The 56,543-nt window shown below is 65.9% G+C and carries 54 protein-coding genes (1 of these 54 only partly in view); 22 read left to right on the top strand and 32 right to left on the bottom strand.

What is annotated here, in order from left to right:
* Positions 1-52: 52 nt before the first annotated feature.
* The gene (locus tag SOM61_RS09000) at positions 53-952 is read right to left on the bottom strand and encodes a LysR substrate-binding domain-containing protein (protein WP_320473768.1); all 900 of its coding nucleotides are present in this window, start codon (positions 950-952) and stop codon (positions 53-55) included.
* A 105-nt stretch (positions 953-1,057) separates the two neighbouring features.
* On the opposite strand from SOM61_RS09000, the gene SOM61_RS08995 reads away from it, so the two are divergent.
* On the top strand, positions 1,058-1,969 hold the full coding sequence (locus SOM61_RS08995) for an NAD-dependent epimerase/dehydratase family protein (protein WP_320473767.1): 912 nt from the start codon (positions 1,058-1,060) through the stop codon (positions 1,967-1,969).
* A 54-nt stretch (positions 1,970-2,023) separates the two neighbouring features.
* On the opposite strand, the gene SOM61_RS08990 is transcribed toward SOM61_RS08995, so the two are convergent.
* The gene (locus SOM61_RS08990) at positions 2,024-4,294 is read right to left on the bottom strand and encodes an OPT family oligopeptide transporter (RefSeq protein ID WP_320473766.1); all 2,271 of its coding nucleotides are present in this window, start codon (positions 4,292-4,294) and stop codon (positions 2,024-2,026) included.
* Between the two features lie 197 nt (positions 4,295-4,491).
* Here SOM61_RS08990 and SOM61_RS08985 point away from each other — a divergent pair, with 197 nt between their 5' ends.
* The 9 genes from SOM61_RS08985 (at position 4,492) to SOM61_RS08945 (ending at position 13,351) form a co-directional block, all read left to right on the top strand.
* Positions 4,492-6,915 carry a penicillin-binding protein 1A gene (locus tag SOM61_RS08985; protein WP_414674956.1) on the top strand — a complete coding sequence of 808 codons (2,424 nt, stop codon included), beginning with the start codon at positions 4,492-4,494 and terminating at the stop codon, positions 6,913-6,915.
* Positions 6,916-7,048: 133 nt separating this feature from the next.
* Positions 7,049-7,408: a DUF1428 domain-containing protein gene (locus SOM61_RS08980; RefSeq protein ID WP_320473764.1), complete on the top strand. Its 360-nt coding sequence runs from the start codon at positions 7,049-7,051 to the stop codon at positions 7,406-7,408.
* A gap of 133 nt (positions 7,409-7,541) precedes the next feature.
* A complete protein-coding gene (locus tag SOM61_RS08975; RefSeq protein WP_320473763.1) occupies positions 7,542-7,934 on the top strand; it encodes a PAS domain-containing protein in 393 nt (130 codons plus the stop codon).
* Positions 7,935-7,941: 7 nt separating this feature from the next.
* The gene (locus SOM61_RS08970; protein WP_320473762.1) at positions 7,942-8,766 is read left to right on the top strand and encodes a PAS domain-containing protein; all 825 of its coding nucleotides are present in this window, start codon (positions 7,942-7,944) and stop codon (positions 8,764-8,766) included.
* Positions 8,756-10,528, top strand: coding sequence for a putative bifunctional diguanylate cyclase/phosphodiesterase (locus SOM61_RS08965; RefSeq protein WP_320473761.1), 1,773 nt, complete (start codon positions 8,756-8,758; stop codon positions 10,526-10,528). Before SOM61_RS08970 ends, SOM61_RS08965 begins: the two co-directional genes overlap by 11 nt.
* Positions 10,529-10,645: 117 nt before the next feature.
* Entirely contained in the window at positions 10,646-10,909 is a 264-nt protein-coding gene (locus SOM61_RS08960; RefSeq protein ID WP_320473760.1) for a hypothetical protein, read from the top strand.
* Positions 10,910-10,995: 86 nt separating this feature from the next.
* The gene (locus SOM61_RS08955; protein WP_320473759.1) at positions 10,996-11,265 is read left to right on the top strand and encodes a hypothetical protein; all 270 of its coding nucleotides are present in this window, start codon (positions 10,996-10,998) and stop codon (positions 11,263-11,265) included.
* 103 nt (positions 11,266-11,368) lie between these two features.
* Complete coding sequence (locus tag SOM61_RS08950) at positions 11,369-12,352, top strand: HDOD domain-containing protein (protein ID WP_320473758.1); 984 nt, start codon at positions 11,369-11,371, stop codon at positions 12,350-12,352.
* Positions 12,353-13,351 (top strand): 5'-nucleotidase, encoded by a 999-nt coding sequence (locus SOM61_RS08945; protein WP_320473757.1) that lies wholly within the window; start codon positions 12,353-12,355, stop codon positions 13,349-13,351.
* Here the strand turns inward: SOM61_RS08945 and SOM61_RS08940 are convergent.
* Together SOM61_RS08940 and SOM61_RS08935 are read right to left on the bottom strand one after the other, a co-directional pair.
* Positions 13,305-14,624: a GDSL-type esterase/lipase family protein gene (locus tag SOM61_RS08940; RefSeq protein WP_320473756.1), complete on the bottom strand. Its 1,320-nt coding sequence runs from the start codon at positions 14,622-14,624 to the stop codon at positions 13,305-13,307. The genes SOM61_RS08945 and SOM61_RS08940 overlap by 47 nt on opposite strands.
* A 69-nt stretch (positions 14,625-14,693) precedes the next feature.
* Positions 14,694-15,365, bottom strand: a complete 672-nt coding sequence (locus SOM61_RS08935; RefSeq protein ID WP_320473755.1) for a class I SAM-dependent methyltransferase — start codon at positions 15,363-15,365, stop codon at positions 14,694-14,696.
* Between the two features lie 132 nt (positions 15,366-15,497).
* Here SOM61_RS08935 and mfd point away from each other — a divergent pair, with 132 nt between their 5' ends.
* The 4 genes from mfd (at position 15,498) to SOM61_RS08915 (ending at position 21,863) form a co-directional block, all read left to right on the top strand.
* On the top strand, positions 15,498-18,944 hold the full coding sequence (gene mfd / locus SOM61_RS08930) for a transcription-repair coupling factor (protein WP_320473754.1): 3,447 nt from the start codon (positions 15,498-15,500) through the stop codon (positions 18,942-18,944).
* Positions 18,945-18,958: 14 nt separating this feature from the next.
* Positions 18,959-19,807, top strand: a complete 849-nt coding sequence (gene serB, locus SOM61_RS08925; protein ID WP_320473753.1) for a phosphoserine phosphatase SerB — start codon at positions 18,959-18,961, stop codon at positions 19,805-19,807.
* Between the two features lie 183 nt (positions 19,808-19,990).
* Complete coding sequence (locus tag SOM61_RS08920) at positions 19,991-21,310, top strand: SGNH/GDSL hydrolase family protein (protein ID WP_320473752.1); 1,320 nt, start codon at positions 19,991-19,993, stop codon at positions 21,308-21,310.
* An 88-nt stretch (positions 21,311-21,398) separates the two neighbouring features.
* Complete coding sequence (locus tag SOM61_RS08915) at positions 21,399-21,863, top strand: hypothetical protein (RefSeq protein WP_320473751.1); 465 nt, start codon at positions 21,399-21,401, stop codon at positions 21,861-21,863.
* Between the two features lie 85 nt (positions 21,864-21,948).
* Here SOM61_RS08915 and SOM61_RS08910 read toward each other — a convergent pair whose 3' ends face one another.
* Positions 21,949-23,349 (bottom strand): aminotransferase-like domain-containing protein, encoded by a 1,401-nt coding sequence (locus SOM61_RS08910; protein WP_320473750.1) that lies wholly within the window; start codon positions 23,347-23,349, stop codon positions 21,949-21,951.
* 134 nt (positions 23,350-23,483) lie between these two features.
* Between SOM61_RS08910 and SOM61_RS08905 the strand changes: the two genes are divergently transcribed.
* Positions 23,484-23,720 (top strand): hypothetical protein, encoded by a 237-nt coding sequence (locus SOM61_RS08905; protein WP_147934523.1) that lies wholly within the window; start codon positions 23,484-23,486, stop codon positions 23,718-23,720.
* 62 nt (positions 23,721-23,782) lie between these two features.
* Here the strand turns inward: SOM61_RS08905 and SOM61_RS08900 are convergent, their stop codons facing one another.
* The 3 genes from SOM61_RS08900 to SOM61_RS08890 form a co-directional block, all read right to left on the bottom strand.
* Positions 23,783-24,169 (bottom strand): cupin domain-containing protein, encoded by a 387-nt coding sequence (locus SOM61_RS08900; protein WP_005670194.1) that lies wholly within the window; start codon positions 24,167-24,169, stop codon positions 23,783-23,785.
* A 137-nt stretch (positions 24,170-24,306) separates the two neighbouring features.
* Positions 24,307-24,696 carry a hypothetical protein gene (locus SOM61_RS08895; protein WP_320473749.1) on the bottom strand — a complete coding sequence of 130 codons (390 nt, stop codon included), beginning with the start codon at positions 24,694-24,696 and terminating at the stop codon, positions 24,307-24,309.
* 102 nt (positions 24,697-24,798) lie between these two features.
* Positions 24,799-25,536, bottom strand: coding sequence for a DUF72 domain-containing protein (locus tag SOM61_RS08890; RefSeq protein ID WP_320473748.1), 738 nt, complete (start codon positions 25,534-25,536; stop codon positions 24,799-24,801).
* A 132-nt stretch (positions 25,537-25,668) separates the two neighbouring features.
* Between SOM61_RS08890 and trxC the strand changes: the two genes are divergently transcribed.
* Entirely contained in the window at positions 25,669-26,106 is a 438-nt protein-coding gene (gene trxC, locus SOM61_RS08885) for a thioredoxin TrxC (RefSeq protein WP_320473747.1), read from the top strand.
* A gap of 100 nt (positions 26,107-26,206) precedes the next feature.
* On the top strand, positions 26,207-26,569 hold the full coding sequence (locus SOM61_RS08880; protein WP_320473746.1) for a DUF4870 family protein: 363 nt from the start codon (positions 26,207-26,209) through the stop codon (positions 26,567-26,569).
* Positions 26,570-26,602: 33 nt separating this feature from the next.
* On the opposite strand, the gene SOM61_RS08875 is transcribed toward SOM61_RS08880, so the two are convergent.
* From SOM61_RS08875 to phaC, 4 genes are all read right to left on the bottom strand, one after another.
* On the bottom strand, positions 26,603-27,766 hold the full coding sequence (locus tag SOM61_RS08875) for a cystathionine beta-lyase (RefSeq protein WP_320473745.1): 1,164 nt from the start codon (positions 27,764-27,766) through the stop codon (positions 26,603-26,605).
* A 33-nt stretch (positions 27,767-27,799) separates the two neighbouring features.
* Complete coding sequence (gene rimO, locus SOM61_RS08870; RefSeq protein WP_320473744.1) at positions 27,800-29,248, bottom strand: 30S ribosomal protein S12 methylthiotransferase RimO; 1,449 nt, start codon at positions 29,246-29,248, stop codon at positions 27,800-27,802.
* 406 nt (positions 29,249-29,654) lie between these two features.
* Positions 29,655-30,221 carry a polyhydroxyalkanoate synthesis repressor PhaR gene (phaR, locus tag SOM61_RS08865; RefSeq protein ID WP_320473743.1) on the bottom strand — a complete coding sequence of 189 codons (567 nt, stop codon included), beginning with the start codon at positions 30,219-30,221 and terminating at the stop codon, positions 29,655-29,657.
* A 205-nt stretch (positions 30,222-30,426) separates the two neighbouring features.
* Positions 30,427-32,169, bottom strand: coding sequence for a class I poly(R)-hydroxyalkanoic acid synthase (phaC, locus tag SOM61_RS08860; protein WP_320473742.1), 1,743 nt, complete (start codon positions 32,167-32,169; stop codon positions 30,427-30,429).
* Between the two features lie 51 nt (positions 32,170-32,220).
* Here phaC and SOM61_RS08855 point away from each other — a divergent pair, with 51 nt between their 5' ends.
* Entirely contained in the window at positions 32,221-32,484 is a 264-nt protein-coding gene (locus SOM61_RS08855; protein ID WP_320473741.1) for a hypothetical protein, read from the top strand.
* A gap of 26 nt (positions 32,485-32,510) precedes the next feature.
* On the opposite strand, the gene pgeF is transcribed toward SOM61_RS08855, so the two are convergent.
* Complete coding sequence (gene pgeF, locus SOM61_RS08850) at positions 32,511-33,299, bottom strand: peptidoglycan editing factor PgeF (RefSeq protein WP_320473740.1); 789 nt, start codon at positions 33,297-33,299, stop codon at positions 32,511-32,513.
* Positions 33,296-34,402, bottom strand: a complete 1,107-nt coding sequence (locus tag SOM61_RS08845) for an RluA family pseudouridine synthase (RefSeq protein WP_414674952.1) — start codon at positions 34,400-34,402, stop codon at positions 33,296-33,298. The genes pgeF and SOM61_RS08845 overlap by 4 nt, the downstream gene beginning before the upstream one ends.
* Before the next feature lie 64 nt (positions 34,403-34,466).
* Between SOM61_RS08845 and SOM61_RS08840 the strand changes: the two genes are divergently transcribed.
* Positions 34,467-35,369: an outer membrane protein assembly factor BamD gene (locus SOM61_RS08840; protein WP_320473738.1), complete on the top strand. Its 903-nt coding sequence runs from the start codon at positions 34,467-34,469 to the stop codon at positions 35,367-35,369.
* 148 nt (positions 35,370-35,517) lie between these two features.
* On the opposite strand, the gene yaaA is transcribed toward SOM61_RS08840, so the two are convergent.
* Positions 35,518-36,288: a peroxide stress protein YaaA gene (gene yaaA / locus SOM61_RS08835; protein ID WP_320473737.1), complete on the bottom strand. Its 771-nt coding sequence runs from the start codon at positions 36,286-36,288 to the stop codon at positions 35,518-35,520.
* Positions 36,289-36,324: 36 nt separating this feature from the next.
* Between yaaA and SOM61_RS08830 the strand changes: the two genes are divergently transcribed.
* Positions 36,325-36,780, top strand: coding sequence for a putative toxin-antitoxin system toxin component, PIN family (locus tag SOM61_RS08830; RefSeq protein ID WP_320473736.1), 456 nt, complete (start codon positions 36,325-36,327; stop codon positions 36,778-36,780).
* Between the two features lie 30 nt (positions 36,781-36,810).
* Positions 36,811-37,968: a pyridoxal phosphate-dependent aminotransferase gene (locus SOM61_RS08825; RefSeq protein ID WP_320473735.1), complete on the top strand. Its 1,158-nt coding sequence runs from the start codon at positions 36,811-36,813 to the stop codon at positions 37,966-37,968.
* 3 nt (positions 37,969-37,971) lie between these two features.
* Here the strand turns inward: SOM61_RS08825 and SOM61_RS08820 are convergent, their stop codons facing one another.
* From SOM61_RS08820 to SOM61_RS08740, 17 genes are all read right to left on the bottom strand, one after another.
* On the bottom strand, positions 37,972-38,448 hold the full coding sequence (locus SOM61_RS08820; protein ID WP_320473734.1) for a hypothetical protein: 477 nt from the start codon (positions 38,446-38,448) through the stop codon (positions 37,972-37,974).
* A gap of 128 nt (positions 38,449-38,576) precedes the next feature.
* The gene (gene paeA / locus SOM61_RS08815; RefSeq protein WP_320473733.1) at positions 38,577-39,908 is read right to left on the bottom strand and encodes a polyamine export protein PaeA; all 1,332 of its coding nucleotides are present in this window, start codon (positions 39,906-39,908) and stop codon (positions 38,577-38,579) included.
* A gap of 98 nt (positions 39,909-40,006) precedes the next feature.
* On the bottom strand, positions 40,007-40,771 hold the full coding sequence (locus SOM61_RS08810) for an AAA family ATPase (RefSeq protein WP_320473732.1): 765 nt from the start codon (positions 40,769-40,771) through the stop codon (positions 40,007-40,009).
* The gene (locus SOM61_RS08805) at positions 40,768-41,118 is read right to left on the bottom strand and encodes a translation initiation factor Sui1 (protein WP_320473731.1); all 351 of its coding nucleotides are present in this window, start codon (positions 41,116-41,118) and stop codon (positions 40,768-40,770) included. Before SOM61_RS08805 ends, SOM61_RS08810 begins: the two co-directional genes overlap by 4 nt.
* On the bottom strand, positions 41,108-41,305 hold the full coding sequence (locus SOM61_RS08800; RefSeq protein ID WP_320473730.1) for a type II toxin-antitoxin system antitoxin: 198 nt from the start codon (positions 41,303-41,305) through the stop codon (positions 41,108-41,110). Before SOM61_RS08800 ends, SOM61_RS08805 begins: the two co-directional genes overlap by 11 nt.
* Positions 41,306-41,317: 12 nt before the next feature.
* Positions 41,318-42,214 (bottom strand): SPFH domain-containing protein, encoded by an 897-nt coding sequence (locus tag SOM61_RS08795; protein WP_320473729.1) that lies wholly within the window; start codon positions 42,212-42,214, stop codon positions 41,318-41,320.
* A gap of 84 nt (positions 42,215-42,298) precedes the next feature.
* Positions 42,299-43,591 carry a TonB C-terminal domain-containing protein gene (locus tag SOM61_RS08790; RefSeq protein ID WP_320473728.1) on the bottom strand — a complete coding sequence of 431 codons (1,293 nt, stop codon included), beginning with the start codon at positions 43,589-43,591 and terminating at the stop codon, positions 42,299-42,301.
* Positions 43,592-43,671: 80 nt separating this feature from the next.
* Positions 43,672-44,688: a tetratricopeptide repeat protein gene (locus tag SOM61_RS08785; protein WP_320473727.1), complete on the bottom strand. Its 1,017-nt coding sequence runs from the start codon at positions 44,686-44,688 to the stop codon at positions 43,672-43,674.
* Complete coding sequence (locus tag SOM61_RS08780) at positions 44,685-45,575, bottom strand: ExeA family protein (protein ID WP_320473726.1); 891 nt, start codon at positions 45,573-45,575, stop codon at positions 44,685-44,687. Before SOM61_RS08780 ends, SOM61_RS08785 begins: the two co-directional genes overlap by 4 nt.
* Complete coding sequence (mshL, locus tag SOM61_RS08775; RefSeq protein WP_320473725.1) at positions 45,575-47,383, bottom strand: pilus (MSHA type) biogenesis protein MshL; 1,809 nt, start codon at positions 47,381-47,383, stop codon at positions 45,575-45,577. The genes SOM61_RS08780 and mshL overlap by 1 nt, the downstream gene beginning before the upstream one ends.
* 14 nt (positions 47,384-47,397) lie before the next feature.
* Positions 47,398-47,757 carry a hypothetical protein gene (locus SOM61_RS08770; protein WP_320473724.1) on the bottom strand — a complete coding sequence of 120 codons (360 nt, stop codon included), beginning with the start codon at positions 47,755-47,757 and terminating at the stop codon, positions 47,398-47,400.
* A complete protein-coding gene (gspM, locus tag SOM61_RS08765; protein ID WP_320473723.1) occupies positions 47,742-48,410 on the bottom strand; it encodes a type II secretion system protein GspM in 669 nt (222 codons plus the stop codon). Before gspM ends, SOM61_RS08770 begins: the two co-directional genes overlap by 16 nt.
* An 8-nt stretch (positions 48,411-48,418) precedes the next feature.
* Positions 48,419-49,066 (bottom strand): hypothetical protein, encoded by a 648-nt coding sequence (locus tag SOM61_RS08760; RefSeq protein WP_320473722.1) that lies wholly within the window; start codon positions 49,064-49,066, stop codon positions 48,419-48,421.
* Positions 49,063-49,995, bottom strand: coding sequence for a type IV pilus biogenesis protein PilM (pilM, locus tag SOM61_RS08755; protein WP_320473721.1), 933 nt, complete (start codon positions 49,993-49,995; stop codon positions 49,063-49,065). Before pilM ends, SOM61_RS08760 begins: the two co-directional genes overlap by 4 nt.
* A 213-nt stretch (positions 49,996-50,208) precedes the next feature.
* A complete protein-coding gene (locus SOM61_RS08750; RefSeq protein WP_320473720.1) occupies positions 50,209-50,670 on the bottom strand; it encodes a type II secretion system protein in 462 nt (153 codons plus the stop codon).
* Between the two features lie 198 nt (positions 50,671-50,868).
* Complete coding sequence (locus SOM61_RS08745; protein ID WP_320473719.1) at positions 50,869-52,101, bottom strand: type II secretion system F family protein; 1,233 nt, start codon at positions 52,099-52,101, stop codon at positions 50,869-50,871.
* An 11-nt stretch (positions 52,102-52,112) separates the two neighbouring features.
* Entirely contained in the window at positions 52,113-53,816 is a 1,704-nt protein-coding gene (locus SOM61_RS08740) for a GspE/PulE family protein (protein WP_320473718.1), read from the bottom strand.
* A gap of 301 nt (positions 53,817-54,117) precedes the next feature.
* Here SOM61_RS08740 and SOM61_RS08735 point away from each other — a divergent pair, with 301 nt between their 5' ends.
* Positions 54,118-56,543, top strand: partial view of a response regulator gene (locus SOM61_RS08735; protein WP_320473717.1) — the 5' portion only. It continues 1,675 nt past the right edge of the window; only the first 2,426 of its 4,101 coding nucleotides appear in the window; it begins with the start codon at positions 54,118-54,120; the stop codon falls past the right edge of the window.

Genomic DNA, 56,543 nt, shown 5'->3' with positions numbered 1-56,543 from the left:
GAAGGGCGGCCCGCGGGCCGCCCTTCTTGCATTTTCGCCGCCGTCGCACCGTCTAGCGGTAATCGAGATGCGCGCTCATTGCCGCCATCTCGGCCACCATCCATTCGCGGAAGCGCCGCACCTTGAGCATATGTTCCTTGTGCGGATTGGCGAGAAAGCGGTAGCCGTTCGCGAACGGCACGCTGCGGCAGGGGATCAGGCGCAGCGCGCCGGCGGCGATGTCCTGGAACGCGATCCCGTACGGCACCAGGGCCACGCCCTGCCCCGCCACCGCCGCCTGCACCAGCACGCCCCAATGGCTGTAGGCGCGCGAGAAATCGTAATCGCCCTTGAGCGCGCGGTTCTCGTTGAGCAGTTGCAGCCAGGCCTCGGGCGAATGCACGATCAACAGACGGTGCGCGCCCAGGTCGGCCAGGGTCAGCGCGGCCTGGCCGGGCGCCAGCAGCTCGGGGCTGTACGCCGGCACCAGCCGTTCGCGAAACAGCACCGTCGGATCGCCGTCCGTGACGGCGCCGTAGCGGATCGCGACGTCGGTGCTGTCGGCCTGCAGATCGACCGGGGCGTCATTCGAGTCGAGCCGGATGTCGAGTTCCGGATACAGCTTGGTAAAGCGGTGCATGCGCGGCACCAGCCACTTGATCGCGAACGAGTGGGTGGTGGCGATGCGCAGCACCGCCTCTTCGTCGCCGCTCTGCAAGGCGGTGACCTTGGCGCGCAACTCGCCCAGCATGCGGGCGGTGGCGATCGCCAGCTCCTGCCCCTTTTCCGTCAGTGCGACGTGGCGCGGATGCCGCACAAATAGAGCAAATCCAATGGTTTCTTCCAGCTGCTTGACCTGGAGGCTGACCGCGGCCGGGGTCTTGTGCAGCTCGTGCGCGGCCAGCTTGAAACTGCCCCAGCGCGCGGCGCACTCGAAGTCGATGAGGCCCGAAAGGCTGCGCAAAGCCTTCATTTTGGGTCCATGGCTAAGTTTTTCTTATTCATTGACATGTCTTTTTCTCGTTTGATGAATTGTACTTCCCCTAGGAAAATAGTGGTGATCACACAAGGAAGCGCCATGCCCAAGAATATTCTCGTGATCGGTGGGACCCGGTTTTTCGGCAAGCTGCTGGTGCAGCGCCTGGTCCGGGCCGGCCACCACGTCACCATCGCCACCCGCGGCTACGCACCGGATCCCTTCGGCGCGCGGATTGCCCGGGTGCGCGTCGACCGCCGCAACGAGCAGGCCATGCGCGCCGCCTTTGCCGGCGTGAAGTTCGATATCGTCTACGACCAGATGTGCTATTCGCCGCTGGACGCCGCCATCTCGAGCCGCGTCTTTGGCGGCAATGTCGGCCGCTACGTCATGACCTCGACCATCGACGTCTACCGCGCGCTGGAACCGCAGTCGCAAGCCTTCGACGAAGAGTCGCTGCACGTCGACGCACAGCCGATCGATACCGCCTATCCGTGGCACGATCCGGCGCGCGCCATCGACAGCTATGTCGCCGGCAAGGTCCAGGCCGAGGCCTATCTGTACCGTGCCGGCAGCATGCCGGTTGCCAGCGTACGCCTGGGCCACGTGCTGGGCGGGCCGGACGATTTCACCGGCCGCCTGGCCCATTATGTGGACCTGGTGCGCCAGGGCGTCGCCCTGCAATACACCAGCGCCAAGGCGCGCACCTCCTTCCTCGAGGCGCGCGAGGCGGCCGACTTCCTGGTCTGGGCCGGCGCCCAGGCGTTTAGCGGGCCGGTCAACGCCGCGGCCGATGGCGCGCTGTCGGCCTACGAGCTGCACGGCCGCGTGGGAGCGGCGTTGAATGCGCCGGCACGCATGCGCAAGGTCGCCGCCGGCACGCCGTCGCCGTTCGACCTGGTGACGCCGCTGATGCTCGACACCGGCCGCGCAAAAGAACTCGGCTACCGCTTCAGCGATACCGACGACTGGATCGACAGCGCCATTCGCCAGCACGACCTGGCCTACGTCTGATCCACAGCCCTTTAAACAACAACGCCGGCTCAAAGCTGGCGTTGTCGTTTGCGCTTAGGTTTTCTTGACCTTCTCGCGCGCCACCCACCACAGCAGCAGCACGATGGCGCCATACGGAATCATGCTGAGCCAGTTCGCCCCCACCCCTTCGAAGAACGGATTCGACACCTTGGCCCAGGCGCCGATCGCAGCGTCGAAGTCGGTGAAGATACCGGCCGTGATGGCGATGATGATGCCCGCCAGCGCGCCGCCTGCGATATAGCCCGAGGCCAGCAGTACGCCTGCGCTGCGGTCGCCCGCCGCCTGGCGCTCTTCTTCGTTCAGGTGCGCGTTCTGCGGCAGCTTGTTGTTGCGGCGATCGGCCAACCAGCGCACGGTGCCGCCGATCGCGATCGGCAGGGTCGCCACCAGCGGCAGGTAGACGCCGACCGAGAACGCCAGCGAGGCGATGCCCGCCATCTCCAGCACGATCGCGATCATCACGCCGAACAGCACCAGGGTCCACGGCAGTTCCTGGTCCAGGATGCCCTTGATGATGTAGGACATCAGCACCGCCTTCGGCGCATCGTACTTCTTCACCTCGGTGCCGTCCGGACGCGTGCTGTGGTGGCCGTTGATGCCCGGGTCCACCAGGTACACCGCCTTGCCCGCCGCATCGACGAAGTACTTGCCGGCCGGGCCGCCCACCGTGTCAGTCTTGTGCCATACCTTATAGGTGTTCGGGTCGTCCTTGGCCTGCGGGCCGTGCAGCTGCCCGGTGTCGCCCAGGGTCGAAGCATCGACCGTGAGGCCGGGCGCCACCTGGGCCGCCGGCACGTAGACGGTGCCGGCTTCGTTCAGCTTGAGCAGGATCGGTCCCAGGATCAGGGCCGAGGCGAAGGCGCCGCACAGGATCGCATACTGCTGCATGCGCGGGGTGGAGCCGACCAGGTAGCCGGTCTTGAGGTCTTGCGAGGTGGTGCCGGCATTGCTGGCGGCGATGCAGACGATGGCGCCGACCGACAGCGCGGTCACATAATATTGGCCGCCGGTCCAGCCCATCACCAGGAAGATCAGGCAGGTAAACAGCAGGGTCGCCACCGCCATGCCCGAGATCGGGTTCGACGACGAGCCGATCTCGCCGGTCAGGCGCGAGGACACGGTGGCGAACAGGAAGCCGAACACCAGGATCAGCACCGCGCCCAGCACGTTCATGTGCAGCGGCGTGGCCAGAGAAATGATGGCGATGATGGCCAGGCAGCCGATCACGACCCACTTCATCGGGATGTCGCGGTCGGTGCGCAGCGACTCGTCGCCCTTCGACCCTTGCCGCACGCCGGCCAGGCCGCCACGCAGGCCGTTCCAGATCGTCGGCAGCGAGCGCGCCAGCGAGATCAGGCCGCCGGCCGCCACCGCGCCGGCGCCGATGTACAGGATGTACGAGGCGCGGATGTCGTCGCCCGTCATGTCGCTGATCGGGATCGTGGCCGGCGACAGCGGCACGGTCGCCAGCTCGCCGAAGAACTTGATCATCGGGACCAGCATCAATGAGGCCAGCACACCGCCGGCCGCCATCGTGTAGGCGATGCGCGGGCCGATGATGTAGCCGACGCCCACCAGTTCGGGCGAGATCTCGGCGCCGATGCTGCCGGTCTTGAGCGGCGCACCGAACTCGAAGTTGATGGTGTCGCGCCAGCCCTTGAACGACACGCTCAGGGTTTTGTACAGGATGCCGATGCCGAAGCCGCCGAAGATCAGCATCGCGCGCCGTTTCGCCGTCTTCATGGCGTCGCTGCCTTCCGCCGTCGCCGGGTCGCGCACTTCGCCCGCGGCTTCGCGCGAGACGTCGGTGGCGGCGGCCTTGAGCACCTCGGCGCAGGCCGTGCCTTCCGGGTATTTGAGTTCGCGGTGCTGGTCGACGATCAGCGTGCGGCGCAGCGGGATCATCATCAGGATGCCGAGCAGGCCGCCCAGCACGCCGACCAGCATCACGCGCGAGATCTCGAGGTCGAAACCGAGGATCATGATGGCCGGCATGGTCACGCCCAGGCCGAAGGCCAGCGATTCGCCGGCCGAGCCGGCCGTTTGCGCCACGCTGTTCTCGAGGATCGTCGATTCGCGCGCGCCGAGCTTCTTCGCCATGCCGAACAGGGTGATCGCGATCACCGCAACCGGGATCGAGGCGCTGACCGTCAGGCCCACCTTGAGCACCAGGTAGAGCGAGGACGCGCCAAAGATCATGCCCAGGATGACGCCCATGATCAGGGCGCGCGGGGTCATTTCTGGCAGCTGGGCGGTGGCGGGGATATACGGCTTGAAGCCGGCCGGTTTCGAATCGAATGGCATGGATTTCCTTCGTTGCTGATGCGGCCCGCCGTGCCGCCGGCGGGCCCAAAGCGAGAATATCGCACATGCACGAACGGAAAGAAAGTGCATATTGAAAGCGGATTATAATCGGCCGCTCCTGGCCCACATCAGGGCCGCACCGCGAAAGTCCAGCAGTGAGCGATACCAACAAGCAGTCCAACAAAACCCTGTTCGGCATGAAGCGCCTGCACGCCTTCATCCTTGTCGCTTCGACCGCGATCCTGCTGCCGATCGCCGGCGCCGTGGTCTACCTGACGACCGCGATCATGCCCAAGGTGCCGCCGATCGATGCCGTGACCGACTACCGGCCCAAGATCCCGCTGCGGATCTACACGGCCGACAATGTGCTGATCGGCCAGTTCGGCGTCGAGCACCGCGACTTCGTGCCGATCGCGAAAATCCCGGCCATGATGAAGTCCGCCGTGCTGGCGATCGAGGACACGCGTTTCTATGAACACGGCGGCATCGACTTCATCCGCGCGCTGGGCGCCGCGCGCGCCAACCTGCGCGGCGGCTTCCGCCAAGGCGCCTCGACCATCACGATGCAGGTGGCGCGCAACTTCTTCCTCACCAACGAAAAGACCCTCGCGCGCAAGTTCACCGAAATCGCGCTGGCCTACAAGATCGAAGATTCGCTCACCAAGGACCAGATCCTCGAGCTCTACATGAACCAGATCTACCTGGGCCAGCGCTCCTATGGCTTCTCGAGCGCGGCGCGCAGCTATTTCGGCAAGACGCTCGATCAGCTCACGCTGGCCGAGACCGCGATGCTGGCCGGCCTGCCCCAGAATCCGGCGCGCACCAATCCGGTGTCCAACCCAAAGCGCGCGCAGGCGCGCCAGCACGCCATCCTCAAGCGCCTGCTGGAACTGGGCGAGATCGATGAAGCCCGGTACCGCCAGGCCCTGGCCGAACCGCTGCGCGTCAAGCGCGACGCCGGCCAATCGTTCGACACCCGCGCCGAGTACGTGGCCGAGCTGGCGCGTCAAACGGTCTACCAGCAGTTCGGCGAAGAATCGTACACGCGCGGGATCACCGTCACCACCACCATCCTGGCGGCCGAGCAGAACGCCGCCTACGACTCGGTGCGGCGCAACGTGCTGGCGTATGACGGGCGCCATGGCTACCGCGGCCCGGAAGCGCGCGTCGAGCTGCCGCTTGATGCCGAAGAGCGCGAGGAAGCGATCGTCGATGCGCTGCAGAAGCGCCCCAGCAGCGACGGCCTGTTGCCGGCCGTGGTGCTCAAGGCCAGCAGCGAAGCGGTGCTGGTCGACACGCTGTCGGGCGAAGACATCACCATCCGCGGCGCCGGGCTCAAGTTCGCCGCCAACGCCTTGTCCGCCAAGGCGCGCGAGAACGTCCGGATCACCCCGGGCGCCATTATCCGCATCAGCAAAAACAAGGAAGGCGACTGGAGCATCACCCAGGTGCCGCAGGTGGCCGCGGCCTTCGTCGCGATCGACGCCGACACCGGCGCTTATCACGCGCTGGTGGGCGGCTTCGACTACAACCTGCAGAAGTTCAATCACGTGACCCAGGCCTGGCGCCAGCCGGGATCGAGCATCAAGCCTTTCGTGTACTCGGCGGCGCTGGAAAAAGGCTATTCGCCGACCACCCGCATCCTGGACCAGCCGATCGAGCTGCCCGGCTCCACCCTCGAGACGCCCTGGACACCGCAGAACGACGACGGCGTGTTCGACGGCGAGGTCACGCTGCGCCAGGCGCTGGTGAAATCGAAGAACGTTCCGACGGTGCGCGTGCTGCGCGCGGTGTCGGTCGATTTCGCCCACCAGTACCTGGAGCATTTCGGCTTCGACCTGGCGCGCCATCCGAAGAACTACACGATGGCGCTCGGCACCGGCGCCGTCACGCCGCTGCAACTAGCCGGCGGCTATGCGGTGTTCGCCAATGGCGGCTACCGGGTCAAGCCCTACCTGATTGCCAGGATCCAGGACGGCAACGGCGCCATCATCCTCGAGGCGAAGCCGCCGGTGGCAAAGGATGAAGCCAGCCGCGCGGTCACGGCGCGCAACGCCTTCGTGGTCGACAGCATGCTGCGCGACGTGGCCCGCTTCGGCACCGCCGCCGGCGCCACCAAACAGCTGGGACGACAAGACCTAGCCGGCAAGACCGGCACCACCAACGACGCCGTCGACGGCTGGTTCGCCGGCTATGCGGGCAATGTGGTGGCGGTGTCGTGGATGGGTTATGACGACCCGCGTTCGCTGGGCGGGCGCGAATTCGGCTCGACGCTGGCCATGCCGATCTGGATCGACTACATGCGGGTGGCGCTGGCCAAAGTGCCACCCGTCGAGCGCACCCCGCCGGAGGACGTGGTGCACGACGGCGAGGACTGGATCTACCCGGAATTCATTGACGCGGGCGAGACGCGCACGATCGACATCGAGCAGGCGCCAGTGGAGCAGCCGCTGGACCTGCCGCCCGGCAGCCAGGAAGTGGCGCCCGACGCCTCGCCGTTCGACGAACGGCCGGCCATCGAGGCATTGCCCCCGGTGGCGCCGCCGATCGCGCCGGCTCCCGCGCCAGCCGCCGTGCCGCCACCGCCAGATCCCCCGCCCGCGCACAACCCGCTGTGGTAAGCCATGTGGTAATCTCACCCCTTCCCGGCCGGCGGTCTGCCGGTCGGGAAGGGGCGGCGCGCGTATTTCCGCTACACCTTTCAGCGACACCTCACACATCACTTAGTGCATCACCTCACCTCAGGAGATCATCATGGCGTATGTAGACGGTTTTGTCCTTCCCTTGCCCACGTCGAAGATCGACGAGTACCGCGCCCAGGCCAACCTGGCCGGCCAGGTCTGGCGCGAACATGGCGCGCTCGAATACCGCGAATGGATCGCGGACGACGTCAAGCCGGGCGAGCATACCTCGTTCCCGCAGAGCGTCAAGCTGGAAGACGGCGAGACCGTCATCCTGGCCTGGGCGGTCTATGAATCGCGCAGCCACCGCGATGCCGTGCTCGAGAAGGTGATGAAGGATCCGCGCCTGGAAGACATGATGAAGCCGGGCGGCGTGCCTTTCGACGGCAAGCGCATGTTCTTTGGTGGATTCGAGAACCTGGTCGATTTATAGACCCGCGGCGTGTCGGAACGGCACGGCCATTGAAAAATGTGAAGTGGAAAGGCGCGCACGGTTGACACTACACCTTTTCACATGCCAACATCTGTTACCTAAATTCAATAGCCGCGGCCCGGCAACCGACACCATGACCGTCACGCCCCTCGCCTTCGACGCGCCCGACCTGGCTGCTCGCCTGGATCAATGCACGCCGGAACAGCTCGATGCGCTCGCGTTCGGTGTCATCGGCTTCGGCGCCGACACCAATGTCACGCTGTACAACGTCTTCGAATCCCAGGCGGCCGGCCTGTCGCCGCAACGGGTACTGGGCCAGCCCCTGTTCACCAACGTTGCGCCGTGCATGAACAATTTCATGGTGGCGCAGCGTTTCGAAGACGCGCAGCAAGACAATAGCGTGCTGGACGACACCATCGACTACGTCCTGACCCTGCGCATGCGTCCAGTCAAGGTTGCGCTGCGTCTGCTATCGAACCCGGGCGGGAGCCAGCGCTACGTGCTGGTCCAGCGCCAGCTGCGGTAAGCCCCCGATGAGCGCGGATGCAAACGACTTCGGCGCCGAGCACGAGGCGCTGATCCAGTTCCTGTACCTGGCGCCGGTGGGCCTGGTGCAGACCAACGTCCAGGGCGACGTCACCATGATGAATCCGGTCGCGGCCCGGCTCCTGATGCCACTGTCGCAGGACGGCGGCCTGGACAACCTGTTCACGGCCCTCGAGATGGTGGCGCCCGAGATGCGCGAGCGCACCGCCCAGCATGGCGAGCCCTACGGCAAGATCTGCGACGGCCTGCACCTCTATCTGGAAGCCGGCGCCGGCGGCAAGCGCGCGCCGCAGATCCTGGCGCTCACCCTGCTCAAGCTCGATCCGGAACGCGTGATGGCGGTGATCGACGACATCACCGAGCAGGTGCGGCGCGAGCGCCGGCTGCGCCAGAACGACGCCTGGCTCAAGGCCATCCTGGCCGGTGTCCAGGATTACGCCCTGGTGAGCCTCGACCTGCAGGGCCGGCTCTGCGACTGGAACGCGAGCGTCGGGCGCGTCACCGGCTTCGGTCCCGATGCCGTTGGCCGGCCATTCACGATCTTCTACCCGCCGGACGCGATCGCGCTCGAGTACCGCCAGGACCGGCTGCGCGAGGCCGACGCCAATGGCTGGTCGTTCGACGAGGGGCGCCGCCTGCGCGCCGACGGCGCCGTGTTCTGGGGCAGCACGCTGGTCGCGCCGCTGCCGCTGCCTGAGCACGAGGCGCTGCCCGGCGAGCTTGATGCCGCCGCCTACTGCCTGATCCTGCGCGATCTCGGCACACCGCAAGACACGACCGCCCGCCATCAGGAGGACGCCCATGCAGCATGAACCGGTCGACGCGTACGAGACGCTGGTGCAGTTCCTGTACCGGGCCCCGATCGGCCTGGCGCAGACCACGCTCGACGGCACGGTCGAGATGCTCAATCCGATGGCCTCGAGCCTCCTGATGCCGCTCGCCACCGACGCCGGGCTGGACAACCTGTTCGACGTGCTGGCGCCGGTCGCGCCCCAGCTGCCGGCGATGGTCGAGGCTTTCATCGAACCTTCCGGCATGATCTGCGAAGGTCTGCGCCTGCCGGTCGGCGTGCAGCACGCCGCCAGCGGCTCGCTGCAGGTACTGTCGCTGAACCTGACCAAACTCGACCCCGAGCGCCTGATGGCGACGGTGGCCGACGCCACCTTCGAAGTCCAGCGCGAGCAAGAGATGCTGTCGCGCCGCCTGCGCAACGCCGCCCGCACCGATAGCCTGACCCGCATGCCCAACCGCGCCGCGGTGCGCGAAGAGTTGCAGCGCGTGCTCGCGCGGCCACAGGACGCACACGGCTTCGCGGTGCTCACCCTGAACTGCGACCGCTTCCGCCAGCTCAACGACAGCCTGGGCCAGGCCGGCGGCGACCAGCTGCTGATGCACATGGCCGACCGCCTGCGCGGCGCCCTGCGTCCGCCGGCCAGCGGGTTCGAAACCGCCGCGCGCGGTGGCCAGCTGGCGGCGCGCATCGGCGGCGACGAATTCGTGGTGGTGCTGGACGGCCTGCGCGCGCGCCTCGATGCCGAACGGGTGGCGCTGCGCCTGCTCGACGCCCTCGCCCATCCTTATGTGATCGGCGGCCACGAGATCGTGTGCAGCGCCAGCCTGGGACTGGCCTGGGGGCCGGACGCGGCGGCGCTCGATGAGCACGATGAGCTCGATGCCGACAGCCTGCTGCGCGACGCCGGTATCGCGATGGTCGAAGCCAAGCGCGCCGGCGGCAACCGCCACGCGGTGTTCGAGGCCAGCATGCGCGAACGCGCGGCGCGCCGCGCCGACATCGAGGCCGACCTGCGCCAGGCCTTGGCCGAGGAACAGCTGTTCGTGGTCTACCAGCCGGTAGTGCGCCTGCTGCCGGGCGGCGGCGTCGATCGCGCGGCCGGGGTCGAGGCGCTGGTGCGCTGGCGACATCCGCTGCGCGGCGTCGTGCCGCCGATCGAGTTCATCCAGGTGGCCGAAGAGTGCGGCCTGATCGGCGCGCTGGGCGACTTCGTGCTGGCGCGCGCCTGCCGCGACTTCATGGACTGGCAGGCGCATCTCGGCGACGCGGCGCCACGCCTGATGGCGGTGAACCTGTCGCGCGCGCAGCTCGGCCAGCCCGGCTGGATCGACAGCGTCGCCGCCGTACTGCGCACGAGCGGCATGCCGCCCGCCAGCCTGCAGCTCGAAGTCACCGAAAGTCTCGCAGCCCAGGACCAGGACACGCAAGTGCGCCTGCACGAGCTGAAAGCGCTCGGGGTCAAGCTCGCGCTGGACGACTTCGGCACCGGCTACTCGTCGCTGTCGAGCCTGCACCTGCTGCCGGTGGACACGGTCAAGATCGACCGCTCCTTCGTGTGCCTGGCCGACACCAGCTTCCACCACCGCGTGCTGATCGAGGCGACCGTGAAAGTGGCCCAGAGCCTGGGCATGACGACCGTGGCCGAGGGCATCGAAACCCGCTCGCAGCTGGACGTGGTGCGCGAGCAGCGCTGCGACAAGGTGCAGGGATATTATTTCAGCCGGCCATTGCCAGCGCCTGAGCTGCTCGACTGGCTGGCGCAGGAAACGATCGCCGCCTGACGCCGTAGCTGACGCAGCACTAAGGTGAAATCCTACACGGGTAGCCGACGTGTTCCTATTCTCGCAAATGATTGTCATTGCGAAAATGAAAACACTCAGAAACCTAAGGAGAACACCATGAAACGCACCATTCAAAGCGCAGTTCTCGTGGGCATGATGGCTTTCGGCCTGGCAGCCTGCAACACCACCGACACCACGAACGACTCGATGAGCGGCTCGAGCGCCACCGGCTCGACCATCGGCAGCGGCATGCAAACGCCAAGCACCACCGGCGGCGCCAATAGCTGGAACTCGGGCGCGAACGGCGCCAGCGGTGTGAATGCCGCATCGGGCACCACCAGCAACAACGAGCAGGCCACCGACACCCCGGTCAGCCGCTGACCGGCCTGGCGCATGCGGGACGGCGCGGATATCCGCGCCAGGCCGTCGCGCATGCCCCAGTCCTGGATCACCACTCAAGGAGAACCATGATGAAGAAGCTGCAGACCGTTTTGCTGGGCAGCATGATGGCCTTTGCCCTGGCCGCATGTAACACCACCGGCACCACCGGCACCACCAGCGGTTCGTCCTCGGCAGGCGCAGCCCAGGCCGGCTCGACCGGCAACCCGACCATCGACGCGCAGATGGGCATCAGCCCGAACGACGTGCAGAACACTGGCCCGTCGAACGCCACCGGCAATGCCTCGACCCCGACCAATACCGGTCACACCACCACCGGCTCGAACAACGGCCAGTAACAGGTGAAACAGCGAACGGCCCGGCGCCGCGCAAGCGGCGGCCGGGCCGTTTCTGTTCGCGATAGAATGGACGCATGATCCCCTTCCTCGACGTTGCACGTTCATGAAACGCTGGCTCGCCCGCCTGTTCGGCACGCGCGAAGCGGACGTACCAGTGGCCGCTCCTTCCGACGTGGCGCAAGGCCGTCCCGGCGCCGCCGCCGACGACGCGACACTCGCGGAACTCGACCTCGATCTCGCCTTTTTCCACTGGTTGGCCGGCCCGCACGTGACAGGGCGCCCCGCCCCCGAGGGCCCCGTGCTCGACGAACTGGCGCGCCTGGCGCGCGATCCGCACAGCGCGGCGGAGCTGGTGCCGCGGGTGCCTGCCGTGATTCCGCAACTGCTGCGCAGCCTGCGCGAGGAGGACACGGGCACCGGGGCGCTGGCGCGCCAGGTGGCCCAGGACCCGGTGCTGGTCGCCGAGGTGATCCGCGAAGTGAACAGCCCCTATTACCAGCCCGCGTCGCCGATCCGCAACCTCGAAGGGGCCGTGCTGCTGCTCGGCCAGAACGGCCTGCGCATGCTGCTGGCGCGGGTCGCTTTCCGCCCGATCATCAGCCAGCAGGCCTCTCCACTGGCGCGGCTGATTGCGCCGCCGCTGTGGCGCCAGTCCGAACTGTGCGCGCAGGCGGCCAGTTTGCTGGCGCCCCGAAACAAGGCCGATCCCTTCGAGGCGTATCTGGCGGGCCTGCTGCACAACGTCGGGCTGGTGGTGGCCTTTCGCGTGGTCGAGCAACTGGTGCCGCCAGGCGCCCTGCCCGACGGCGACGCCTTCGGCACGCGGCTGGTGGCGGCGGCGCGCCTGATCTCGGCCCGTATCTCCGACGCGTGGGAACTGCCGCCAGCAATCGGCCATGCGATCGCGCACCTGGGCGACTCCGGCGCCCTGCCAACCGTGCTGCACGATGCCGACCGGCTGGCCAAGCTGCGCATGCTGGCCACGGGCGGTCAGCCCCTGTTCGTGCGCGCCGTGCTCGCGCTGCCGCCGGAGGCGCGGCAAGTCTACGACAAACTTTTGGAACAATCCGACCGACAGGACGCCTGAATGCCGTTTCCCATCGAAGAAAAACTCGTCATCGGCGTCGCCTCCAGTGCGCTGTTCGACCTGTCCGAATCGCACCAGGTGTATCTCGACCGGGGCCCCGACGAATACCGGGCATACCAGGAGCGCCAGCGCGACGTCGTGCTCGCACGCGGCGTGGCCTTTCCCTTCATCCGGCGCTTCCTCAGCATCAACAAGTGTTTTCCGCAGCAGGCGCCGGTCGAAGTCGTGCTGTTCTCGCGTAACTCGCCCGAGACGGGATTGCGCGTGATGCGCTCGATCGCCCACTATGGGCTCGATATCTCGCGCGCGGTGTTCATGACCGGCAAATCGCCCTACCCCTACCTGCCGGCCTTCAACGCCGCGCTGTTCCTGAGCGCGAACGAGGAAGACGTCAAGAGCGCGATCGACGTCGATTATCCGGCCGGCCTGGTGCTGCCTTCGCGCATCGCCGACGAGGAAGACGACATCGAACTGCGGGTGGCCTTCGACTTCGACGGCGTGCTGGCCGATGACGAATCCGAAGCAGTCTTCAAGCGCGACGGCCTGGGCGAATTCCACGCCCACGAGACGCTGCACATGGCGCGTCCCCATCAACCGGGCCCGCTGGCCGGGATGTTCCGCAAGCTGGCCATGCTGCAGCAGCTCGAGAACGAGGCCGAGCGCGACGACCCGGACTACCGCCGCATCGTGCGCATCGCCATCATCACGGCGCGCAGCGCGCCCGCGCACGAGCGCGTCGTCACCACGCTGGGAAGCTGGGGCGTCTCGCCCGACGAGACATTCTTCTTGGGCGGGATGGACAAGAGCCGCGTGTTGTCGGTGTTCAAGCCGCACATCTTCTTCGACGACCAGCTCACCCACCTCACCTCCGGCCCGGGCGGCACGATCCCGATGGTGCACGTGCCGTTCGGGGTCGCGAACCGGCGCATGGCCGATGCGGTGTCCGGGGAGCCTACAGGCGCGGCAACGCCATCAAGCGATCCAGCTCCGGCTGCATAGCCCTGGCCCAGATGGCATAGCCGGCCTCGTTCGGGTGCAGCGCGTCCGGCATCACGTTCGCCGGCAGACTTCCATCAGGCGCCAGAAACGCGTCGTTCACGTCCAGGAAGAACACGCGGCGCCCATCGGCCAACGCCGGCAGGCGCGCGTTGACTTGCTCGTTCAGGCGGCGCAGCGGACCGCCGGCCTTTGCATCGCGCGGGAAGATCGCCAGCAGCAGGATGCGCGTGCGCGGCAGGCGTGCCTTGAGCTCCTCGAGATTACGTTCGATGCCGGCCACCGTGATGGCGGGGAAGTCGCGGCGATGCCCTGCGTTATTGGTGCCGATCAGGAGCACCGCCACCTTCGGATCGATGCCATCCACCTCGCCGTGCCGCAGGCGCCACAGCACGTTCTCGGTGCGGTCGCCACCGAAGCCCAGCGCCAGCGCATCGTGGCGCGCGTAATACTGCTGCCACACCTGCGCGCCCTCCTTTTCCCAGCCCTGGGTGATCGAATCGCCGACGAAGACCAGCTGCGGACTGCGGCCTTCGGCGACCATGCGCCTTGACTCTTCCAGCTTCTGCTGGTGGCGCGGCAGCCACCAGGAGGTGGACCACGATTCGTTGAGGGTGTCGGGCGTAACGGCCACCGTGCGCCAGTCGGGGCAAGGCTTATTGGGCGTGCCGCCCTGCGCGAACGCCACGTTGGCGACACTGACCTGGCCGCTGCCGGTGCCCTCCAGCTGGAACGGACGCGTGACGGCGCCAAAATCGTCGCCGTCGCGCGCGAAGCACGACATCGACAAGACGATGCGCTGCCAGCCCTTGCCCTCGGCGGCGCGTCCCGGCAAGACATAGGAGACGTGACGCTCGCAATCGTCGCCGCAGCCGACCCGGAACAGGATCCCGCCCTTGTCCAGCGCATCGACCTTGAGGTCGAAGGCGAGCGTGCCGGCCGCCAGGTAGGGGCGCAGGTCGAATGATGGACCGGCAAAGCGCACGCCGCTTTTCCAGATCTTATCCCAGCGCAGGGTCAGGGCCCCGCGGCCGTCCGGCCCCGCGCCGCGCGCCAGCTCGATCGCGCTGCCGGGGAACTTGGCGCGGATGCCTGCATCGGCATCGACGCGCTCGCCCGTGAGAACGTGCTCGGTATCGGGAGCGATTGCCGATACGGTCACGCCCTGGCGCGGCGCGCCGTCGAACAGGACCAGATCTACCGGCGGCGCCGCATGCGCAAGGGCCGGCAGCATGGATGCAATGGTTAGGGAAAAGGCGGCCAGGCCTGTGCGCATGGGTGTCTCCTGTCTTTTTTATGTGGAACCAGGATCATGCGCGAGTTTCAGCCCGACCACAACCCGGCCTCATGCACGGCATACCCAGCCGCGGAACACCCCTCCTACATAAAACACGTCGATCTCACTGAAGCCGGCCTCGCGCAGCAGGGCTTCGTCTTCCTGCGGCGCCAGCACCGACAGGCTGGCCTCGATGCCCTCGCGCCGCTGGCGCGCCATCTCCGGCGCCACCCCGCCGGCCACCGCGAAGGCCTCGTCGCGCGCCATCCAGCGCGCGCGTTCTTCGGCCCCACCTGCGACGCTCATGTGCATGACGACGAAGGGGCCGCCGGGCTTCAGGCGCGCGTGGATCGCGCCCAGCGCATGGCGGCGCTCGTCCGGCGGCATGAAGTGCATGGTCAGCAGGCAGGCAGCCGCGTCGAACGGACCGATAGGCGCCACATCGACATAGCCCTGGTGCAGGCGCACCCGGTCGCCGTGCGCTCCGACCAGTTGCCGCGCCAGGTCGAGCATCGCGGCCGATGGGTCGACGCCGTCGAAGGTCCATCCCGGCTGGCCGTCCGCGAACGCCTTCAGTTCCAGGCCGCCGCCGGCGCCCAGCACCAGCACCTGGGAGTCATGGGGTGCGCGCTCGGCCAGCAAGACCCGCGCCATGCGCTGCATGTCGGCGAAGCCGGGGACGAATTTCGGCGGGCCTTCGTGGTAGCGCGCCACCATGGCCGGATCGTGAAAATGGGACATCGGAGTCCTCGTCGGGTTTATTTGTAACTTAGAATATTACGTAAACGGACGCTATGCAAGCGTCAGGGCGGCCTGGTGCGCCTTCGTCTATAATTGATGCCTACTTCTGACGCGAACGTAACAGCACGCTGCATGCCTTTCGATCTCAAGAAACACCTCCCCAAACCAGGACAGCGTTTCGTGCTGCCACTGGCGCATGGCTCGTCCGATGCCTATGCCCTCGCCACCGCCGCACTGGCCCTGAAGGCCAATGGCCAGATGCTCACCGTCGTCGTCGCCAATGCGAGCGACGGCCAGCGCCTGCTCGACGAAATCCCATGGTTTGCGGACGGCAAGCTGTCCTGCCACCTGCTGCCTGACTGGGAGACGCTGCCCTACGACGCGTTCTCGCCGCACCAGGACCTGGTGTCGGAACGCCTGGCCACCCTGCACGAGATCCGCAACGGCCAGTGCGATGTGCTGGTGGTGCCGGCCACCACGGCGCTGGTGCGCCTGGCGCCGCCGTCCTTCCTGGCCGCCTACACCTTCTTCTTCCGCCAGGGCGAACGGCTGGACGAAGCCAGGCTGAAGGCCCAGCTGACGCTGGCCGGCTATACGCATGTCTCGCAAGTGATGTCGCCGGGCGAGTATTCGGTGCGCGGCGGCCTGATCGACCTGTTCCCGATGGGCTCCGTACTGCCCTACCGGCTCGACCTGTTCGGCGACGACATCGAATCGATCCGCACCTTCGACGCCGACACGCAGCGCTCGCTCTATCCGGTGAAAGAAGTGCGCCTGCTGCCGGGCCGCGAATTCCCGATGGACGACGCGGCCCGCACCGCCTTCCGCGGCCGCTGGCGCGAACGGTTCGAGGGCGACCCCACCCGCTCGCCGATCTACCGCGACATCGGCAGCGGCATCGCCTCGGCCGGCATCGAATACTACCTGCCGCTGTTCTTCGAAGAGACGGCCAATCTGTTTGACTACCTGCCCATTGAGGCGCCGGTGGCCCTGGTGGGCGATATCGACGCCGCCATCCAGCGCTTCTGGCTCGACACCGAATCGCGCTACCGCTTCCTGAAAAGCGACCGCGAACGGCCGATCCTCGAACCGCAGGAGCTGTTCCTCGGCGCCGAGCAGTTCTTCACCTGCATCAAGCCGCACGGCCGCTGGAATATCGCGCGCGACCCGGCCGCACCAGCCTCGGAGTTGTCGGCGCCGATTCCCGACATCGCCGTCAACCGCCGGCTGGACGACCCGCTGACCAATCTGCGCGCCTACCTGCAGCGCAGCGACACGCGCGTGATGATCTGCGCCGATTCGGCCGGCCGCCGCGAGACCTTGCAGCAGTACTTCGGCGAATACAAGCTCGACCTGACGCCGGTGGAGGGCTTCGAAGGCTTCCGCCAGAGCGACGCCAGGCTCGCGCTGGGCGTGGCCCCGCTGCAGGCGGGCTTCGAGCTGCTCGATACCGAATCCGGCCACCTGGCCTTCATCACCGAGACCGAGCTGTATGCGGGTTCGGGCCGCCGCGCCGGCAAGAAGAAGCAGGAAGCGACCAGCCAGGTCGAGTCGATGGTGCGCGACCTGTCGGAGCTGAAGATCGGCGATCCGGTGGTCCACATCAACCACGGCATCGGCCGCTACATGGGCCTGACCAGCATGGACCTGGGCGAAGGCGAGACCGAGTTCCTGCACCTGGAATATGCCAAGGATACGAAGCTGTATGTGCCGGTCTCGCAACTGCACGTGATCTCGCGCTACTCCGGCACCTCGCCCGAGGACGCGCCGCTGCACTCGCTCGGCTCGGGCCAGTGGGAAAAAGCCAAGCGCAAGGCCGCCGAGCAGGTGCGCGACACCGCCGCCGAGCTGCTGAACCTGTACGCGCGGCGCGCCGCCCGCCAGGGCCACGCTTTCGAATACTCGAGCACCGACTACGAGAACTTCGCCCAGAGCTTCGGCTTCGACGAGACGCCGGACCAGGCGGAAGCCATCCACAACGTGATCAAGGACATGACCTCGGGCCGGCCGATGGACCGCCTGGTGTGCGGCGACGTCGGCTTCGGCAAGACCGAGGTCGCGCTGCGTGCCGCCTTCATCGCCGTCATGGGCGGCAAGCAGGTCGCAATCCTGGCCCCGACCACCCTGCTGGCCGAGCAGCACGCGCAAACCTTCGCCGACCGCTTCGCCGACTGGCCGGTCAAGATCGCCGAGCTGTCGCGCTTTCGCACCGGCAAGGAGATCAATAACGCGATCAAGGGCATGGCCGACGGCACGCTCGACATCGTGATCGGCACCCATAAACTGCTGTCGCCAGACGTCAAGTTCACGCGCCTGGGGCTGGTGATCATCGACGAGGAACACCGCTTCGGCGTGCGCCAGAAAGAGGCGTTGAAAGCCCTGCGCGCCGAGGTCGACGTGCTGACCCTGACCGCCACGCCAATCCCGCGCACGCTGGGCATGGCGCTGGAAGGCTTGCGCGATTTTTCGATCATCGCCACCGCGCCGCAAAAGCGCCTGGCGATCAAGACGTTTGTCCGCAGCGAAGACGGTTCGATCATCCGCGAAGCCTGCCTGCGCGAGCTCAAACGCGGCGGCCAGATCTACTTCCTGCACAACGAAGTCGACACCATCGAGAACCGCCGCGCCATGCTGCAGGAATTGCTGCCGGAAGCGCGCATCGGCGTGGCCCACGGCCAGATGCACGAGCGCGACCTCGAAAAGGTCATGCGCGACTTCGTGGCGCAGCGCTTCAACATCCTGCTGTGCACGACCATCATCGAGACCGGCATCGACGTGCCGACCGCGAACACGATCATCATGCACCGCGCCGACAAGTTCGGCCTGGCCCAGCTGCACCAGTTGCGCGGCCGCGTCGGCCGTTCGCACCACCAGGCCTATGCCTACCTGATGGTGAACGACGTATCGAACCTGACCAAGCAGTCGCAGCGCCGCCTGGACGCGATCCAGCAGATGGAGGAATTGGGCAGCGGCTTCTATCTCGCCATGCACGACCTGGAAATCCGCGGCGCCGGCGAGGTGCTGGGCGATAACCAGTCGGGCGAAATGCTCGAGATCGGCTTCCAGCTGTATTCGGACATGCTCAACGAAGCGGTGCGCGCGCTCAAGGCCGGCAAGGAGCCGGATCTGGCGGCGCCGCTGTCGTCGACCACCGAGATCAACCTGCACGTGCCGGCCCTGCTGCCGGCCGACTACTGCGGCGACGTGCACGAGCGGCTGTCGATCTACAAGCGCCTGGCCAACTGCGAAAGCCAGGACCGCATCGATTCGATGCAAGAGGAATTGATCGACCGCTTCGGCAAGATGCCGGACGCGGTAAAGGCGCTGGTCGAAACGCACCGCCTGCGCATCGCGGCCAGGAGCGTGGGCATTGTCAAGATCGACGCCCATGGCGAGGCGGCCAGCCTGCAGTTCATGGAAAAGCCGCCGATCGACCCGATCAAGATCATCACGCTGATCCAGAAGAACCGCCAGATCAAGCTGGCCGGCCAGGACAAGCTGCGCATCACGGCCAGCATGCCCGACCTGGCGGCGCGCGTGAACCAGATCAAACAGACCATCAAACAACTGCTCGCTTGAAGAGAACGACATTCATGACCACGAACCTGGTGCTGCAAGGACCGCAGGCTGATCAAGCAACCCTCGAACGCCTGGCGCATCTGGCCAAGCCGCAGCGATTGACTGCACTCGGCGCCCGCTGCTTGCGCGCCGAAGGCGTCGACTACAGCGCCGCGCTCAAGCAGGAGATCGACGCCGCCGCCTTCGCGGCCGGCGTCGACGCCACCTTCATCGCGGCCGGCCGCACGCTGGCCGATTTCAGGCTGGTAGCGATGGACATGGATTCCACCCTGATCACCATCGAGTGCATCGACGAGATCGCCGATATGCAGGGCCTCAAGCCGCAGGTGGCCGCGATCACCGAAGCCGCGATGCGCGGCGAGCTCGATTTTTCCGAGAGCCTGACGCGGCGCGTGGCGCTGCTGGAGGGGCTGGACGCGTCCGCCCTGCAGCGCGTGTATGACGAACGCCTGCGTATCTCGATGGGCGGCGAAGCGATGCTGCAGGCGGTGCAGGCGGCCGGCCTCAAGACCCTGCTGGTGTCGGGCGGCTTCACCTTCTTCACCGACCGCCTCAAGCCGCGCCTGGCTCTGGACCACACCCACGCCAATGTGCTGGAAGTCGTCGACGGCAAGCTGAGCGGCCGCGTGCTGGGCGGCATCGTCGATGCCGAGGAAAAGAAGCGCACCGTGCAACGCGTGTGCACGGAAATGGGCATCGATCCAGCGCAGGCCATCGTTATGGGCGACGGCGCCAACGATCTGAAAATGATGGGCATTGCCGGCCTGTCGGTCGCCTTCCGCGCCAAGCCGGTGGTGCGCGAACAGGCCAATGTCGCCCTGAATTTCTCTGGCCTGGACGGCTTGCTGACGATTCTCGCCTGACCTTTCCGCATTACTGTTTCTGGGTATCTGCTGATTTTTAGCGGGCAACCCTTCCCATCAGAAATCCGCACGACGCAGCGCAAACAATGTAAGCGACCGTACCCGCGTCGCATGCGCTCTGCGCTATCGTGGACTGGCGCTCGTACGCGACCGCCAGTTCTCGACCTTTCTCAGGAGCCCGCCATGTCCCTTCCGGATTCCAGTGCCTCCGACTCGCCTGTCACTCCTTCCACGTCGCCCCTCCAGGGCGATCATGGCGTTGACCAGACCCGACGACGCATCCTGCTCGGCGCACCGGTCCTCGCGGGCGCGCTGGCCGCGCCGGCAGCCGACGCACTGGCCCAGGCGGGCCTGCCCGAGCGCTGGAGCGCGGGCTGGGGCTGCGCGCCGGCCGGCCCGCCGCCGGCCGCCTCGCTGCTGACCTTCACCAACCAGACCTTGCGCCTGATCGCGCGCACCAGCCTCGGCGGCAACCGCGTTCGCATCCGGCTGTCGAACGAGATGGGCGATACCGAGTTGCGGCTGACCGGCGCCCATGTCGGCCTGCGTGCAGGCGGCGCCGTCGTCACCGCCGGCACCAGCCGCCAGCTCACCTTCGGCGGGCGCACCAATGTCACGATCCCGGCCGGTGCGCCAGTGGTGTCCGATCCCGTCTCGCTGGCGGTGGCGCCGTTCACCGACCTCGCGATCAGCCTGTATTTTTCCGGCACGGTCCAGGCGAGCACCATCCATAACGCCGCTTACCAGGCCAGCTATGCGTCGACCACGGGCGACTTCGGCACCCAGGCCTCGCTGCCGGTCCAGCGCGCGTTCGCCTCCTGGCCCTTCCTCACCGAGGTCGACGTCGACCGCGCGGCGCCGGTGCTGGTGGCGGTGGGCGACTCCGTCACCGACGGCGTGGGCAGCACGTCCAACGGCAACCGGCGCTGGCCCGACTTCCTGGCGCGCCGCATCCAGTCCGAGCTCGGCAGCAATCGCATCGGCGTCGTCAACCGCGGCATCTCCGCCAACCGCATGCTGGCCGACACGCCGACCGCCCTATTGGCCGGCAAGGATTTGCTGGAGCGTTTCGACCGCGACGTGCTGTCCACCGCCGGCGTGCGGGGACTGGCGGTGCTAATCGGCATCAACGACATCGTCTACAGCCCATCGTCAGCGCCGATCCCGGCCAACGACCTGATCGCCGGCTACCTGCAGTTGCTGACGCGCGCCCACCTGCACGGCATCCCGGTGCTCGGCGCCACCCTGCCGCCCTTTCTCGGCTTCGTCTACTACACACCGGCGCGCGAGGCGGTGCGGCAGGCGGTCAATGCCTGGATGCGCAGCGCGCTGCCCTTCGACCTGCTGGCCGACGTCGACCTGGCGCTGCGCGATCCGGGCACCCCGCAGCGGCTGCGCCCCGCCTATGACAGCGGCGACCGTCTGCATCCGAATGACGCCGGTTACGAGGCGCTGGCCGCGGCAGTGCCGTTGACGGCGCTGTCCTCGCTGATGGGCGCCTAGCGTCGGGGCCAGCACCGTGTAACAGGGTGTAATTCCCTCAGCACACTGGTTCGGCTACCCGTATGATGACAATATCAGGAGGAGCGTCATGAAAAATATTGCCATCATTCTCGGGTCGCTCGGTCTGCTGGCCGGCTGCGCCGCGCCCGGCCCGACTTATACCTACGCGCAACCATCCGACCCTAGCCAATGGCGGGTCGTGTCGGTCACGCCGGTGCCGGTCGGCACTGGCGCCCAGGTCGCCGCCTCCGGCCAGGGCGGGGTCGTGACCTCGACCCCGATCGCAACTGCGGCGCCAAATTCGGGCTGGACGACGACGTCGGTGACGCCGGTCTATCGCACCCAGCAACCTGTGATCGTGCAGCAACAACCGGTATGGGTGCAGCAGCAGCCGGTCTACGTGCCGCAACCGGTGGTCGTCGAACAGCCGCGTTACTGGTATCCGCCGATCTCGATCGGCCTGGGCTTCGACTTCGGCCGCAGCAGCTGGCATGGCCACCGCCATCGTGGCTGGGGTGGCAGTATCGGGACCCGCTGGCCTTACGGCTGGTAAGCAACGTAGTGAAAAGCAAAGCCGGCCGATGCCGGCTTTGTCGTTTCTTGGCTTCGCCTGATCCAGCGTCGTGTTTCGTGGGCCGTCACACCACGGCGGCGCTGAACGACTCGGGCCGCCGCGCGAGCAGATGCGACAGCCGTTGAAGACCCGCCTGCAGGCGTCCACGGTCCTTGATGCTGCCCAATGAGATGCGAATGGCATTCACGGCGTCGCTGCCCGTCGCGAATGCCTCGGCCGGCGTGACAGCGATGCCCTCGCTGTCGGCCGCACGTGCAAGCTGCGATGAGTTCCAGTACGTCGGCAGCTCGAGCCATACATGCAGGCCGTCTCCGGCGCCGCCATAGCGCCCCGCCAGGATATCGCGCGCCATCTGGTGGCGCAGGCGCGCCTCCCTGCGGACGCCTTCCATCAATCCGCCAGCCGAACCGTCGAGGATCCACTGCGTGGCCAGCGCGGCGCCCAAGGGAGCGACCATCAGCGCGAACGACCTCAGCGCCGCCAGGAAACGCTCGCGTTCCTGCGGGTCGCGCACGAGCACGAAGGCGACGCGCAGGCCGGGTGTCAGGCATTTCGATAGCGTCGAGATATACACCACTTGCTCCGGGGCGAACGCGGCGATGGGTGGTGGCGGAGCATCGGCAAGCAGCCAGTAGGGATCGTCCTCGACGATGCGCACATTGCAGCGCTGCGCGATGCTGGCGAGTTCCTTGCGCCGGCTTTCCGGCATGGTGATGGCGGTCGGGTTCTGTAGCGTGGGATTGAGATAGACCAGCCTGGGCTTGTGTCGGCGGCACGCTTGTTCGAGCATTTCGGGCATCATTCCGTGCTGGTCCGCTTCCACGGCCACGATGTGGCGGCCGAATTGGGTCGCCGCCGTGCGCAAGCCTGGATACGTCATCGGCTCCGCCAGGATGACATCGCCAGGCTCCGTCAGCGCGAGGATCGACGCGGCGATCGCCGCTTGCGCCCCCGGACAGACGACCAGCTGCCCCGAATCCAGGTGTCCAAACATCGGTTCGAGCCATGTGGCGCCGGCCTTGCGGTCGGCGTCGCTTCCTCCGCCCAGGTGGTAAGTCATCAGCAATTCACTGTCCGCCCGCATCAGGACTTGAGACAAACCCTGCTTCATCATGTCGTCGAAGTCCACGCCGGCCGGCGGCGGTGGCGTGTTCATGCTCAGGTCGAGGATCGGGTTCAGTTCGACTTTCGGCGCCGCGACGTAGGTGCCCCGGGCGCCACGACCCTCAAGCAAGTTGCGGCGTCTGGCTTCATCGTAAGCGCGCGTGATCGTCGTCAGGTCGACATCCAGCTGCGCCGCCAGCTGGCGCTGCGGCGGCAAGCGATCGCCGGGCTTGAGCGATCCATCCACCAGCGCCGCCTGCAAGGCATCGGCAATCTGCAAAAACCGGGGGCCGCCGTGCACGGCCAGGCGCGGCAACCAGATTGGCACAGATTCATCTTGTATGGATTTCAACTGGGACATTTTGTCTCGATGTATGGAGATTGCTTTCAAGTAGTATGCCTCAACGCGTCGGCACCTACGCCATACATCTACAACGACCCGAGGTAGCGTTCCTCGAGATAGTCTCAAGTCATCGCCAGGAAATACTCAAAATCATGGAATGGATCCCTATCGTCTTCGTCATATTCAAGGCACTCGTGCTTGGCACGGGCATGTTCTACGCCATCAAGTGGCATTACGACCAGGGGAAGAAAGGGAAGATCCAGGAAAGGCGCGCGGTGCTGCGCGCGGCCGGCAAGGTGGCCGCCATCTTCGTGCTCGCGCTGCTGGCCTTGGGCCTGCTCACCTACGTCATTGTCACCAGGCTCAGCCTGGACCTGGGATTGACATGACGCCGCCGGCGACCGCCGGGAATGACACACTGCCCTCCGGGTCGGCCGCCATGCGCTGAAAATCAGTGCCCGTGCTGGCGCTCGTACTCGTCCGCTTCGGCCTTGGTGGCGTGGATGATGCCGTCAGGATGTTCCGGCGGGGTGTACAGGGTGTACAGGCGCATCGGCTCGGTCTTCGAGGTATTGATGACATTGTGCTCGGTGCCGGCCGGGATCACCACGGCGACGCCGTCTTCCAGTTTGTGTTCTTCGCCGTCCAGCAGCGCCACGCCCTCGCCGGCTTCGACGCGGATGAACTGGTCGTGGCCATCATGGTGCTCGAGGCCGATCTCTTCACCCGGTTGCAGCGTCATGATGACCAGCTGGCTGCGCTTGGTGGTGTAGAGCACTTCGCGGAAGTTGTTTCCTGCAAGCGTTTTTTCTTCGATATTGATGCTATAGCCCGACATGAGATTCTCCAGGATGCTGCGCGCAGGAACAAGGCCGCGCGCGGTGGTTCACGGGCGGCCGATGCCGCTCTGTCATCGATTGTATAAGAGCCGGACGATTCATGTGCAGGGCGCCCCCGCACCCCACGAATGTCGTGTCAGCCCGCGCCAAACAGGTCGTGCGCATCGAGGATCGCCCAGGCGATCTCGGGCCGCTCAGCCAGGCGGCGCCGCACCGCGGCCGGCACCGACTGGCGCAGCTTCTTGCATAGTCCGGGACGTTCCTCGAGCACGATCACGATGCCGCGCACGGTGCGCACCTCGTTGGGGCCGGGTGCGATGCGCAGCTCGCTGCCGACGTTCTTGAGGATCAGACTCTGCACGTGCTGCAGGTCGGCATAGCTGTCGACGCGCCCGATACGCTCGATCAGCTTCTGTTCGTGCTGGCGCGTGATCAGCAGCGGCCGCTGGTCCGCCGCCGGATCGGCCAGCGCCTGTTCGCGCGCGCACACGCAGGCGCCCGGCGGGCACTCGACCCGCAGGGGCATGCCGGCAATCGTCGCCGGAGAGTGAGTTGATGCTGCGGCAGTGGTCGTCACATCAAGAAAGAAGATCGGGGATTCGGCTGATTCTACACCGGCATGCGCCACCTACCCGCGCATCAGTTCCAGCGCGTTCGGCACCGAGGCGCCCTCCGCCGTATTGTCGAAGACGCACCAGACCTTGCGTCCCTGCGCCACCAGCGCATCGAACTCGGCGCGCCAGCGTGCGATCTCCTCTTGCGGATAGCGCGAGTAATAGATGCGCGGTGTACCATGCAGGCGCACATATGCCTCGCTGTCGCTGGTGGGTTCGTGCGGTCCCGGCTGGCCTGCGGCCGGATCGGCGATCACGCGAATCACGCCGCATTCGCGCAGCAAGGCCGTGGCCGGCTCGGAAAACCAGCTGGCGTGGCGCGCCTCGAAAGCGATGCTGCAGCCAAAGCGCGCGCGCAAACCGGCGAAGAAGGCATGCGCCGGCGCGTCAGTGAAGCCGAAGCGCGGCGGCAGCTGCACCAGCAGGCAGCCCAGCTTGTGGCCCAGCATGCCGGCCTCGCGCTGGAAGCGGTCGAGCTGTTCGTCGGCCTCGATCATGCGCGCCTCGTGCGTCATGGCGCGCGGCACCTTGACGGCGAAGCGAAAATCATCCGGGACGCTCGCGGCCCAGCGCGCATAGGTTTCCGGCTTGTGCGGCTTGTAGAACGAGGAATTGATTTCCACCGTGGGAAAGACGGCGGCATAGCGTTCCAGGTGGCTGCCCTCGGCGGGGAAAGCGTCGGCGCAAGCTGTTGGCAGGCTCCAGCCGGCGCAGCCGACGAGCAGGCGCCCGGTGGATTCGGATTGAGGCATCGGACTATCGTGGTCGTGTCGTTTCCCTCATTCTATGCACGTCAGGCCGACCGCGGCGCATGGCTGGGCGGGCGACGGCTTTGCACGGCGCCGCTTACAATACCGTCATCGTTTCAGATGAAGGAGAACACCATGAGCGACCCGCTCCACGTCGTCTGTCCGCACTGCGATGCGGTCAACCGCATGCCGCAGGCGCGCCTGCTGGACGCCCCAACTTGCGGCAAATGTTCGCAAGCCATTTTTAACGGCCGCCCGCTGGACGTCGACAGCGCCCGCTTCGATCGCCACGTGGGCCGCAACGATATCCCGGTGCTGGTCGACTTCTGGGCCGAATGGTGCGGCCCGTGCAAGATGATGGCGCCGGCGTATGCCCAGGCCGCCCAGCGCATGGAGCCGAAGGTGCGCCTGCTGAAGGTCGATACCGAGCGTTCGCAGGATTTATCCGGGCGCTTCGCGATCCGCAGCATCCCGACCCTCGCGCTGTTCAAGGGCGGACGCGAGATCGCGCGCCAGTCGGGCGCCATGGATGCGGGACGGCTGATGGCATGGGTCCAGCAACATGTAGGCTGAATCCTTCATCATTCCGGCCGGCATCAATCGATACAAGCACGACCGACGCTGCTACAATGACAACAAACGGGGGCTATCCCGTCTTTCATGAGGAGCCACTATGTCGCAAGAACTGGTTTTGGAACGCGGTGTCGAGGACAACAAGCACTGGGCGCGCATCCTGTACGTCATCCACGCGCTGACCTTCTTCTTCTCGCTCGGGATGCTGTCGATCATCCCGGTGATCGTCAACTACATCAAGCGCCCCGAAACCGTGGGCACGATGGTCCACAGCCATCACACCTGGATGATCCGTTCGTTCTGGTGGTACGTGGCCTGGATGGCTGTCGGCGGCGTGCTGTTCATCACCGTCATCGGCATTCCGCTCGCCTACCTGCTCTGGTTCGTGGTCTGGGTCTGGAAAGCCTACCGCCTCGTGCGCGGCTTCCTTGACCTGAACAACAACCGGGCGATGCCGGTATAAAAACAAATGGGGCCGACCAGGCCCCATTCTCTTTTACAGCTGGCCGAAGGCCCGCTCCAGATCGGCAATCAGGTCGCCTGGCTCTTCCAGGCCGACATTAAAGCGCACCAGCACGCCGGGATCGGTCCACTTGTCGCGCAGGCTCTTGATACGGTACGGCATCACCAGACTGTTCGGTCCGCCCCAGCTGTAGCCGATGCCGAACAGGGTCAAGGCATCGACCATGCGGTCGACCTGGGCCTCGTCATAACGTGGATCGAACACGACCGAGAACAAGCCACCGGCGCCCGTGAAATCGCGTTTCCAGAAGGCGTGGCCGGGGCAATCCTCGAACGCCGGATGCAGCACCCTGCTCACCTCGGGCCGCGCCTTGAACCAGGCGGCCAGCGTCCGCGCGCTCGCGTCGTGGCGCTCGAAGCGCAGCTTCATCGTCGGCAGGCCGCGCTGCACCAGGTAGGCATCGTCCGGGCTGACGCCCATGCCCAGCCGCATATGTGCTTGCGCGATGCGGTCGTTCAGTCCACGATCGCGGGTGATCACGGCGCCCATCAGCAGGTCCGCCCCGCCCGACTGGTACTTGGTCAGCGCATGCATGACGATGTCGACGCCGTGATCGAAGCCGCGCAGCGCCAGCCCGGCCGCCCAGGTATTGTCCAGCGCGACGATCACGCCGCGCGCATGGGCCGCCTGGCACAGGGCCGGCAGGTCCGGCACTTCCATCGACACCGATCCCGGCGCCTCTGTCCATAGCAGCCTGGTGTTCGGCTGGATCAGCTCCGCGATGCCGGCGCCGATCATCGGATCGTAGTAGCGCGCGGACACGCCGTAGTCCTGGGTCAGCCAGCGTCCCAGTTCGCGGTTCGGGTTATAGACGTTATCCGGCAGCAGCACGTCGTCGCCGCTCTTGAGCAAGGCGAAATCGACCATCGCGATCGCCGCCAGGCCGGAAGGCGTCAGCAGGCAATGCTTGCCGCCTTCGATCTCGGCCAGCTTGCCTTCGAGGGTGAACGTGGTCGGCGTGCCGTGCAGGCCATAGGTATAGGCTTGCTTGTCGCGCCACTCGGTCGAGCGCATCGCGGCGGTGTTCGGGAACAGCACCGTCGATGCGCGGTGGATGCCGGGCGGGAAGGCATCGAAACCGCTCGGCGCGACGTAGTCGCTATGGACCAGGGTGGTCTGGATCGACTTCTCGTTCATGGGACTCGCGCGCCGGAGGTTAGTGGAAATACTTCAGACCGGGTTGGCCCACAGGTCGTGGGCGTCGGCCTTGGTAATGACCACGTCGGCGAACTGGCCGACCGCCAGCTTCTGCTTGCCCGGCACCAGCGGACGCTTGATGTGGACCACGCCGTCGATTTCGGGCGCATCGGCGCTTGATCTGCCGATGGCTTCGCGCGGGCCGACTTCGTCGATCAGCACGCGCACGGTCTTGCCGACCTTGGCCTGCAGGCGCTTGGCCGAGATTTCCTCTTGCAGCAGCATCACGCGCGCGCGGCGTTCTTCGCGCACTTCTTCCGGCACCGGATTGGCCAGCTCGTTGGCGGTCGCGCCCTCGACCGGCGAATAGGCGAAGCAGCCCAGGCGGTCGATCTGCGCTTCCTTCAGGAAGTCGAGCAGGTATTCGAATTCGGCCTCGGTCTCGCCCGGGAAACCGGCAATAAAAGTAGAGCGGATCGTCAGATCCGGGTTCATCTTGCGCCAGTTGAGGATGCGCTCGAGGTTCTTCTCGCCGCTGGCCGGGCGCTTCATACGCTTCAACACATCCGGGTGCGCGTGCTGCATCGGGATGTCGAGGTAAGGCAGCACGTGGCCGTCGCCCATGAACGGGATCGCATGGTCGACGTGCGGGTAGGGATAGACGTAGTGCAGGCGCACCCATGCATCGTACTGGCGCGCCAGCTGGCCCAGGGCCTCGACCAGCTGCGTCATGTGGGTCTTGATCGGACGGCCGTTCCAGAAGCCGGTGCGGAACTTGACGTCGACGCCGTAAGCGGACGTGTCCTGCGAGATCACCAGCAGTTCCTTGACGCCGGCCTTGAACAGGTTCTCGGCCTCGATCAGCACTTCGTCGATGCGGCGCGACACCAGGTCGCCGCGCATCGACGGGATGATGCAGAAGCTGCAGCGGTGGTTGCAGCCTTCGGAAATCTTCAGGTAGGCGTAGTGCTTGGGCGTGAGCTTGACGCCGTGGTCCGGCACCAGGTCGATGAACGGATCGTGCGGCTTCGGCAGGTGCAGATGCACCGATTCCATCACCTCGGTCACGGCGTGCGGGCCGGTCACGGCCAGCACCTTCGGGTGCACCTTGGTGATGATGTCGTCGCCCGCGGCATCCTTCTTGGCGCCCAGGCAGCCGGTGACGATCACTTTGCCGTTCTCGGCCAGCGCTTCGCCGATCGCGTCGAGCGACTCCTGCACCGCGGCGTCGATGAAGCCGCAGGTATTGACGATCACCAGGTCGGCGCCGTCATAGGACGATGCGGTCTGGTAGCCTTCGGCGCGCAGCTGGGTCAGGATCTGTTCCGAATCGACCAGCGCCTTCGGGCAGCCGAGCGAGACGAAGCCGACCTTCGGCGCGGTCAGGCCTGCGGCCGGCGTCGGAATGACGATGGCTGGGGCCTTGGCGGCGGCGGCGATGCTGCCGGAGTTGGCGGAAGGATTACGACGGAGTTCAGGCATGGGCGGACGACAAATGATTTGGGCAATCCGCGATTGTACCTGAAGCGGGTGTGATGGTGGGACCGCTAGCAACCCCACGTCGTTCCCGCCCTCGCCGGGCGCCTTGGCGGGAACCCAAGTCTGTTGCGTAGTGGCTTCGTCGGCCGTAGTCACTGTGCCAAGAAACTTGGATTCCCGCCTGCGCGCACTAGCGTCCGGAATATTTATACGCAACGTATGCATCGTCATCCCCGCGGAGGCGGGGATCCAAGTGAAGTCACAGAATGTTCATGCTCTTGCGTGACCCGAACGTTCATCGGAGGTCGATTTTTAGGCCACTGGCCGTGCACACTTGGGTTCCCGCCTGCGCGGGAACGACGTGCTGAGGCTGGTGACGATGGTCGCGCAGGCGGTGTGCGCGACGAGCTTATTTCTTGTCGGTCGGATTGGTCGGCATGCCCGGGAACGGGAAAGCGCCGAACATCGCCTTGCTCTGGTTCTGCATCTGCTCCTGCATCTGCATGAACAGGTTCTTGCTCTGGTCGATGTAGTTGTTCATCATGCCCTGCATCATCGGGCCCTGGACGTTCATGAACTGGGTCCACATTTCGGGGCTGAACGGCTTGCCTTCGATGGCTCCGGCGGCGTTGCTGGTGAATTTATTCTGGATGTCGGTGAAAGCCTGGACGTTCTTTTCCAGGTAGGATCCCATCATGCCCTGCATCGCGTGGCCGTAATAACGGATGATCTGGGCCAGGACGACACTCGAGAACATCGGCGCGCCGTTCGCTTCTTCTTCGAGAATAATTTGCAACAGAATGCTGCGGGTCAGGTCCTCGTTGCTCTTGGCATCGACCACGGTAAACTCATCGGCGTCGAGCACAAGCTGTTTGACGTCGGACAGCGTAATGTATGAACTGGTCTGCGTGTCGTACAGGCGACGGTTCGGGTATTTCTTGATCAGGCGTTCCGTACTTTTCTTCACACTGCTCATCTCTCGTTCCATAGGTTGCGCCGCGGCTTCGTGAGCCTCGTACTTAGAATTGTGTGCGCCGGCATGGCCGGTTCGTCTCCTGCCCATCCGCCACCAGGTCGACAGTAGACGGACAGCAGACACCATACCATGCAATTGACGCAGGTGCAGCAATTACCAGTTTGCCTACTACCCTAGCTTTTCTGTCAATTAAACGCACTGCCGTTCAGTCGCCCCGCGCCTTGACGTAGCGTCCAGGCGCCGGTTCCAGCGCCGCATATTGCGCATTACCAGGCGTCTCGGGCGCCGGCACATCGGCACCGCCATGCTGCGCCAGGAACTTTGCCCATTCCGACCACCAGCTCCCCTTGTGCTCGACCGCGCCGTCGAACCAGGCGCCATCGTCCTTCGGACGCGACTTGCCACCCTTATCGTTGACCCAATAGCTGCGCTTGTTCTTCGCCGCAGGATTGATGACGCCGGCGATGTGGCCCGAAGCGCCCAGCACGAACCGGTTCGCCTTCGCATTCTTCGGGTTAAGCAGCCCCATCGAGGCATAGGCCGCCTGCCATGGCACGATATGATCTTCCTTCGAGCCGTACATGAACACCGGCGCGTCGATCTTGCCCAGGTCGACCGGCACGCCGCACACCGTCAGCGCGCCCGGGTTCTTCAGCTTGTTCTCGAGGTAGGTATTGCGCAGGTACCAGCAGAACATCGGTCCTGGCAAGTTGGTGCTGTCGGCATTCCAGTACAACAAGTCGAAAGCCGGCGGCTCCTTGCCCTTCAAATAGTTTTGCTGAACATAGTTCCATACCAGGTCGTTTGGACGCAGGGCCGAGAAGGTCGTCGCCAGGTCGCGCCCCGCCATCAGGCCGCCGCCGCCCAGCGTCTGCTCGCGCAGCGCCACCTGGGCCTCGTCGACAAACACTTCGAGCACGCCGGCATCGGAAAAGTCGAGCAAGGTCGTCAGCAGCGTCAGGCTGGCCGCCGGCTGACGGCCACGCGCGGCCAATACCGCCAGCGCGGTGGCGGCGATCGTGCCGCCGACACAGAAGCCGAACACATGGGCTTTCTCTTGCCCGGTGATCTCACCCACCACCTCCAGCGCGCGGATCGCGCCCGTCTCGACGTAATCGTCCCAGCGCAGGTTCGCCTGGCTGCGGTCCGGATTGCGCCAGGACACCATGAACACGGTATTGCCCTGCTCCACCGCGTAGCGCACCAGCGAATTCTCGGGCTGCAGGTCGAGAATGTAGAACTTGTTGATGCAGGGCGGGATCATCAGCAGCGGCACGCTGTGCACGGTCGGCGTGGCCGGCGTGTACTGGATCAGCTGGAACAATTCGTTCTCGAACACCACCTGGCCCGGCGTGTTGCCGACGTTGCGGCCGACCTCGAAGGCGGATTCATCCGATTGCGAGATGCGACCCTTCTGCAGGTCGGCCAGCATATTCGCCATGCCCTTGGTCAGACTCTCGCCCTTGGTGTCGATCATTTTCTTTTGCGCTTCTGGATTCGTCGCGAAGAAATTGGCGGGCGACATGGCGTCAACCATTTGCTGCACCGCGAAACGGATCTTCTGGCGCTCGCGTGGGCCGGCGTCGACCGCATCGGCCATGGCCAACAGGAATTCGGAGTTCAGCAGGTAGGAGGCGGCCGAGAAGGCCGACATCGGGTGCGCCGTCCATTCCGAGGCCGAGAAGCGCCTGTCATGCAGCACGGGCGTCTTGCCCGATACAAAATCCTGCCAGAGCTGGGCGCCCTTTTTGAGGTAGTCGTCGCGGATCGACTCCAGCTTGCCCGGATCGATGCCGGCGCCAATATCTTTCAGGAAGCCGGCCAGCGGGTTGGCGGATGCGGGCGGCGGGGTCATAGGCGCCATCTTCATCCAACCGTCCCAGGCCTTGGGATCGGTGAACTGGGACAACCAGGTTGCGGCAAAAGCTTGCGGGTCAGGCATGTTCATGTAGGCATCCGTTGTTAGAATCTCGTCTCTTCAACCAGGAAACAAAACATCATGTGGATCGTCGCCATCGCTTGGATTTATGTCGTCGTGCTCATGGCGGCGACCGAACCGACCGTGGTCGGCGGGATCATGACCTTCGTTTTTTATTGCGCAGTACCATTATCCATTCTTTTCTATCTCACTGGCGCAAAGCGGCGTCGGCAGCGTCGGCAGATGGCAATGGGAGGGCAAGACCAGGGCCGAGACAAACCCGGAAACAAGGATGCGGCTGGGGATGCCACCGAAGCGTCCCATGGGGACGGCGACGGCGACTGAGCAGTATCAACCAGGATGCTGGCCGGTCACTTGATCCAGATCAAGCTGGCCTGACGGCCGGTGACGCCATCACGGCGGTAGGAATAGAAGCGCTCGGGTGCGCTGGCGGTGCACAGGCCGCCGCCATGGACGCGTTCGACGCCGTCGCGCGCCAGCATCAGGCGCGCCAGGGTGAACATATCGGCCAGGAATTTTCCCGGACGGCCAGGATAGTCACGGAAGCAGGCCCGTGCGGCCGCTCCCGGGATGGCTGCCACGAAGGCGTCGACCACGTCCTGCCCCACCTCGAAGGCGTCGGGTCCGATGGCCGGCCCCATCCAGGCGGTGATCTCACCGGCGCCGGCCGCGCGCATGGCATCGACGGTCGCGCCCAGCACCCCACCAGCCAGGCCGCGCCAGCCGGCGTGGGCCGCCCCCACCACCTTGCCGTCGAGGTCGGCGAACAGCACCGGCAGGCAGTCGGCAGTCAGGATGGCGCACACGACGCCCGCTGCCGTGGCCATGCTGGCGTCGCCGGTACACACCGGCCGGTCCGGCCCCACCGCCGCGGCGTCGACCACGTCGGCGCCATGCACCTGGGCGATCCAGGCCGGGCGGCCCGGCAACCAGGCTTGCAGGCGCTCGCGGTTGGCGCGCACCGCCTCCGGGTCGTCGTTGACGTGCAGGCCCAGGTTCAGCCCACCGGCACCCTTGCCGTCGTCATACGGCGCGGCGCTGACGCCGCCATCGCGGCTGGTGGCCAGCGCGCCGATCGAGGCCGGCAGGTCGGGCCAGTCAGGCCAGACCAGGTCGGCGGCGGTCAGGCCTTGCGTCATACGCGGTAGGTGACGACGCCGTCGTCGTCATCCTCGTCGTCGAATTTGCCAGCAGAATCGCTACCGAATCCGTCATCCTGCGGCTCTTCGATGCCCGCCTGCGCAATCAGCGCGGCGAAATCGTCGGCCAGCGGCACCGTCCATTCGCATTGTTCGCCAGTACCCGGATGCACCAGGCCGAGGCGGCGCGCCTGCAGCGCCTGGCGGTGGAAAACCGGCGTCAGGTGGCGCTTGCCATAGACGGCGTCACCCACCAGGGCGAAGCCCAGCGATTGCATGTGGACGCGGATCTGGTGGGTGCGGCCGGTTTCCAGGCGGCAGCGCACCAGCGACACCGGACGGCGATCGAGCTCGCCGCTGACGACGCGCTCGTAATGGGTGATCGCCGGCTTGGCGAACGGGCTGTTCGAGACCGCCATCTTGACGCGGTCTTTCGCATCGCGGCCCATCGGGCTGTCGATGGTGCCCGAGGCGCGCGGCGTGCCCCACACCAGCGCGAAGTACTCGCGCTTGACGGTGCGCGCCTGCAGCTGGCGCACCAGGTCGGTCTGGGCGGCCAGGGTCTTGCCGACCACCATCAGGCCGCTGGTGTCCTTGTCCAGGCGGTGCACGATGCCGGCGCGCGGCACGCCCACCAGTTGCGGGCAGTGGTGCAGCAGGCCGTTGAGCAGCGTGCCGCTCCAGTTGCCCGAACCGGGATGCACGACCAGGCCGGCCGGCTTGTTGACGACGATGATGTCGTCGTCCTCGTGGACGATGTTCAGGTCCATCGCTTCCGGCGTGAACGCCGTGTCTTCAGGCGCGGCCTGCGGTTCGACGACGATCGTCTCGTCGCCATAGGCCGTGTCCTTGCCGCGCGCCGGTTTGCCGTCAACCGTGATGTGGCCGCTTTCAAACCATTGCTGCAGGCGGCTGCGCGAGAACTGGGGCACGAGGCCGGCAACCACCTTGTCGAGGCGCTGGCCGCAGTGTTCCTCTTGCAGCGCGAGCGTCATCGGCGACAGGTCGATGCCGGGCACGGGGGCGAACCCGGCCTCCAGTTCATCGTCAAAGTCAGGGTCAATAGGTAAATCCGCCGAATCCGGCGCAGGAGTTAATATCACGTCAGTCCCATCGGCTATAATCAGCCGTTCGTTGAATCTAGGTAAAACTTCTCTGCAAAAAGCTATGCAAAAAAAATTGTCTGTGTTGGTCGCAACTTGCGCCCTCGTCGGCCTCTCGGCATGCAGTGTTCTGCCGAAGCCTACCGACGAATCCAAAAACTGGTCGGCGGAGAAATTATACGCTGAGGCGCGCGAGGAGATGGCCGGCGGGCACTACGAAGCCGCAATTCCCTTGTTCCAGCGGCTCGAAACCAACTTCCCGTTTGGCGTCTATGCAACGCAGGCGCAGATGGAGATCGCCTACGCCCACTACAAGGCGCAGGATCAGGCCGAGGCCCTGGCCGCCGTCGAGCGCTTCATCAAGCTGCACCCGAACCACGCCCAGGTCGACTATATGTACTACCTGCGTGGCCTGATCAACTTCAATGACCAGCTGGGCTTCTTCAGCTTCGTCTATGAACAAGACCCGACCGAGCGCGATCCGCGCGCGACGCGCGAAGCGTTCGCCGCCTTCAAGGCCCTGGTCGACAAATTCCCGAACAGCAAATATGCGCAAGACTCGATCGAGCGCATGAGCTACCTGATCAACGCGATGGCGCAGTACGAAGTGCACGTGGCAAATTACTACTATCGCCGCGGCGCCTACCTGGCGGCGCTCAATCGCGCACAGGACGCGGTCGCCAACTACAGCGACGCACCGGCACGCGAAGAAGCGCTGTTCATCATGATCCGCAGCTACGACAAGCTCGGCATGCCGCTGCTGCGCGACGATACCCAGCGCGTGTTCCTGCTGAACTATCCGGACAGCTACTTCCTCAACCCGAATGCGCGAGGCAACGCCGCCTGGTGGAAGTTCTGGGCCAAGAATGACGTGCGTCCAAGCCCGAACCTGAGCGCCGATGCGCCTTGGTGGAAATTCTGGGCCAAGAGCGGGCCACGGCCTTCGCCGAAGGATGCGGTGGAATAAGGGAGTGGGCTGTTCTTGTTGACTTGGGTTCCCGCCTGTGCGGGAACGACGTGCTGGTAGTGTTCAGCCGTCGCGACTTTTATCACGCGACCGTTGAACGTCGTTCCCGCGCAGGCGGGAACCCAAGGCTAGAAGATCAGCACACGACCTAAGCCTCCACGCGACGGCGAAACACCCAACTGTGTTCGCCCGAGACGTTCGCATCGTAAGCATACCCGTCAACATCAAACTCCTTGAGCTGTTCAGGATCGGTAATGCCCTTGTCGGTCGCATAGCGCGCCATCATGCCGCGGGCGCGCTTGGCGAAGAACGAAATGATCTTGTACTGGCCGTTTTTCCAATCCTGGAACACCGGCTCGATCACCGGCGCATCCAGCAGCTTCGGCTTGACCGACCTGAAGTACTCGGTCGAGGCCAGGTTGACCAGCGCCGTAGATTTGCTCTCGGCCAGCTGGCGGTTCAGCGCCTGGGTGATGGTCTCGCCCCAGAACGCATATAAATCCTTGCCGCGCGCGTTCGCCAGTTTGGTGCCCATCTCGAGGCGGTAGGGATGCATCCGGTCCAGCGGACGCAGCAGGCCATACAGGCCCGACAGGATCCGCACGTGGCGCTGTGCGTATTTCAGCCCTTGCGCGTCCAGGCTCGGGGCGTCGAGGCCGGTATATACGTCACCGTTGAAGGACATGACTGCCGGACGCGCCTCGGCATGGTCGGGCTGCCAGTGGGCGTAGCGGCCGACGTTCAGCACCGAGAGCGCATCCGACAGGTCCATCAGCTGGCTGATCCGGGCCGGCGAATAATCGCGCAGCACCTCGATTAGTTCCGCGGCCTGCGGAATGAAGTCGGGCGTAGTATGTTGCTTGGTGGTCAGGGGCGATTCGAGATCGAGCGACTTGGCGGGGGACAGGACAATCAGCATGAACGAACAGAAAATTTCCACGAATAAACAAGCTACATGATAACCGTTCCAGCCAAACCTATCGTCATCGACACCAATGTCTTGCTCGACCTGTTCGTCTTCCACGACCCGCGCTGGGCCGAGCTGCTGGCCGCCATCGAGGCGAAACAAGTCGATGCGATCACGCGCGCCGAATGCCGCGACGAATACCTCGCCGTGCTGCGCTACCCGCACCTGCCGCTGGATGAAGCGGGCCGCGAGCAGGCTGCCGCCCGCTTCGACGCCCTGCTGCGCCTGGTCACACCGGAGTCAAAAGCGATCCGCCTGCCGATCTGCACCGACCGCGATGACCAGAAATTCATGGAACTGGCGCGCGACGCCGGCGCCTCAGTCCTGATCAGCAAGGACAAGGCCTTGCTCAAGCTGGGCCGCAAGACGGCCCAGGCCGGCCTGTTCCGCATCATGCTGCCCGAAGCCTGGATCAAGGCCAGGGCCGAAGGCACGCTAGAATAAGAGCATCTTCTTCACGATCCGCCCACGCCCATGAGCCTACCTCCCCTGGTTTCCCGCCTGCCCCAGGTGGGCACCACCGTCTTCACCCAGATGTCGCAGCTGGCGCTCGAGCATGACGCCGTCAACCTCGGCCAGGGCTTCCCCGACTTCGCCTGCGACCCGAAGCTGGTCGACCTGGTGGCCGAGGCGATGCGCGCCGGCCATAACCAGTACGCGCCCATGACCGGCATGCCGGTGCTGCGCCAGGCGATCGCCGCCAAGATCGAGGCAACCTACGGCCGCCGCTACGACGCCAACACAGAGATCACCGTCACTGTCGGCGCCAGCCAGGCAATCCACACGGCGATCCTGGCCGTCGTGCATCCGGGCGACGAAGTGATCGTCATCGAGCCGGCCTACGACTGCTACGCGCCGGCGATCGCGCTGGCCGGCGGCGTGGTGGTGCCGGTGGCGATGCATTTCGACGAGGCCGGGTTCAGCGTGCCATGGGAATTGGTCGCCGCCGCGGTCACGCCGCGCACGCGCATGATCGTGGTGAACACGCCGCACAACCCGACCGGGACCATCCTGCGCCAGGCCGACCTCGATGCGCTGGCGACGATCGTTGACGGCACGCCGATCCTGGTGCTGTCCGACGAAGTCTACGAGCACATGGTGTACGACGGCGAGCCGCATGCGTCGGTCTCGCGTCATCCGGTGCTGGCCGAACGCGCCTTCGTGGTGTCGAGTTTCGGCAAGGCCTTCCACGTCACCGGCTGGAAGATCGGCCATGTGGCGGCGCCAGCGGCCCTGATGACGGAGTTCCGCAAGGTCCACCAATACAATGTGTTCTGCGTGACGGCGCCGATGCAGCATGCGTTCGCGGCCTACCTCGAAGATCCGGCGCCGTGGCGCGACCTGCCCGCCTTCTACCAGGCCAAGCGCGACCTGTTCCGCGCCGGCCTGGCCGGCTCGCGCTTCACTTTGCTGCCGTCGGATGGGACGTATTTCCAGTGCGTGCGCTATGACGCCATTTCGGACCAATCAGAGGCGGACTTCGCACGCTGGCTGACCACCGAGATCAAGGTGGCGGCGATTCCGGTATCGGCCTTCTACGGCCAGCCGAAGCAATTGCGGGTGGTGCGTTTCTGCTTCGCGAAGAAGGACGAGACGCTGCAACTGGCCTTGTCGCGCCTCGGCCGTCTCTAAAATTTAGTAGCCTCGCTGCGGCCTCGTGGCCATCGCCACGATCGCGGCGCCGGCGGCCACGATCAGCGCATCCTCGATCAAGCCGCTCCTGGTCTGGCCGATGCGCGCCATCGCCTGCTTGCGGCCGGCCAGGGTCAGGTAAGCCAGCGGCACGGCGGTGGCCACCGCGGCCGCGGCGCCCGCCTTTTCCCTGCCCTTCGGCGCCAACGCCGCGCCCGCAATCCCCGCACTCATCACACGCGCCAGCAGGCCCAGAAAGACGGTGCGATCGGGTGCGCTCTTCATCTTGTCGCCGAACAGCTCACCAACGCCCATCGCCAGCGCGCCATATTTGAAGGCCGGACGGTCCAGCAGGAACAGTTCGCCCGAGGTGCCACGGCCGGCCAGGCGTGCGGTGGCGATGGTGGCCATGGGCGTCATCGAGCGGGCGCTGGCGACGGCGCCGATCAGGATCGAAGAAAGCAGGTTGCGGATAGACATGTAAGCGGCTCCAGTATGTTGATGGCGGCTCGCTTCCAGGAGCGAGCCGGATCACCACAGGCTACCAAAGCGCCCGATATATTGACGCACGGCTCAGCTGCGCGCCAGGCGAGCCGTTAGTCGAGCCCTTAGTCGGTCAGCGAACTCACCGACAGGGGCGCCGTATCGGCGCGTTCCAAGCGCTTCACCAGCAACTGGTCGATCCGGTAGTGGTCGACGTCGACCACCTCGAAGCGCATGCCTTCGTGTTCGACGCTGTCGGTCGGCTTGGGCACTTTGCGCAGCATATACATCATGAAGCCGGCCGCCGTTTCGTAGCGCTCTTCCTCGGGCAGCGACTGCAGGTCGAGCACCCGTTTCATGTCGGCCACCGGCGTGCTGCCGTCGATCAGCCATGAGCCGTCGTCGCGCTGCAAGGTCTGCTGGTCGGCCTCCAACGGACTGCCCCAGCGGCCCATGACGGTGACCATGATGTCGCTCAGCGTGATTACGCCGACGACGAAGGCATATTCGTTGATCACGATCGCGAAGGTTTCCTTGCTCGATCGGAAGCGGTCGAGCATCTCGGACAAGGTCAGGCTGTCCGGGATCATCAGCACCGTGCGGATGGTCAGCTCGCTCAGCTGGAACTTGGTCTGTTTGCTCAGCAGGCGCACCAGGATGTCGCGCGTGTCGACATAGCCGACCACGCGGTCGATCACGCCGTCGCACACCGGGAACTTCGACAGCGAATGATTGGCGATCTTCTGGCGGATGCTTTCCTCGGGCTCGGTCAGGTCGAAGAACACCACGTTTTCGCGGGTCGTCATGGTCGACGTCACCGTGCGCGACTCGAGCTCGAACACGTTCTCGATGAAATGCTGCTCCTGCTTCTGCAAAACGCCGGCCTGGGCGCCGGCTTCGACCACGGCCGAGATCTCGTCGAAGGTGATGCGGTCTTCGCGCGTCATGTCGACCCCGAACAGGCGGAACAGCATATTGGCGATCTTGTTCAACACCCAGGAAAATGGGCTGAACAGGCGGATCACGAACAGCACCGGGCGGATCACCGCCATCGCCGTGGTTTCGGGCGCGATCATCGCCAGGCGCTTGGGCATCAGGTCCGAGAACAGCACGAACAGGGTCGTGACGAACACGAAAGATAGCGCGAAGGCCACGTTGTCGCGGCCCGGACTGCTGTAGAACAGCGACAGCCAGTCCAGGAAGAACGGCCGCAGGGCGCCCTCTCCCAGGATGCCGCCGAGGATGGCGATCGCGTTCAGGCCCAGTTGCGAGACGGCGAAGAAGTCGGCCGACTGGGCCTGCAGCGCCATGACCTTCTGGGCGCGCTCGTCGCCCGCCTGGGCCAGTAGTTTCAGCTTGATCTTGCGTGCGCCTGCCAGCGCAATCTCGGTCAGCGACAGGAAGCCGGCCGCCAGCACCAGGAGCGCCAGGACAGCCAAATGTTCGAACAGATTCATGGGACACCCGGGGTTTATTTTTAGGTCACTTTGACCGGGGGGATACGCACTGGCTGCATGCTACACCAGCAATCATGCCACTTTAGCACATGGCTGCCCTAGCGCCCGTCGCGCGTCCGGTCCAGCAGGATGTCGAGCATGCGCTCGGGGTTCACCACGAAGTCGTGCATGACCTGGAAGTGCTCGGTGTCCTGATAATGCACGCGCTGTATGCCTTCAGCCGAACATTCATACACCCAGGCATCCGGATAGGCCATCAGGATCGGCGAGTGGGTCGTGATGATGAACTGGGAATCGTCGTTGGCCAGCTCGTGGATCCGGCTCAGCAGCGCCAGCTGGCGCTGGGGCGACAGCGCGGCTTCCGGCTCGTCGAGCACGTAGAAGCCGCGGCCCCCGAAACGGTTCATCACCAGGGCCCAGAACGATTCGCCGTGCGATTGCTCGTGCAGGGATTTGCCGCCGTAGGAATCGATAATGCGCGGCGCGGCGGCGCCTTCGCCATCAAGGTGCTCGATCTCGGTAGCCAGGTTGAAGAAGCTTTCGGCGCGGAAGAAAAAGCCATCCCTGGGTCGTTTGACGCCCTTCGACAGCCGGATGTATTCGTGCAAGCGCGAGTGCGACTGGCGCGTATTGAAGCCGAAGTTCCTGGTGCCGCCCTCGGGATTGAAGCCGTAGGCGACGGCGATGGCTTCCAGCAGCGTCGACTTGCCAGAGCCGTTTTCGCCGACGACGAACGTCACCTTCGGATGCAGTTCGAGGGTGCCCAGGTGGCGCACCGCGGGCAGGCAGAAGGGATACTCGTCGAAGCTCGCGACCTGGTCGGCTTTCAGGGCTACCCGCGAGACGAATTGTTTGGAGATCATGCCCGTTTCGGCGCGTGGCCCAGCTTCGTCAACGTCTCCATCACCAGGTCGCAATGATCGCCCTGCACTTCGATCACGCCATCCTTGACGGTGCCTCCCGAACCGCAGGCCGTGCGCAACTGCTTGCCCAGCAGCGCCAGCGCGAGCGGATCGAGCGCCACGCCCTTGACGAGGGTGACCGTCTTGCCGCCCCGCCCCTTGGACTGGCGCGACACGCGCACCACGCCGTCGCCGACGACAGGCGCCTTGGCCGAACAGGCGCAGGCGCCGACCGGCTGCCGGCATTCGGGGCACATGCGCCCGCTCTCGGTGGAATAGACCAGGCCACCGTTCGAACTATGCTTCATCTTGCCCTCCACTATCCTTGCTCTTCGCTTCCCTGACTTTCACGCCGCGGCGGGCCAGGCTCTCGCGCAGCAGGAACTCGATCTCGGCGTTCACGCTGCGCAGGTCGCGCGCCGCGAGACGCTGCAGCTCTTCCCACAGGGCGGGATCGATCCGCAAGGGGAACGCTTTTTTGCCCGGACTTGCCATGCTGTTTCGCTGCTAGTTATACAGGGTGCCGGTGTTGACGATCGGCTGGGTTTCCTTGTCCGAGCACAGCACGACGAGCAGATTACTCACCATCGCCGCCTTGCGCTCATCGTCGAGTTCGACGATGCCGCGCTCCGACAGGCCCTTGAGCGCCGTCTCCACCATGCTCACCGCGCCATGCACGATTTTAGCGCGGGCGCTGATGATCGCCTCGGCCTGCTGGCGGCGCAGCATCACCTGGGCGATCTCGGCGGCATAGGCCAGGTGGGTCAGCTTGGCGTCCAATACCTCGACGCCGGCAGCCTCGAAGCGCGCCTGCAGTTCGACCTTGAGCGTATCGGCCACCACGTCCATGCCGGCACGCAGCGTGGTCTCGCCCGGGGCCAGGTCTTCGCCTTCGTCGTAAGCGTATTGCGAGGCCAGGTGACGCAGCGCCGCTTCGGCCTGGATCGAGACATAGCGCTCGAAGTCGTCCACCTCGAACACGGCCTGGGCGGTGTCGCGCACGCGCCAGACCACCGCCGCACTGATCTCGACCGGGTTGCCGCGCTTGTCGTTGACCTTGAGCGTCGGCGCATTGAAGTTACGGGCGCGCAGCGACAGGCGGCGCTTGACGTAGAACGGGAAGGCCCAGCGCAGCCCTTCGCTGCGGTCGGTGCCGATGTACTTGCCGAACAGCGTCAGGATCGCACTTTCGTTCGGCTGCAGCATGTACAGGCCGCCCAGGGACAACAGACCGGCGAGCCCCAGTGCCACGGCGCCGATCAGGAACGAGAGGCCCTCGGACGACTCGGCCATCCTCTTGAGCAGATAGAAGGACGCCAGCAGCAGGACGATCCCGGCGCCGGCCGCCAGGTAGCCGTTTGCCGATGCGAACGCCGATTCGCGGCGCGTGTGTGCTGCATTCATGGTGGACACCCCTCAGGTAAGTAGCATCAAAGTGATATCACTTTAGGATCACCCGGGGTTCTTGTCAAGCAACTTGAAAGGTAATTATTGCAAGCGCACGGCGACGTCGAACAGCCAGGTACGGCGGATCTCGACCACGTCGTACTGCCGCGCCAGCGCCGGTGGGAACGGGCCGTACGGCGCCTGGCTCGCGATGATCTTGCGGATGCCGTCGTCGATTGCAGCCACCCCGCTCGAGGTCTCGAAAGTGACCTTTTCCACGGAACCGTCAGCGCGCACCGCCACCGTCACGACCGGCTGCGTATGCGGCTGCTTGACCGCTTCGCGCACCATGTCCAGGGTCCGGTTCAACTCGATCTTGCGGCCCATGGCTTGCGCATACTGGACCAGGTCCTGGTTCGGGTCAGCGCGTCCGAACAGCCAGCCGCGGCGCAGGCCGCTGACCGTGGGCGGCGGCACACCCGGCGCACTGCCGGCGCGGTCGCGCCCGGCGGACTCGCGGGCCAGCTGCTCGGCGATCGCGCGCAGTCGTTCGGCGCGCGGCGCCAGTTGCGCAGCCTGGCCCCGCTCGGCAGGTCCCTGCTGCACCGGCGCCTGGCTGGCCTGCGCCTGCGCCTGTGCCTGTGCCTGTGCCTGCCTTGCCCGTTCCTGCTCGCGCTGGGCTTCGTCCAGCCTGGCCTGCTCCTGGCGTGCCTGCTCCTGGCGCGCCTGTTCTTGCTGGACGGCTTCCTGGCGCGCCGCCTCGAGACGCGCAGTCTCCTGCTCGCGCCGCACGGCGTCGAGACGCTCACGTTCAAGACGCTCGGCGTCGAGACGCGCCGCAGCGGCGTGTTCTTCCTCCAGGCGGGCCAGCGCGTCGCGCCTTTCCTGTTCCTGCCGCGCCGCTTCCCGCCGCTCGGCCGCGATCCGGTCGAGCTCCACGCGTGCGCTTGCCTCCCGTTCGGCCTGCTCGCGCGCGAGCGCGATCAGCTCCACCTGGCGCGACTGCTCCGCGGCTTGCTGGTCCGGCTCGGGTTCGGGTGTGGGTTTGAGTTCAGCCTTTGCTGGCGGCGCTGCGGCCGGCCGCTCACGCGGGGCAGGTGCCGGCGCAGGAGGCGGGAGCGGCCGTGGCTTCACGGCAGGTGCTGGGGGCGTGGCGGGTGCTGGGGGCGTGGCGGGTGCGGCGGGCGCGGAGGGGGCTTCAGGCGCCAGCACGATCTGCAGGTCGCTGGCGGCAAGGCGCCGCTCTTCCCATGGAAGGCGCAGGCCCGAAAGCCCGAAGACATCCCCCTGGATGGGAATGCTCAACAGCAGCAGGTGAAGCAGCACGGACAGCGATAACGCCATGCGCATGCGCCATGGCGCGGCTGGAGGGACGAACTGCGTCGATGTGAGCACGTGACTTTGCGAATAGATGCCAGGAATGAAACGAACCCGGCGATGCTATCACAAGGGCCGCTGTAGCCGCCGGGACTCGATTATCGTTCGAGCTGTCCCAGGCGGCGCTCGACGAAGGCGGCCAGCTCGGGCGACAGCGTCCCGCTGCCAAGGGCCTGCCAGAACGCCGCCACCGCGTCGGGATCGCGCTTCTCGGCCTGCAGCGAAATGCCCAGGCCCATCCACCACACGCCATTGCCCGGCGCAGTGCGCAGCGCGGCCTGGTAGTGCTCGGCCGCTTCGCGATGACGACCTTCGCGCTGCAGCACGCCGGCCAGGAAGGCGTGGTATTCGCCATTGCCGGCCGCATGCGGCAGGGTGCGCATCAGGGTGTCGAGCGCGGGACCGCCCCGCTCCAGCTGCAGGCGTGCCAGCAGCATCGCCATCGACGGTTGACGGGCATCGAGCACCAGCGCGGCCTGCAACTGGCGCATCGCGTCGTCGGTCCGTCCCGCTTCGATCAGCAGTCCCACCAGCGTCTGGCGCGACGGCTCATGCTTCGGATCGATCCGCAATCCGGCCTGCAGGGTCGCGATGGCCTCGGTCACGCGTCCGTCTTCCAGCACCAGCAGCGCGCGGCGATAGGCATTCTCTGCACGCTGCGGCGAGGTCTCGACCCGGCCTTGCACTGCCGGCGCCGGCTTGGGTGGCGCCGGCTTGCGCGGCGCGGGCGCTGGCTTCGACGGTGGCGGCGCCGGCTCGGGTTCCGGTTCCGGTGCGGGCACGATCGGCGCCGGTGGAGCGACATCGATCACCTGCACCGGCGCGGCCGCCGGCATCTCGACCAGCACCGCCTTGGGCGCGGAGGCGGCAGGTGCGGCAGGCGCAGCAGCGACAGCCGCCACGGGCACGGGCACGGGCTGTTCGCCCACCATCCGCCAGCCGATCACGCCGGCCGCGGCGACGGCGATCACCGCCCCACCCGCCAGCGCGCCACGCATCCACTGTCCCCGCGGCTCAGGCGCCGGCGGCAAGCGCACGTCGGCCGGCAGCGGCGTGGCGCCGGGCTGGCCGGCGCGCGCATCGAGGTCTTGCAGCATCTTGTTAATCAAGCTCATAGCGCGAACGCCCAGGCCAGGCCGCCCGCCGCGCCGGCGACGACGGCGCCCCCTAGCAGCCAGGTCCAGATCGTGCGCGTCACGCCCACCGTATCGCGCGCGGCGATGGCCACGTGGCTGCCGGCCACCTGCTGCTTGCCCTGTCCGTAGCTGAGCATCAGCGCCTTGTGCGCCATGATGTTGACCAGGCGCGGCACGCCGCCGCTGGCTTTATACAGGCCGCGGATCGCCGCGCCCGTGAACAGGCGCGCGCCGTCGAAGCCGGCCACGCGCAAGCGGTGCGCCACGTAGACATCGAGGTCATCGCGGCTCAGCGGGCCGAGGTGATAATGAAAGGTGATGCGCTGGGCCAGCTGGCGGATCGCATCGAGTTCGAGCTTGCGATTCAGTTCCGGCTGGCCGAACAGGACGATCTGCAGGAGCTTCCTCTTCTCGGTCTCGAGATTGGTCAAGAGGCGCAGCGCCTCCAGGCTCTCGACGGGAATCGCCTGCGCCTCGTCGAGGCACAGCACCACGCGCAAGTCCTGGCCGGCCAGCTCGAGCAGGCGCAGGTTGATCGCCTTGAGCAACTGGTGCTGATCAACGTCGCGCTCGAGGGGGATGGCCAGTTCGTCGGCCAGCGCCAGCATCAGAGTGCGCGGCTCCAGGTAGGGATTCGGGATGTAGGCGGTGACGAAGCCCTCGCCCAGCGTGGCCATGAACTTGCGGCACAACAGCGTCTTGCCGGTGCCGACTTCACCCGTGATCTTGATGAAGCCTTCGCCGCCGCGGGTCGCCACCAGCAGCGTGTTCAGCGCTTCCTGCGAGCGCGGGCTGCCGAAGAAGAAGCTGGTGTCGGGCGTGATCCCGAACGGCAGCTCGCGCAGGCCGAAGTGCGTCGCGTACATCAGTCCGCGCCCAGGGTACGGCCGCGGCTGCGCGGATCGAGCTGTTCGATGCGGCGGCTGGCGTCGAGCATGTCCTGGCTCCAGTCGCTCGCCCCTTCGACGATGGTCGGCTTGATCAGCACCACCAGCTCGCGCTTCTGGCTCATGCGGGCCTTGTTGCGGAACAGATTGCCCAGCAGCGGGATCTTGTCGGCGCCCGGCAGCTGGTCGGTGTCGCCGCTCGAGGCCTGGCGCATCAGGCCGCCGATCGCGACCACCTGGCCGTCGCGGCCGCGCACGATGCTGTCGAGCTCCGATGTGCTCGACGCCGCCAATGGCAGGCGCAGCGTGCCGCCCGAGCCCAGGTCGACGTCCTTGTTGACGGTCGTGACCTGGCTCACCGAAGGGTGCACGTGCAGCAGGATGTTGCCCTTGTCGTCGATCTGCGGCGTCACGTCCAGCACCACGCCCGAGAAGAACGGCTGCACCGTCACGCTCGGGCTGACGATGGTGCTGCTGTTGCTGGTGTTGATGTTGTTGGTGATGCCGGTGACGAAGAATTCGTCGGTGCCGATCTTGAGCACGGCCTTCTGGTTGTTGATCGCCGCGATGCGGGGGCTGGACAGCACGTGCACGCTGCCCTGCGACTCCAGGAACGTGATCAAAGCCGCGAAGTTATTGGTCTGGAACGCGAAGCCGAACAGCGAGCCGGCCGCGCTGGCCGCGTTCGACAGCGAAAAGCCGGTGCTGGCCGCCAGGCCCGAGCCGTTGTTGATCACGGCCGGCTGGCCGCCGTTGTATGGCAGCGGCGCCAGGTTCGCGCCGGGCGAGATCATGCCGCTCGAGACGCGGTTGGCGGTGCCGCCGCGGAACGAGGCGAACGAGGCCCAGTTGATGCCGCTCTGGAAGCTGTCGGAGAGCTCCACCTCGAGGATCTTCGCTTCCAGGATCACCTGACGGTCCACCGAGAGCTGGGTCGCCTTCAGGTAGGCGTCGACGTTGCGCAATTCGTCGGGCATGGCGCGGATCACCAGCACGCCGGACTGCGGGCTCACCACCACGCTGCGCCCGCCCTCGAGCGTGCCGACGATGGCAATAATCGATTCCTTCAGGTCTTTCCAGAAGTCGTTGTCGGAGCGGGTCTGGACGTCGGTGCTGTTGAGCTGGCGCTGGCCGTTCTGGTTGTTGCCGTTCTGGCCGTTCTGCCCGTCCTGGTTGCCGAAGCCCTGCCCCATGCCACCGCTGTTGCCGCCGCCGTTGTTACCGCCGTTATTACCATTGTTGCCGGCATCGGCGACCGAGGTCGAGGACACGCGCGTGTTCGACATCCCGCTCCGGCTGGCGGTCAGGTAGTTCACCTGGAACATGCGGGTCTGCATGGTCAGCGGGCGAATACTGATGCGCGCGCCATCGATCCTGTAATCGTAGCCGTACATATCGCGCACCGCTTCGAGCGTTTCGACCAGGGTCACGTCCTTCAGGTTGGCGCTGATATTGCCGCTGACGTCCGGGTGCACCAGCATGTTGTAGCGGGTGCCGGCCACGATCGAGCGGAAAAACTGCTGCGCGGGCACGTTGTTGAAGGCGACGTTGAAGCGCTCCTCGAGCGCCGGCCGCGCCTTCGGCAGCTGGCTGGCCAGGGTCGCTGCCGGCGGCAGCAGCGCATTGGCCACCGCATCGTCGACCGCCGGTCGCGGCGCCGGCTGGCTGCTGGCCTTGGCCATCTCCTGGGCGATGGCGTCGTAGGTGGCGTTCGGCGGAGCGCTCTGGCAAGCGGCCAGCAACAGCGTCGCAGCCAGCACGCAGGGAGTCGCGAAAAACTTGGTCATATTGGATTGCCTCGTCATTTGGCGGCCGGCGTCATGCCCGGCAGCGGCGCGTCCATGCGCAGCACCTGGCGTTCGGCGCCGCGCACCAGCACGACCTCGTTGGCGCTGACGCGCGCCACGCGCGCGCCCTTGAAGGTCTCGCCCAGGCGCACCGTCTCGCCGTCGATCACGGCCACATGGCGGCCGCCCGCATGGCGCGCGATCAGCACCGACTGCAAACGCGGCGCATCGTCGGCGGCGGCCAGTTCAGGGGCGATCCGGTCCATGCCCGGCGGAGGACGGGTGGGGTCGAGCAGCGCTTGCGCGGCGGCGGGTTGGGCCAGCGCCAGGCACGCCAGCGCAGTCAGGAACAGGTTCTTCACAGCTTCATCCATTGTCGGTCCAGGCTCAGGGTATGCAGGGTGAGCGTCAGGCGCGCGGCGGGATACTCCTCCACGTCGAGCTGGGCACGGCCCCAGAACATCCGGGTCGGCATCGCATCGAGTGCGCTCATGTAGTCGACCATGTCGAGATAGTTGCCGCGCACCGAGACTTCGATGCCGTGGCGGTACAGTAATGGCGCGGCGGCCGGTGCGGACGTTGGCGCGGGCGCCTGCTTGTCCGCCAGCGGTTCGACCGGCAAGGTGCGCATCGACACCAGCTTCAGGCGCCCGTTGGCGCGCAAGATGCCGTCGACCAGTGGGCCCATGCGCTCGGGCGGCAGCAGGCCATGCTCGATGGCCAGCAGCTGGTCGCCGAGCTGGCCCATTTCCTGGCGCAGCGCATTCAGGCGCGTGCGCGCCGCGGCGTCGGGGTCGAGCTGGAACGCCTGCACGCGGCCCGTGATGGCCTCGTCGATCGCCGCCATCTCGGTGCGCTGCTGCGCGATCTGGCTGCGCAGCGACTCCTGGGCCGCTTCCATCGGCGCCAGCACCAGCACGTGGCCGGCAAAGGCCAGCAGCGCGCACGCCGCCAGGCATACCAGGCCGCGTTCGCGCAGCGACAGCGCGTCGATGCGCGCGCGCAGGGTCAGGATCCGCTCTTTCATTTGCCCGCTCATGGACGAGATTCCTCGGGGACCGATTGCAGGCTGAATTCGATATAGGGCGCCGGGCGCGTGGCCGGCTTGCCGTCGGCGTCCTGCACCTGCAGCGGCGCGGCCTCGCCGATCTGCAGGCTGGCGAAGGATTTGCCCTGCATCAGCGGCTCGTGGGTCAGGCGGTTCAGGTAGCCCGGCACCATGGCCGGATCGACGGTGCGGCCCTTGATGCCGATCTGCGCGCCGCCGGCGCCGACCGTCACGCCGGTCAGCCACAGTCCTTGCGCGCTCTGGCGCGCCAGCGCCTTGAAGTAGCCGGCGAAGCCGCTGGTGTCGCCCAATTCTCCGCGCGACAGCGCGCCGGAGATGTGGCGCATCGCAGCCAGTTGCATATCCGCTTGCGCGATCTGCGCGTCCAGCGTGGCGTCCTTCTGGCGCGGCGTGAACTCGCGGTTGGCCGTGGCCAGGCGCGCCTGGCGCTTTTCGAGCTGGGTGGCGCCGCTACTTGCCTGCTGCTGCAGTTCCGCGGTTTCCATTTTGCCGGCCACGGCAAGGATGGCGATGCCGACGATCACGACGCCCACGGCCAGCGCGATGGTGGCGCTCGACAGCACCTGCTTCTGCGGCTGAAAGGCCGGATTGAACAGGTTGATCTGTTGCTTCATGCGCCCTCGCCTTCGCGCAGCGCGGCGCCGATCGCGAGAAAGAAGCGCTGCTGCTGCGCCTTGTCCGCCAGCTCGGGCGTGCGCGACAGGTCGAACAGCGTGGCCAGGTCGAGCGTCTCGACCGGCGTATAGAGGTTGCTCGACAGGTATTCGTCCAGGCCGCTCACGGGCGACGGTCCGAGCACCAGCTTGGCGATGCTGATGAAGGAATACTGGCGCTCGAAATGGTCGAGCGAGCGTTGCAGCTCGAGGGTGATCTTGTCGAAGCTCTGGTGCTTGCGCTCGTGATCCGGCTCCAGCAACTGGGCCAGCGTGACGTCGAAGCGGCGCGACAGGTACAGCTCGCCGCGATAGGACACGGTCAGCAGGCCGCCGTCGTCGCCGAACGACAGCATGGCGACGCCGCGGCCTTCGGGTTCGAGCATCGCCGATACGTTCCGTTGCGCCATCTCGGGGATGTCGATCGCGTGCAGGTCGACTTTCGCGTCGAGGAACAGCTTCTGGCGCGGCTGGATTACGGTATTGCGGGCGGCGACGGCGAAGACCGATTGCTGCGCCCGCGAATTGGCGTCGAGCGGGATGTCGAGCACGTCGATGGTCGCTTCCGCGGCCGGAAAATCGAGGATGTCTTTCAGGCGCCAGCGGATGGCGGTCTTCATTTCCTCGCGCGGCACGTTCGGCGCTTCGACGTTCAGGATCTGGTATTCGCCGCCGGACAGCAATGTGACAATGTGGCGCGATGCGGCATGGCCGTCGCGCGCCACCTTGTCCAAAGCGTCGTCACCAGGGTGGCCTAGGAAGAACTGCATCGCGCCGAGGGCTGGCCTGGCATTCGCGTCGCGGTGGACAGTAACAGTCGCCACCCCATCTCGCAGCAATGCAATGGACAGCCAGCCTTCCTTCTTTTTTCCTCTGTTAAACAGGCGCATGCAGGCAGCTAAGGTAGTCGAGACGGCTGCCGGTGGCAGAACTCTCTTAATTATAGACAATGCCGCGCGGAAAAATCGCAAAAACTCGCGAATCCAGCAGCCGAGCACTTCCGGCGTGGCATGCGTACATCAGGATGGAGGGAGTTTGTCATCCACAAGGATGCCGCAATAAAAAAGCGCTGCCTGGGCAGCGCTTTTCTGGTGCCCGGACAGTTATTCACATTTGAGCGGATTCGCCACCGTAATCACAGCGGCACCGCCACTCTCAGGAGCCGTATAGATGACGTTGCAAGTGTCCGCGAGACCCGCAGGCAGGTTCTTTGGCACAACGCGCAGACCCTTGTTACCGATAAAGTTCGTGGTGAAGTCTTCGTCCAGGCCGGCCGCTTTCGCCATCGTCGCAGCGGTCGGATAACCAGACTCCATCGCCACGACGTGTCCGCCTTCGACCGTGATCGAGTTGGCGTTATTAATCAGCCACTTGCCGTGCAGCATGGCCGAGGTCGATGTCAGCGAGCCGCGTGCCGCCTGGACAGCAGCCGCGCGGGCATCGCCGCTGAGGCCTGCGAATTTCGGCAGCGCAGTCGCGGCCAGGATCCCCAGGATGACGATCACCACGATCAGTTCGATCAGGGTGAAACCACTCTGTACTTTCTTGTTGAAACTGGTTTTCATTCTTCTTTCTCCGTTACGATGGTGGGGACGAGTGGTCGTCCTGTCGAGCGCTGCACTGTGGAACAATTCTACCGTGAGATTATGCAACTTTGATGTCTGGACGGCAAAAGGATCTCCACAAAGCAATGTTTCGTTGTTGAAACATTAAGATTGGTCAAACGAGTGCGTTCTTTTCGCAACACTTTCACGGCGTTTAGTCTATTTCGAATGCAGCGCCGCCTGTCCCAAATCCCACATCGGCATGAAGATTCCCAGCGCCAGGACCAGCACCATCGCGCCCAGGAAGGTGATCAGGATCGGCTCGATCTGACTCGACAGGGTCTTGAGCTCATAGTCGACCTCGCGCTCGTACATCTGCCCGATCTCGTCCATCAGGTCATCGATCGACCCGGTTTCTTCCCCCACCGCGATCATCTGCAGCACGATCGGCGTAAACACCCCCGCCGCGGTCGAGGTGCGCAGGATGCTCTCGCCGCGCTCGACGCCGTCGCGCATCTGCTCGATGCGCGAACTCAGGTAGGCATTGTCTGCGGTCTGCGAGACCACGGTCAGCGCATGCACGATCGGCACCCCGCTGCGCATCGACAGCGCGAAGCTGCGCGCGAAGCGGGCCATCGTGCCCTTGTGGATGATCTTGCCGGCGATCGGCAGGCGCAGCTTGTAGCGGTCCCAGGTCAAGCGCCCTTGCGCAGTGCGGGTCCAGGCCCCGAACCCATACCAGCCAAGGATCGCGACACCCGCCAGCGCCGGCCACCACTTGACCGTGAAGCCCGACGTCGCCAGCAGGATGCGCGTCATCAGCGGCAACTCGGACCCGAACGACTTGAACACCGAAGCGAACTGCGGGATGACGAAGATGTTGACCACCACCATGGCGATGACCATCGCGATCACCACGAAGCTTGGATAGCGCAGCGCCGTCTTGACCCGCTCGCGCATGTCGCGGTCGAACTCCAGGTGATCGAACAGGCGCAGGAAGACTTCTTCCAGCCGTCCCGTCATCTCGCCCACTTTCACCATCGACAGGTAGAACGGCGAGAAGCACTGCGGGTGGCGCATCATCGCGCTGGATAATTCGCGCCCGGCGTCGAGCGACTCGCGCAAATCCTTGATCACACGCGCGAACGATTTGCTGATCGCCGACTCCTGCAGCCCGGCCAGGCCGCGCATGATCGGCACGCCGGACTTGAGCAGCGTATGGATCTGGCGGCTGAACAGCTGCACGTCCATCGACGTGACCTTCTTCTCGAACAGGCGCTCGCGCCATCCCAGGCCGCCGGTGGTCGCGGCCTTGCGCGTGACCGTGATCTCGATCGGCGTGACGCCGCTGCCGAACAGCTGATCGGCCACGGCGCCGCTGTCGGCGCCTTCGAGCACGCCATGTACCGGCTCACCGCGTCCATTGCGGCCCTTGTAGGCGAAATATGGCATGGGCTGTTAAATCAGTCGTCCATCTGGTTACTGACCCGCATCGCCTCGGCGATCGTCGAGCGTCCCTGCACCGCCAGGTTCACCGCGTGGCGGCGCAAGGTCTCGCCGCGCATCTCGGTGTGGGCGACCTTGAGGAAGTGGCCCGGGTCCGGATGATTGACCGCGTCGGTGACGGCGCGCGTCATCTCCAGCAGTTCATAGACGCCGGTGCGGCCCCGATAGCCGGTGCCGTTGCAGTGCGAGCAGCCCTTGCCATGATAGAAGCGCGTGGTCGCGGCATGCTCACCCAGTTCACCGCGCAGCCAGTCGATCTCGTTGGCGGCCGGCTGGTAGTCGACGCTGCAGCTCTCGCAGATCACGCGCACCAGGCGCTGGGCCAGCACCGCCTGCAGCGAACCGCTCACCATATAGCGCGGCACGCCCATGTCCATCAAACGCAGCGGAGTAGAGGCGGCATCGTTGGTGTGCAGGGTCGACAGCACCAGGTGGCCCGTCATCGCGGCGCGCAGGCCGATGGCGGCGGTTTCCTGGTCGCGCATCTCGCCGACCAGCACGATGTCCGGGTCTTGCCGCAGCGCCGAGCGCAGCACGCGTGCGAACGACAGCTCGATCTTGTCGTTGACCTGCACCTGGTTGATGCCCGACAGCCGGTATTCCACCGGGTCCTCGACCGTGATGAGCTTTTTCTCGACCGAGTTCAGTTCCGACAAGGCGCTGTACAGGGTGGTGGTCTTGCCGCTGCCGGTCGGCCCGGTAACCAGCACCAGGCCGTTGGGCCGGGCGACGATCGCGCGGAAGCGCTCGACCAGGCGCGCCGGCATGCCGATCGCATCCAGCCGCAGGTTGGCGCTGACCTGGTTCAAGAGACGCATGACCACCGATTCGCCGTACTGGGTCGGCATGGTCGAGATACGCACGTCGATGCGCTGGTTGCGCACCTTGACCGCGAAGCGGCCGTCCTGCGGCAGGCGTTTCTCGGAGATGTCGAGATCGGCCATCAATTTCAGGCGCAGCGCCAGCGGCGTCGCGACCTTCAGGTCGGCCTCGGTCTGCAGGTGCAGCACGCCGTCGATGCGAAAGCGGATCTGCAGCCGCCCTTCCTGCGGCTCGATATGAATGTCCGAGGCGCGCACCTGGGCCGCGTCGTCGAACACCGATTGCAGCAGCTTGACGATCGGCGCTTCTTCGAGCCCCGGATTGGCGGCCAGCGCGCCGAAGTCGATCGAGGCGTCGCCCAGGTCGGCCTCGACCTCGCGCGCCAGGCCCGTGATCTCGCCGGTGCGGCGATAGATGCGGTCGATCGCCGCCAGCACCTCGGTCTCGTTGACCACCGCCAGCTCCACGCCCTTCTTGATCAGGCGCGCGATCTCGTCATAGGCGAACAGGTCGGTCGGGTCGGACACACCGACCAGCATCGTCTCCTTGCGGTCTTCCAGCACCAGAGCGCGGAAACGCCGCGCCGCGGTCTCCGGCAGCAAGCGCACCAGCTCGGCGTTGATGTTGTAGAACTTCAGGTTCAGGTAAGGGATGTCGAGCTGGCGCGCCAGCGCGCCCGAAATCTGGTCTTCGGTGACGAAGCCGCTTTCGACGAATACCCGGCCAAGCTTGCGGCCAGTGCGCTTCTGGTCGGCGAGCGCCTGCTGGAGTTGCTCTTCGCTCAACAGTTTCTGCTGCATCAGCACTTCGCCGAGGCGGACTTTCTCTGGCCTTGCCATACCATCCCTTGGATTAATTCCTGCAAGGAGGATTTTAATGCCTGACGGAACAATAGTGATTATTGGCATCATGCCGGCGTGCGATTCTGTCTCGGTTTTGCCTCGTCTCCCACACCTGACGGTAACAATCCAGCATCGACCAACGCTTATCTGGCATTGCATAAGGACAATATGGCCTGTCTGTCATGTTGCACAGTGAAGACGATGCACAGCGGCAATTAAACCCGCCGCTATGCGGTATGGATGGGGGCAGCTAACATGGTGCCTGCGTCCATTACCGTGTTGAAACCAGGAGTCGTCCTTGCCGTTTGCCCGTCTTTCGCTCCCCTCGATCCGCGCCAAGCTCTATATCCTGGTGCTGGCATGCGCGTTGCCGATCCTGGTCGGCTACGTCGCCCTGGCGCGCGATGCAGCCCTGCGCGAACGCGACCACGTCGCGCGCGATGCCCAGACCGTGGCCGAGGTGCTGGCGGCGGCGGTCGAGCGCGACATCGGAAGCGGCGAGACTGCGGCCCGGGTCCTGGCCAATACGGCGATGATGGCCCGGGGCGATATGGTCGCCATCCACGAGGTCGCCAAGAGCCTGCTGCGGCCCGACTTCCCGGCCCAGGCGTTCGTATTGAGCCTGCCGAACGGCATGCCATTGATTAATACCCGCTATCCCATCGGCGTGCAGCTGCCGCGCACCGGCAACGAGGACGACATCCGGCGCGTGGCCGCGACCGGCAACACCGTGGCGTCCGGACTGCACCGGCTGGACGACGGCGGCCAGTACGCGCTGTCGGTCGAAGTGCCGATCTGGCACGAGGGCGAGGTGCGCTTCGTGCTGTCGGTGCACCTGCGTCCGCGCCGCATGACCGAGCTGCTCGACAGCCAGCACCTGCCGGAAGGCTGGATCGCCGGCGTCTACGACCGCCACCTGCTGACCGTCTCGCGCAGCGCCGATGGCAGCCAGCACCTGGGCGTACCGATGGAAGCCGCCCTGGCCACGGCCGTGGCACGGGGCGGCGCCGGCACCGTCGAACTGCCGCGCAGTAGTGACACGCCGGGCTACGCGGCCTTCGCGCGCTCGCCCGAACACGGCTGGGTGGTGACGATCCGCTATCCGTACAACGCGGCCGGCGAACTGCTGGGGCAGTCCATGCCCAAGACGGTGGCGGCGATCGCCGGCCTGCTGGCGATCAGCCTGACTCTCGCATGGGCGCTGGGCGGCTCGATCGCGCGCGCCGTGCAGGGCCTGGCCGGCCCTGCCGAGCAACTGGGACGCGGCGAGCCGCTGGTCCTGCCGCAGTCGGACATTCGCGAGGTGGAAACGGTGGCGCATGCGCTGCGCCAGGTCGACGCCGAGCTGCAGGAATACCGGCGCGGCCTCGAGACGCTGGTGGCCGAGCGCACGCAAGAGCTGGAGCGCTCCAAGGCGCAGCTGGAAACCGTGTATGCCTCGATCCCCGTCGGCCTGTGTTTCATGGACACCGAGATGCGGGTGGTCATGGTCAACGACTACCTGGCCGACATCAACGGCCGTCCGGCGCGCGACCATGCCGGCCGCAGCCTGCCCGAGCTGCTGGGACCGGCCGGCGAGGAATTCGAAGCGAACTACCGGCGCGTGATCGCCAGCGGCCGGCCGCTGGTCGAGATCGAGGCCACCGGCGACGCCCCATCGGCACCGGGCAGCGCGCGCCACTGGATCTCGAGCTACTTCCCGGTGTATGGACCCGACCACAAGCTGATGGGCGTGAACGCGGTGGTGCTCGACATCACCGAGCGCAAGCGCCAGCAGCAACGCGAGCGCGACCACCAGGAGATGTTCCGCGCCCTGTTCGAGGCCGCCGGCGACGCCCACCTGCTGCTGGCCTACGGCGCCAGCTTCGTCAGCGCCAACCAGGCGGCGGCCGACCTGTTCGGCTTCGCCACCCCGGCCGCCCTGCTCGATGAGTCGCCGGCCAGCCTGTCGCCGCTGCTGCAGGCCGACGGCCGTCCGAGCAACGAGGTGGCGATCGAGCACATGCGGCGCACGCTGGACGAGGGCCGGGACGCCTTCGAGTGGCTGCACCTGCGCGCCGACGGCAGCGTGTTCCATGCCGACATCCTGCTGACCCGGGTCGACATCGGCGGCGTCGGGATGATGCAGGCCACGGTCCGCGACATCAGCACCCGGGTCGCGGCCGAGGCGGCGCTGCGCGCGACCGGCGTCCAGCTCGAGGCGGCGCTGCGCTTGGCCGAACAGGCCAGCCGCGCCAAGAGCGAGTTCCTGGCCAATATGAGCCACGAGCTGCGCACGCCGATGAACGCCATCGTCGGTCTGGCGCGCCTGCTCGAGGAAGGCCAGCTGGGCCAGCGCGAACGGGGCTACGTGGCGCGCATGCGCACCGCCGCCCGCTCGCTGCTGGGCATGCTGAGCGACCTGCTTGACTTCTCGCGCATCGAGGCCGGCCAGCTGACCCTGGAGCGCATCCCGCTGCGCCTCGACGACATCCTGGCCAGCATCGCGGTGCTGCATGGCCCCGGCGCCTGGAGCAAGGGCGTCGAACTGGCGTTCGTGGTCGATCCCCACTTGCCGGCGCTGCTGCTAGGCGATCCGGTCCGGCTCGAGCAGGTGCTGCTCAACCTGGTCGGCAACGCGGTCAAGTTCACCGACCGGGGCGAGATCGTGCTGTCGATCGCGCTGCGCGGCGCAGCCGACGACCAGGTGCGCCTGGCATTCGAGGTGCGCGACACCGGCATCGG

This window comes from Massilia sp. CFBP9012 (genome assembly GCF_034045115.1).
Lineage (GTDB): Bacteria > Pseudomonadota > Gammaproteobacteria > Burkholderiales > Burkholderiaceae_D > Telluria.
Note: the sequence above shows the minus strand (reverse complement) of the source record. Positions and strands in the feature narration are given on the sequence as shown.

Coding starts and splice junctions, on each gene's coding strand:
- SOM61_RS09000 (WP_320473768.1), bottom strand. CDS start 952: ATGAAGGCTTTGCGCAGCCTTTCGGGCCTCATCGACTTCGAGTGCGCC.
- SOM61_RS08995 (WP_320473767.1), top strand. CDS start 1,058: ATGCCCAAGAATATTCTCGTGATCGGTGGGACCCGGTTTTTCGGCAAG.
- SOM61_RS08990 (WP_320473766.1), bottom strand. CDS start 4,294: ATGCCATTCGATTCGAAACCGGCCGGCTTCAAGCCGTATATCCCCGCC.
- SOM61_RS08985 (WP_414674956.1), top strand. CDS start 4,492: ATGAAGCGCCTGCACGCCTTCATCCTTGTCGCTTCGACCGCGATCCTG.
- SOM61_RS08980 (WP_320473764.1), top strand. CDS start 7,049: ATGGCGTATGTAGACGGTTTTGTCCTTCCCTTGCCCACGTCGAAGATC.
- SOM61_RS08975 (WP_320473763.1), top strand. CDS start 7,542: ATGACCGTCACGCCCCTCGCCTTCGACGCGCCCGACCTGGCTGCTCGC.
- SOM61_RS08970 (WP_320473762.1), top strand. CDS start 7,942: ATGAGCGCGGATGCAAACGACTTCGGCGCCGAGCACGAGGCGCTGATC.
- SOM61_RS08965 (WP_320473761.1), top strand. CDS start 8,756: ATGCAGCATGAACCGGTCGACGCGTACGAGACGCTGGTGCAGTTCCTG.
- SOM61_RS08960 (WP_320473760.1), top strand. CDS start 10,646: ATGAAACGCACCATTCAAAGCGCAGTTCTCGTGGGCATGATGGCTTTC.
- SOM61_RS08955 (WP_320473759.1), top strand. CDS start 10,996: ATGATGAAGAAGCTGCAGACCGTTTTGCTGGGCAGCATGATGGCCTTT.
- SOM61_RS08950 (WP_320473758.1), top strand. CDS start 11,369: ATGAAACGCTGGCTCGCCCGCCTGTTCGGCACGCGCGAAGCGGACGTA.
- SOM61_RS08945 (WP_320473757.1), top strand. CDS start 12,353: ATGCCGTTTCCCATCGAAGAAAAACTCGTCATCGGCGTCGCCTCCAGT.
- SOM61_RS08940 (WP_320473756.1), bottom strand. CDS start 14,624: ATGCGCACAGGCCTGGCCGCCTTTTCCCTAACCATTGCATCCATGCTG.
- SOM61_RS08935 (WP_320473755.1), bottom strand. CDS start 15,365: ATGTCCCATTTTCACGATCCGGCCATGGTGGCGCGCTACCACGAAGGC.
- mfd (WP_320473754.1), top strand. CDS start 15,498: ATGCCTTTCGATCTCAAGAAACACCTCCCCAAACCAGGACAGCGTTTC.
- serB (WP_320473753.1), top strand. CDS start 18,959: ATGACCACGAACCTGGTGCTGCAAGGACCGCAGGCTGATCAAGCAACC.
- SOM61_RS08920 (WP_320473752.1), top strand. CDS start 19,991: ATGTCCCTTCCGGATTCCAGTGCCTCCGACTCGCCTGTCACTCCTTCC.
- SOM61_RS08915 (WP_320473751.1), top strand. CDS start 21,399: ATGAAAAATATTGCCATCATTCTCGGGTCGCTCGGTCTGCTGGCCGGC.
- SOM61_RS08910 (WP_320473750.1), bottom strand. CDS start 23,349: ATGTCCCAGTTGAAATCCATACAAGATGAATCTGTGCCAATCTGGTTG.
- SOM61_RS08905 (WP_147934523.1), top strand. CDS start 23,484: ATGGAATGGATCCCTATCGTCTTCGTCATATTCAAGGCACTCGTGCTT.
- SOM61_RS08900 (WP_005670194.1), bottom strand. CDS start 24,169: ATGTCGGGCTATAGCATCAATATCGAAGAAAAAACGCTTGCAGGAAAC.
- SOM61_RS08895 (WP_320473749.1), bottom strand. CDS start 24,696: ATGCCCCTGCGGGTCGAGTGCCCGCCGGGCGCCTGCGTGTGCGCGCGC.
- SOM61_RS08890 (WP_320473748.1), bottom strand. CDS start 25,536: ATGCCTCAATCCGAATCCACCGGGCGCCTGCTCGTCGGCTGCGCCGGC.
- trxC (WP_320473747.1), top strand. CDS start 25,669: ATGAGCGACCCGCTCCACGTCGTCTGTCCGCACTGCGATGCGGTCAAC.
- SOM61_RS08880 (WP_320473746.1), top strand. CDS start 26,207: ATGTCGCAAGAACTGGTTTTGGAACGCGGTGTCGAGGACAACAAGCAC.
- SOM61_RS08875 (WP_320473745.1), bottom strand. CDS start 27,766: ATGAACGAGAAGTCGATCCAGACCACCCTGGTCCATAGCGACTACGTC.
- rimO (WP_320473744.1), bottom strand. CDS start 29,248: ATGCCTGAACTCCGTCGTAATCCTTCCGCCAACTCCGGCAGCATCGCC.
- phaR (WP_320473743.1), bottom strand. CDS start 30,221: ATGAGCAGTGTGAAGAAAAGTACGGAACGCCTGATCAAGAAATACCCG.
- phaC (WP_320473742.1), bottom strand. CDS start 32,169: ATGAACATGCCTGACCCGCAAGCTTTTGCCGCAACCTGGTTGTCCCAG.
- SOM61_RS08855 (WP_320473741.1), top strand. CDS start 32,221: ATGTGGATCGTCGCCATCGCTTGGATTTATGTCGTCGTGCTCATGGCG.
- pgeF (WP_320473740.1), bottom strand. CDS start 33,299: ATGACGCAAGGCCTGACCGCCGCCGACCTGGTCTGGCCTGACTGGCCC.
- SOM61_RS08840 (WP_320473738.1), top strand. CDS start 34,467: ATGCAAAAAAAATTGTCTGTGTTGGTCGCAACTTGCGCCCTCGTCGGC.
- yaaA (WP_320473737.1), bottom strand. CDS start 36,288: ATGCTGATTGTCCTGTCCCCCGCCAAGTCGCTCGATCTCGAATCGCCC.
- SOM61_RS08830 (WP_320473736.1), top strand. CDS start 36,325: ATGATAACCGTTCCAGCCAAACCTATCGTCATCGACACCAATGTCTTG.
- SOM61_RS08825 (WP_320473735.1), top strand. CDS start 36,811: ATGAGCCTACCTCCCCTGGTTTCCCGCCTGCCCCAGGTGGGCACCACC.
- SOM61_RS08820 (WP_320473734.1), bottom strand. CDS start 38,448: ATGTCTATCCGCAACCTGCTTTCTTCGATCCTGATCGGCGCCGTCGCC.
- paeA (WP_320473733.1), bottom strand. CDS start 39,908: ATGAATCTGTTCGAACATTTGGCTGTCCTGGCGCTCCTGGTGCTGGCG.
- SOM61_RS08810 (WP_320473732.1), bottom strand. CDS start 40,771: ATGATCTCCAAACAATTCGTCTCGCGGGTAGCCCTGAAAGCCGACCAG.
- SOM61_RS08805 (WP_320473731.1), bottom strand. CDS start 41,118: ATGAAGCATAGTTCGAACGGTGGCCTGGTCTATTCCACCGAGAGCGGG.
- SOM61_RS08800 (WP_320473730.1), bottom strand. CDS start 41,305: ATGGCAAGTCCGGGCAAAAAAGCGTTCCCCTTGCGGATCGATCCCGCC.
- SOM61_RS08795 (WP_320473729.1), bottom strand. CDS start 42,214: ATGAATGCAGCACACACGCGCCGCGAATCGGCGTTCGCATCGGCAAAC.
- SOM61_RS08785 (WP_320473727.1), bottom strand. CDS start 44,688: ATGAGCTTGATTAACAAGATGCTGCAAGACCTCGATGCGCGCGCCGGC.
- SOM61_RS08780 (WP_320473726.1), bottom strand. CDS start 45,575: ATGTACGCGACGCACTTCGGCCTGCGCGAGCTGCCGTTCGGGATCACG.
- mshL (WP_320473725.1), bottom strand. CDS start 47,383: ATGACCAAGTTTTTCGCGACTCCCTGCGTGCTGGCTGCGACGCTGTTG.
- SOM61_RS08770 (WP_320473724.1), bottom strand. CDS start 47,757: ATGGATGAAGCTGTGAAGAACCTGTTCCTGACTGCGCTGGCGTGCCTG.
- gspM (WP_320473723.1), bottom strand. CDS start 48,410: ATGAAAGAGCGGATCCTGACCCTGCGCGCGCGCATCGACGCGCTGTCG.
- SOM61_RS08760 (WP_320473722.1), bottom strand. CDS start 49,066: ATGAAGCAACAGATCAACCTGTTCAATCCGGCCTTTCAGCCGCAGAAG.
- pilM (WP_320473721.1), bottom strand. CDS start 49,995: ATGCGCCTGTTTAACAGAGGAAAAAAGAAGGAAGGCTGGCTGTCCATT.
- SOM61_RS08750 (WP_320473720.1), bottom strand. CDS start 50,670: ATGAAAACCAGTTTCAACAAGAAAGTACAGAGTGGTTTCACCCTGATC.
- SOM61_RS08745 (WP_320473719.1), bottom strand. CDS start 52,101: ATGCCATATTTCGCCTACAAGGGCCGCAATGGACGCGGTGAGCCGGTA.
- SOM61_RS08740 (WP_320473718.1), bottom strand. CDS start 53,816: ATGGCAAGGCCAGAGAAAGTCCGCCTCGGCGAAGTGCTGATGCAGCAG.